Origin of the sequence: Streptomyces sp. NPDC058464 (assembly GCF_042721035.1) — a bacterium.
Lineage (GTDB): Bacteria > Actinomycetota > Actinomycetes > Streptomycetales > Streptomycetaceae > Streptomyces.
The window spans coordinates 112,874-169,557 of the sequence record NZ_JBHXMA010000019.1 but is presented as its reverse complement, the minus strand read 5'-3'; the positions used below and the strand labels follow the sequence as shown (position 1 = coordinate 169,557).

46 protein-coding genes (2 of these 46 running past the window's edge) are annotated in these 56,684 nt (G+C 73.8%); 22 read left to right on the top strand and 24 right to left on the bottom strand.

What is annotated here, in order from left to right:
* Positions 1-85 carry the 5' portion of a DMT family transporter gene (locus ACFWPQ_RS24985; protein WP_384038769.1) on the bottom strand. 884 nt of this gene lie to the left of the window's left edge, so 85 of the gene's 969 nt are visible here — the first part of the coding sequence; it begins with the start codon at positions 83-85; its stop codon lies beyond the left edge, outside the window.
* Positions 86-132: 47 nt separating this feature from the next.
* Between ACFWPQ_RS24985 and ACFWPQ_RS24980 the strand changes: the two genes are divergently transcribed.
* The 5 genes from ACFWPQ_RS24980 to ACFWPQ_RS24960 all read left to right on the top strand — a co-directional run bounded on the left by ACFWPQ_RS24980 (position 133) and on the right by ACFWPQ_RS24960 (position 9,143).
* Positions 133-1,563 (top strand): PLP-dependent aminotransferase family protein, encoded by a 1,431-nt coding sequence (locus ACFWPQ_RS24980; protein WP_384038766.1) that lies wholly within the window; start codon positions 133-135, stop codon positions 1,561-1,563.
* 150 nt (positions 1,564-1,713) lie between these two features.
* Entirely contained in the window at positions 1,714-3,294 is a 1,581-nt protein-coding gene (locus ACFWPQ_RS24975; RefSeq protein WP_384038763.1) for an alkaline phosphatase D family protein, read from the top strand.
* 162 nt (positions 3,295-3,456) lie between these two features.
* Positions 3,457-4,887 (top strand): SWIM zinc finger family protein, encoded by a 1,431-nt coding sequence (locus ACFWPQ_RS24970; RefSeq protein ID WP_384038760.1) that lies wholly within the window; start codon positions 3,457-3,459, stop codon positions 4,885-4,887.
* A complete protein-coding gene (locus ACFWPQ_RS24965) occupies positions 4,887-7,559 on the top strand; it encodes a DUF6493 family protein (RefSeq protein WP_384038757.1) in 2,673 nt (890 codons plus the stop codon). Before ACFWPQ_RS24970 ends, ACFWPQ_RS24965 begins: the two co-directional genes overlap by 1 nt.
* Before the next feature lie 132 nt (positions 7,560-7,691).
* Entirely contained in the window at positions 7,692-9,143 is a 1,452-nt protein-coding gene (locus tag ACFWPQ_RS24960) for a GNAT family N-acetyltransferase (RefSeq protein ID WP_384038754.1), read from the top strand.
* Positions 9,144-9,240: 97 nt separating this feature from the next.
* On the opposite strand, the gene ACFWPQ_RS24955 is transcribed toward ACFWPQ_RS24960, so the two are convergent.
* Positions 9,241-10,419 (bottom strand): trans-sulfuration enzyme family protein, encoded by a 1,179-nt coding sequence (locus ACFWPQ_RS24955; protein ID WP_384038751.1) that lies wholly within the window; start codon positions 10,417-10,419, stop codon positions 9,241-9,243.
* A 59-nt stretch (positions 10,420-10,478) separates the two neighbouring features.
* On the opposite strand from ACFWPQ_RS24955, the gene ACFWPQ_RS24950 reads away from it, so the two are divergent.
* From ACFWPQ_RS24950 to ACFWPQ_RS24925, 6 genes are all read left to right on the top strand, one after another.
* Positions 10,479-10,970, top strand: a complete 492-nt coding sequence (locus ACFWPQ_RS24950; protein WP_189266826.1) for an Lrp/AsnC family transcriptional regulator — start codon at positions 10,479-10,481, stop codon at positions 10,968-10,970.
* A gap of 33 nt (positions 10,971-11,003) precedes the next feature.
* On the top strand, positions 11,004-12,692 hold the full coding sequence (locus tag ACFWPQ_RS24945; RefSeq protein WP_384038747.1) for a DUF885 domain-containing protein: 1,689 nt from the start codon (positions 11,004-11,006) through the stop codon (positions 12,690-12,692).
* A gap of 144 nt (positions 12,693-12,836) precedes the next feature.
* Positions 12,837-13,535 (top strand): hypothetical protein, encoded by a 699-nt coding sequence (locus ACFWPQ_RS24940; protein WP_384038744.1) that lies wholly within the window; start codon positions 12,837-12,839, stop codon positions 13,533-13,535.
* 143 nt (positions 13,536-13,678) lie between these two features.
* Positions 13,679-13,906 (top strand): ferredoxin, encoded by a 228-nt coding sequence (locus tag ACFWPQ_RS24935; RefSeq protein WP_351720264.1) that lies wholly within the window; start codon positions 13,679-13,681, stop codon positions 13,904-13,906.
* Complete coding sequence (locus ACFWPQ_RS24930) at positions 13,893-15,287, top strand: NAD(P)/FAD-dependent oxidoreductase (RefSeq protein WP_384038741.1); 1,395 nt, start codon at positions 13,893-13,895, stop codon at positions 15,285-15,287. The genes ACFWPQ_RS24935 and ACFWPQ_RS24930 overlap by 14 nt, the downstream gene beginning before the upstream one ends.
* 34 nt (positions 15,288-15,321) lie before the next feature.
* Positions 15,322-16,551 carry a cytochrome P450 gene (locus ACFWPQ_RS24925; protein WP_384038738.1) on the top strand — a complete coding sequence of 410 codons (1,230 nt, stop codon included), beginning with the start codon at positions 15,322-15,324 and terminating at the stop codon, positions 16,549-16,551.
* 7 nt (positions 16,552-16,558) lie between these two features.
* Here ACFWPQ_RS24925 and ACFWPQ_RS24920 read toward each other — a convergent pair whose 3' ends face one another.
* Together ACFWPQ_RS24920 and ACFWPQ_RS24915 are read right to left on the bottom strand one after the other, a co-directional pair.
* Complete coding sequence (locus tag ACFWPQ_RS24920; protein WP_361299351.1) at positions 16,559-17,074, bottom strand: immunity 21 family protein; 516 nt, start codon at positions 17,072-17,074, stop codon at positions 16,559-16,561.
* A 47-nt stretch (positions 17,075-17,121) separates the two neighbouring features.
* A complete protein-coding gene (locus ACFWPQ_RS24915; protein WP_384038735.1) occupies positions 17,122-17,595 on the bottom strand; it encodes a rhodanese-like domain-containing protein in 474 nt (157 codons plus the stop codon).
* A 136-nt stretch (positions 17,596-17,731) separates the two neighbouring features.
* Between ACFWPQ_RS24915 and ACFWPQ_RS24910 the strand changes: the two genes are divergently transcribed.
* Positions 17,732-18,178 (top strand): Lrp/AsnC family transcriptional regulator, encoded by a 447-nt coding sequence (locus tag ACFWPQ_RS24910; RefSeq protein ID WP_384038732.1) that lies wholly within the window; start codon positions 17,732-17,734, stop codon positions 18,176-18,178.
* Between the two features lie 116 nt (positions 18,179-18,294).
* Here the strand turns inward: ACFWPQ_RS24910 and ACFWPQ_RS24905 are convergent, their stop codons facing one another.
* The 7 genes from ACFWPQ_RS24905 to ACFWPQ_RS24875 all read right to left on the bottom strand — a co-directional run bounded on the left by ACFWPQ_RS24905 (position 18,295) and on the right by ACFWPQ_RS24875 (position 29,708).
* Positions 18,295-21,285, bottom strand: coding sequence for an AAA family ATPase (locus ACFWPQ_RS24905; protein WP_384038729.1), 2,991 nt, complete (start codon positions 21,283-21,285; stop codon positions 18,295-18,297).
* A 34-nt stretch (positions 21,286-21,319) separates the two neighbouring features.
* A complete protein-coding gene (locus tag ACFWPQ_RS24900) occupies positions 21,320-22,483 on the bottom strand; it encodes an exonuclease SbcCD subunit D (RefSeq protein ID WP_384038727.1) in 1,164 nt (387 codons plus the stop codon).
* 176 nt (positions 22,484-22,659) lie between these two features.
* Positions 22,660-24,786: an ABC transporter substrate-binding protein gene (locus tag ACFWPQ_RS24895; protein ID WP_384038724.1), complete on the bottom strand. Its 2,127-nt coding sequence runs from the start codon at positions 24,784-24,786 to the stop codon at positions 22,660-22,662.
* 175 nt (positions 24,787-24,961) lie between these two features.
* A complete protein-coding gene (locus tag ACFWPQ_RS24890; protein WP_384038721.1) occupies positions 24,962-27,184 on the bottom strand; it encodes a bifunctional serine/threonine-protein kinase/ABC transporter substrate-binding protein in 2,223 nt (740 codons plus the stop codon).
* Positions 27,181-28,038: a hypothetical protein gene (locus ACFWPQ_RS24885; RefSeq protein WP_384038718.1), complete on the bottom strand. Its 858-nt coding sequence runs from the start codon at positions 28,036-28,038 to the stop codon at positions 27,181-27,183. The genes ACFWPQ_RS24890 and ACFWPQ_RS24885 overlap by 4 nt, the downstream gene beginning before the upstream one ends.
* 291 nt (positions 28,039-28,329) lie before the next feature.
* Positions 28,330-28,956, bottom strand: coding sequence for a YigZ family protein (locus ACFWPQ_RS24880; RefSeq protein WP_384038715.1), 627 nt, complete (start codon positions 28,954-28,956; stop codon positions 28,330-28,332).
* A gap of 125 nt (positions 28,957-29,081) precedes the next feature.
* Complete coding sequence (locus tag ACFWPQ_RS24875) at positions 29,082-29,708, bottom strand: CGNR zinc finger domain-containing protein (RefSeq protein WP_384038712.1); 627 nt, start codon at positions 29,706-29,708, stop codon at positions 29,082-29,084.
* Positions 29,709-29,896: 188 nt separating this feature from the next.
* On the opposite strand from ACFWPQ_RS24875, the gene ACFWPQ_RS24870 reads away from it, so the two are divergent.
* From ACFWPQ_RS24870 to ACFWPQ_RS24860, 3 genes are all read left to right on the top strand, one after another.
* Positions 29,897-30,613: an alpha/beta fold hydrolase gene (locus ACFWPQ_RS24870; RefSeq protein ID WP_384038709.1), complete on the top strand. Its 717-nt coding sequence runs from the start codon at positions 29,897-29,899 to the stop codon at positions 30,611-30,613.
* Between the two features lie 80 nt (positions 30,614-30,693).
* Positions 30,694-31,548, top strand: a complete 855-nt coding sequence (locus ACFWPQ_RS24865; protein ID WP_384038707.1) for an alpha/beta fold hydrolase — start codon at positions 30,694-30,696, stop codon at positions 31,546-31,548.
* A 124-nt stretch (positions 31,549-31,672) separates the two neighbouring features.
* Complete coding sequence (locus ACFWPQ_RS24860; RefSeq protein WP_384038704.1) at positions 31,673-32,443, top strand: SDR family oxidoreductase; 771 nt, start codon at positions 31,673-31,675, stop codon at positions 32,441-32,443.
* Positions 32,444-32,527: 84 nt separating this feature from the next.
* Here ACFWPQ_RS24860 and ACFWPQ_RS24855 read toward each other — a convergent pair whose 3' ends face one another.
* Positions 32,528-33,073 carry a SixA phosphatase family protein gene (locus ACFWPQ_RS24855; RefSeq protein WP_384038701.1) on the bottom strand — a complete coding sequence of 182 codons (546 nt, stop codon included), beginning with the start codon at positions 33,071-33,073 and terminating at the stop codon, positions 32,528-32,530.
* A complete protein-coding gene (locus ACFWPQ_RS24850) occupies positions 33,070-33,840 on the bottom strand; it encodes a hypothetical protein (protein WP_384038699.1) in 771 nt (256 codons plus the stop codon). Before ACFWPQ_RS24850 ends, ACFWPQ_RS24855 begins: the two co-directional genes overlap by 4 nt.
* Positions 33,841-34,005: 165 nt before the next feature.
* Here ACFWPQ_RS24850 and ACFWPQ_RS24845 point away from each other — a divergent pair, with 165 nt between their 5' ends.
* From ACFWPQ_RS24845 to ACFWPQ_RS24835, 3 genes are all read left to right on the top strand, one after another.
* Entirely contained in the window at positions 34,006-34,419 is a 414-nt protein-coding gene (locus ACFWPQ_RS24845; RefSeq protein ID WP_384038696.1) for a CoA-binding protein, read from the top strand.
* Positions 34,420-34,648: 229 nt separating this feature from the next.
* Entirely contained in the window at positions 34,649-36,286 is a 1,638-nt protein-coding gene (locus ACFWPQ_RS24840; protein ID WP_384038693.1) for an APC family permease, read from the top strand.
* A 75-nt stretch (positions 36,287-36,361) separates the two neighbouring features.
* Entirely contained in the window at positions 36,362-37,585 is a 1,224-nt protein-coding gene (locus ACFWPQ_RS24835) for a 4-hydroxybenzoate 3-monooxygenase (protein ID WP_384038690.1), read from the top strand.
* 28 nt (positions 37,586-37,613) lie between these two features.
* Here the strand turns inward: ACFWPQ_RS24835 and ACFWPQ_RS24830 are convergent, their stop codons facing one another.
* Entirely contained in the window at positions 37,614-37,979 is a 366-nt protein-coding gene (locus ACFWPQ_RS24830) for an ArsR/SmtB family transcription factor (protein WP_384038687.1), read from the bottom strand.
* Between the two features lie 63 nt (positions 37,980-38,042).
* Between ACFWPQ_RS24830 and ACFWPQ_RS24825 the strand changes: the two genes are divergently transcribed.
* Positions 38,043-39,176 (top strand): cation diffusion facilitator family transporter, encoded by a 1,134-nt coding sequence (locus tag ACFWPQ_RS24825; RefSeq protein WP_384038685.1) that lies wholly within the window; start codon positions 38,043-38,045, stop codon positions 39,174-39,176.
* On the opposite strand, the gene ACFWPQ_RS24820 is transcribed toward ACFWPQ_RS24825, so the two are convergent.
* Together ACFWPQ_RS24820 and ACFWPQ_RS24815 are read right to left on the bottom strand one after the other, a co-directional pair.
* Positions 39,173-39,727: a YbaK/EbsC family protein gene (locus ACFWPQ_RS24820; protein WP_361299396.1), complete on the bottom strand. Its 555-nt coding sequence runs from the start codon at positions 39,725-39,727 to the stop codon at positions 39,173-39,175. The two genes, ACFWPQ_RS24825 and ACFWPQ_RS24820, sit on opposite strands and share 4 nt — an antisense overlap.
* A gap of 31 nt (positions 39,728-39,758) precedes the next feature.
* The gene (locus ACFWPQ_RS24815; RefSeq protein WP_384038682.1) at positions 39,759-40,331 is read right to left on the bottom strand and encodes an XRE family transcriptional regulator; all 573 of its coding nucleotides are present in this window, start codon (positions 40,329-40,331) and stop codon (positions 39,759-39,761) included.
* A gap of 115 nt (positions 40,332-40,446) precedes the next feature.
* Here ACFWPQ_RS24815 and ACFWPQ_RS24810 point away from each other — a divergent pair, with 115 nt between their 5' ends.
* Positions 40,447-41,304, top strand: a complete 858-nt coding sequence (locus ACFWPQ_RS24810) for an EamA family transporter (RefSeq protein ID WP_384038679.1) — start codon at positions 40,447-40,449, stop codon at positions 41,302-41,304.
* Positions 41,305-41,356: 52 nt separating this feature from the next.
* Here the strand turns inward: ACFWPQ_RS24810 and ACFWPQ_RS24805 are convergent, their stop codons facing one another.
* Positions 41,357-42,121, bottom strand: coding sequence for an acyltransferase (locus ACFWPQ_RS24805; RefSeq protein ID WP_384038676.1), 765 nt, complete (start codon positions 42,119-42,121; stop codon positions 41,357-41,359).
* A 110-nt stretch (positions 42,122-42,231) separates the two neighbouring features.
* Between ACFWPQ_RS24805 and ACFWPQ_RS24800 the strand changes: the two genes are divergently transcribed.
* Positions 42,232-42,759: a gamma carbonic anhydrase family protein gene (locus ACFWPQ_RS24800; RefSeq protein ID WP_384038673.1), complete on the top strand. Its 528-nt coding sequence runs from the start codon at positions 42,232-42,234 to the stop codon at positions 42,757-42,759.
* Positions 42,760-42,827: 68 nt separating this feature from the next.
* Here ACFWPQ_RS24800 and ACFWPQ_RS24795 read toward each other — a convergent pair whose 3' ends face one another.
* Positions 42,828-43,472: a DedA family protein gene (locus ACFWPQ_RS24795; RefSeq protein WP_384038670.1), complete on the bottom strand. Its 645-nt coding sequence runs from the start codon at positions 43,470-43,472 to the stop codon at positions 42,828-42,830.
* A 201-nt stretch (positions 43,473-43,673) separates the two neighbouring features.
* Between ACFWPQ_RS24795 and ACFWPQ_RS24790 the strand changes: the two genes are divergently transcribed.
* Positions 43,674-44,666 carry a YbhN family protein gene (locus ACFWPQ_RS24790; RefSeq protein ID WP_384038667.1) on the top strand — a complete coding sequence of 331 codons (993 nt, stop codon included), beginning with the start codon at positions 43,674-43,676 and terminating at the stop codon, positions 44,664-44,666.
* 9 nt (positions 44,667-44,675) lie between these two features.
* On the opposite strand, the gene ACFWPQ_RS24785 is transcribed toward ACFWPQ_RS24790, so the two are convergent.
* The 6 genes in view from ACFWPQ_RS24785 to ACFWPQ_RS24760 are tightly spaced (at most 3 nt apart) and all read right to left on the bottom strand, a layout consistent with a single transcriptional unit that may run on beyond the window.
* Positions 44,676-45,731, bottom strand: a complete 1,056-nt coding sequence (locus ACFWPQ_RS24785) for a class I SAM-dependent methyltransferase (RefSeq protein ID WP_384038664.1) — start codon at positions 45,729-45,731, stop codon at positions 44,676-44,678.
* Positions 45,715-46,908 (bottom strand): glycosyltransferase, encoded by a 1,194-nt coding sequence (locus ACFWPQ_RS24780; protein ID WP_384038661.1) that lies wholly within the window; start codon positions 46,906-46,908, stop codon positions 45,715-45,717. Before ACFWPQ_RS24780 ends, ACFWPQ_RS24785 begins: the two co-directional genes overlap by 17 nt.
* Positions 46,905-47,720 carry an alpha/beta fold hydrolase gene (locus ACFWPQ_RS24775; protein WP_384038659.1) on the bottom strand — a complete coding sequence of 272 codons (816 nt, stop codon included), beginning with the start codon at positions 47,718-47,720 and terminating at the stop codon, positions 46,905-46,907. Before ACFWPQ_RS24775 ends, ACFWPQ_RS24780 begins: the two co-directional genes overlap by 4 nt.
* A gap of 3 nt (positions 47,721-47,723) precedes the next feature.
* Positions 47,724-48,041 carry an acyl carrier protein gene (locus ACFWPQ_RS24770; protein WP_361299422.1) on the bottom strand — a complete coding sequence of 106 codons (318 nt, stop codon included), beginning with the start codon at positions 48,039-48,041 and terminating at the stop codon, positions 47,724-47,726.
* Positions 48,038-52,786, bottom strand: a complete 4,749-nt coding sequence (locus ACFWPQ_RS24765; protein WP_384038655.1) for a beta-ketoacyl synthase N-terminal-like domain-containing protein — start codon at positions 52,784-52,786, stop codon at positions 48,038-48,040. The genes ACFWPQ_RS24770 and ACFWPQ_RS24765 overlap by 4 nt, the downstream gene beginning before the upstream one ends.
* Before the next feature lies 1 nt (position 52,787).
* A protein-coding gene (locus tag ACFWPQ_RS24760) for an SDR family NAD(P)-dependent oxidoreductase (RefSeq protein ID WP_384038652.1) crosses the window boundary here: on the bottom strand, positions 52,788-56,684 show its 3' portion. 3,093 nt of this gene lie beyond the right edge of the window; 3,897 of the gene's 6,990 nt are visible here — the last part of the coding sequence; the start codon falls outside the window, past its right edge; it ends in the stop codon at positions 52,788-52,790.

Below are 56,684 nucleotides of genomic sequence, written 5' to 3'. Positions count from 1 at the left end.
GCACGCTGTTGGCGGTGAAGGAACAGCCGACGAGGACGTAGGCGAGCGCGGTCAGCAGGGCGCCGCGTGTGGTGGTCGCGTTCATGAGGACGACGCTAGGAACCTCGGCGGCCCGGATTAAGGTCCACTTCCATGACGTCATCGGGGACCAGTCCGGGCGCCCTGCCGGGCTCCGCCGCATGGGAGCTGCTGCTGCCGGCCGCGTCCGCGCCGGCACGCGCGCGTGGCCGTTTTCTCCAGGCGGGGCTGCGGGAGGCGATCCGCGCGGGGCGGCTCGCGCCCGGCACCCGGCTGCCGTCCAGCCGGGAGCTGGCCAGGGATCTCGGGGTGTCGCGGGGGCTGGTCACGGAGGCGTACGAGCAGCTGACGGCGGAGGGCTACCTGCGCAGCGACCACGGGGCGGGCACCTGGGTGGGCGGCGCCGTGCGGGCGGCGGCGCCCCGCGCGCGTGATCTCGCACCGCGCCCGCAGGGCGTCCGGGTGGACTTCCTGCCGGGGTCACCGGATCTCTCGCTGTTCCCGCGCGCCGCCTGGGCCGCCGCACAGCGCGAGGTGCTGGCGGAGCTGCCGCACCGCGACCTCGGCTATCCGGACCCGCGCGGACTGCCCCGGCTGCGCTCGGCCCTCGCCGAACTGCTCGCCCGGCGCCGGGGCGTGGTCGCCGACCCGGAGCGGATCGTGGTCGTCTCCGGGGTGGCACAGGCGGCGGCGCTGCTCGGCTCCGTGCTGCACGCGCGCGGGATGTGCGAGATCGGCGTGGAGGACCCCGGCAGCCCGCAGCACGACGGCCTGTACGCGGCGGCCGGGCTGCGCGCCGTACCACTGCCCCTGGACGGTGAGGGCCTGGCACCGGGCCCGCTGCACGCGTCGGGCGTCCGCGCGGTGGTGACGACGCCCGCCCACCAGTACCCGACCGGGATCGCCTGCTCCGCCGGACGCCGCACCCGGCTGCTGGAGTGGGCCCGGTCGGTGGACGGGCTGCTGCTGGAGGACGACTACGACGGTGACTTCCGCTACGACCGGGCCCCGGTCGGCGCGCTCCAGGGCCTCGACCCGGAGCGGGTGGCCTACATGGGGTCGGTCAGCAAGTCCCTCGCCCCCGGACTGCGCCTCGGCTGGCTGCTGGTGCCGGAGTTCCTGGCGGACGACGTCGTCGACCGGAAACGGACCATGGACCTGGGGCATCCCTCCGTCGACCAGGCGGTGTTCGCCCGGTTCCTGGAGCGCGGCGACTACGACCGGCAGCTGCGCCGCTGCCAGCGCGCCTACCGGGAGCGGCGGGACGTCCTGGTCGCCGCCCTGGCCGAGCACTTCCCGCACGCGCGCGTGTCGGGGATCGCGGCGGGGCTGCACGCCATCGCCGAACTACCCGAACGATACGGGCCGGAGAGCCGCTTCGTGCGGCGGGTGGCGGCGGCCGGGGTCGCGGTGCGTCCGCTGAGCGCGTGCACGCACGCGCGGGTCGACGAGTCCGCCGTACGGCTGATGCTGGGATACGCGCAGCTGCCGGCGGCACGGATCCGGGAGGGGGTGCGGATGATGGCGGAGGCGCTCGACGGGTGACGGCGTCACGACCGGCGGCAGGGAGACAGCGCTTGCCGTGCCGGTCAGTTGTTCACCCGCGGTTTCCGTGTGCGCTGCGGCGCCCCAGTAGTTGTGGCTGTGCACAACTGGCCGGATCCCGTACCCGGATCCCGTTCTGGAGGCCCTTCCATGTCCCTTTCGCTCCCCGGCCGCCGCAGCGTGCTGCGCGGCTCGCTCGCCGCGTCGGCGGCCCTGACCCTGCCCACGGCGCTCGGTTCCGCGCCGGCGTTCGCACTGTCCGGGCGCCCCCGCGCGGACTGGGGTGTACAGGCGGGCGACGTGACCGCCGACTCCGGCCTCGTGTGGGTCCGTTCGGACCGGCCGGCCCGGATGATCGTGGAGACCTCGGCCACCGAGTCGTTCCGCAACCCCCGCCGGTGGCGCGGCCCGCTGCTCGGCGCCGACAGCGACTTCACCGGCACCACGCGGCTGCACGGACTGCCGTCCGGCGAGCAGATCCACTACCGGGTGCGGCTCGCCGACCCCGACGACCCGCGCCGCACCGGGGAGCCGGTCACCGGCACCTTCCGTACGGCGTCCGCGCGCCGCCGCCAGGGCGTGAAGTTCGTGTGGTCCGGCGACCTGGCCGGGCAGGGCTGGGGCATCAACGAGTCCATCGGCGGCTACCGCATCTTCGACGCGATGGCGAAGCTCGACCCGGACTTCTTCCTGTGCAGCGGCGACAACATCTACGCCGACGGCGTCATCTCGGCGACCCAGGCGCTGCCCGACGGCAGCCTGTACCGCAACGTCACCTCCGAGGCGAAGTCGCATGTCGCGGTCACGCTGGACGACTTCCGCGGCAACTTCCGCTACAACCTGCTGGACGAGGCGCTGCGCCGGTTCAACGCCCAGGTGCCGAACGTCATCCAGTGGGACGACCACGAGGTCCGCAACAACTGGTACCCGGGCGAGGTCATCGGCACCGGCACCGCCTACCCGGCCGGTACGAAGCTGGACGACATGGCGCTGCGGTCCCGGCAGGCGTTCTCCGAGTACTTCCCGATCTCCACGATCAGCGGCCGCCCCGACGGCCGGATCTACCGCGTCCACCACCACGGCCCGCTCCTCGACGTGTTCGTCCTGGACATGCGGACCTACCGCAACGCCAACTCGCCCGACGACCAGACGACCGACGCGCAGGGCATCCTCGGCGCCGAGCAGCTGGAGTGGCTCAAGCGCGAGCTGTCCCGGTCGCGTGCGGTGTGGAAGGTGATCGCCGCGGACATGCCGCTCGGGCTGGTCGTCCCGGACCCGGTCGAGGGCAAGGCGAACTTCGAGGCCGTGGCCCAGGGTGACCCGGGCGCGCCGCTCGGCCGCGAGCTGCAGATCGCGGAGCTGCTGCGGTACATCAAGCACCGGAAGATCACCGGCACCGTCTGGCTGACGGCCGACGTCCACCACACCTCGGCCCAGCACTACGACCCGTCGCGGGCCGCGTTCAAGGACTTCGCGCCGTTCTGGGAGTTCGTCTCCGGCCCGCTCAACGCCGGCGCCTTCCCGGCGAACGCGCTGGACGGCACGTTCGGCCCCGACCGGGTGTTCGTCAAGGCGCCGACCGCCTCGAACGTGTCACCCGCGGAGGGCTACCAGTTCTTCGGCGAGGTCGACATCGACGGCGACAGCGGTGAACTGACGGTGCGTCTGCGCGAGTACGACGGCACCGTGCTGTTCACGCAGACGCTGCAGCCGGGCCGGGTCGGCCAGTAACTCCCGTACGCTCTTCACAGGGCCGCGCACCGGCGTCATCCCCCGGTGCGCGGCCCTGCCGCAGCTCCCGGCGCGGGTCCCCCCGCCTCCCCGAACTCGCCGCCCCACGGTACGTTTTCGCAGGTCGGGACGATTGTCAGTGGCCGCCTCTACGGTTTTCCCATGACGCGATCCTCACAGGCCGTGGCCTATCGCCAACCCTCCGTGCTGCGCTCCGCCGCCGACGGCCGCCATCTCGGTCTGGAGACCTCCCGGGGTGCGACCCCCACCGGGGTCGAGGACCATCCGCGGTTCTTCGCGGGCTTCCTGACCTCGCCTCAGGTGGCCGCGGCCGGGCTGCTCGCGGTGGCCGACGTGGCGGCCGCGCGGTACTACCAGCCGCAGCTGCGCGCCTCGCTGGACCCGGTGGTGACGGGCAACGGCGACCGGCTGCGCTTCGAGTCCTTCTCCGGCTGCGGCGGGGTGTACGCCAGGCTGGACGTCCTCGGCCCGGGACTGGACGGCGGCGAGGTGGGTCACGGCACGACGAACGTCGACGTCAACAACCCGCTGCGGGAGGCCCTTTCGCGGCTCGGCTCGGACGATCCGCTCCATCTGCGGGTCGGTCCCGAGGAGCTGGCGGTCACCACGTTGGACGGCCCGGTGGTGGAGAAGAAGGTCCCGCTCCCGGACCGCTGGCTGCGCGGCTTCGCCGAGGCACAGGTCACCGCGGCAGGGTTCGATCTGCGGGCCGAACTGCCGGCGGACGAGGCGGTGCGGTTCCTGCGCTCGCTCCCCCGCGGCGGCACCGCGCGCCGGGGCTCGGCGGGTCCGCGCTGGGTGGTGCCGGCGGGCCGGGGACTGCGGCCGACGACCCGCCCGGTGCCGGGCGCGGTGTGCCTGCCGGGGCCGGAGCGGCTGGCCGCGCTGCAGCGGGTGCTGCGCCATGCGACGGCGTTGCGGGTCTACGGCCCGCAGAGCGCCCTGGCCGCCTCCGGTACGGCCGCGGCCTGGGAGGTCGTGCTGCCGGGCATGCGGCTCACACTGACCCTCTCGCCGGACCCGGCACGCGGGTTCTCCGGCGAGGGCGGTGTGCTGGACGCGCTCGCCACCGACGAGGCCGCCGAGGACGCGGAGCTGATCGCGGTGCTGCTGGCCTGGGAGCCCCGCGTCGACGTCGCCGACCTGGCCGCCTCCGCCGGGCTCACCCCGGAGCGGGTCCGGGCGGCCCTGATCCGCCTCGGCACCTCGGGACGCGTCGGCTACGACACGGCGGAGGCCGCCTACTTCCATCGCGAGCTGCCGTACGACGCGGGGCGCGTGGAGCGGCACAACCCCCGGCTGCGGTCGGCCCGGGCGCTGGTGGCCGCGGGCGCGGTGGCCCTGGACGGCGAGCTGGGGACGGTGACGGCCGAGGACGGTCATGTGCACCGGGTGCGGGACACGGCGGGGGTGCTGAGCTGCAGTTGTCTGTGGTGGGCGAAGTACCGGGGCGGACGCGGGCCGTGCAAGCACGCGCTGGCGGTACGGATGGTGCGGCGGGGCGCCGCGGTGGAACACGAGACGGGGCGGGACGTGGCACAGGACATGGCGGAGATCGGCGGGGGTGCGTGATGAGCGCGGTGCTGGAGGCGGTACGGGCGGGGCGCGTCGGGGAGACGGCCCTCCTGGTGAAGAAGTTGACCGATGCCGAACGACGCGCGCTGCTGCCCGGGTTGCAGGCCCTGCGCAAGGAGCTGCGGGCCGCGCCGTGGGAGACCCCGTCCCAGCGCAGCTATCCGGCGCTCCAGGTGGCCGGGGCCATGTGCCACTCGGGGGCCGCGGCGGCCGCGACCTGGATCGCGGGGGCCGACATGCGCTGGCGGCAGGCGCCCGCGGACATGCTGCTGAAGGCGCTGGCGGACCGGGACACCGGCTGGCAGGCCGACGTGGCCCTGCGGCTGGCCGCGCGGCCGGTCTCCGCTGACGTGCAGTTCCTGCTGATGGCGGGACTGGTACGCCGCTCGGGGTGCGAGGTGCCGGTGACGGACGCCTATGTGGTCGGCTGGGTCCGCCACATCGGCCACGGCTGGGGGCGCGTCCCGCTCGTCGACCGGCTGCGCGCCGAGCCGGACCTCGCGCCCCTGGTGAACGGGCTGTTCGAGCTCTCCGACATCGGCGAGGTCCGCTGGCTGTTCGGCGACGGCCCCGGTTCCTGGCAGCACGCCCTCGCGGAGCTGACCGACGCGGGCGTGCTGGAGCGCAAGGCCGTGGTCGACGCCTGCGTGGCCCGGCTGCTGCGCGGCGGCGGCCCGACCGACCACCGGGTCTTCCTGCCGCTGCTGGGCCTGCTCGCCCTCACCCGGGACGAGGTGCGCGAGCGCGTCGCCGACTGGACGGCCCTGGCCCGGGACGCCGTCTCCCCGGTCGCCGCCCACGCCCAGTCGGTCCTCGCCGCCCTCGCCCTCGACGGCGACCTCACCCCGCGGCAGCTCGCCGAGGCCTCCGAAGGGCTGCTGTTCCGCGCCGAGAAGAAGCTGGTGCGCGCCCAGCTGGTGCTGCTCGGCAAGGTGCTCGCCCGCGACGCCTCCGCTGCGGCGGAGCTGCTGCCGGCGGTGGCCCGGGCGTTCGGGCACGAGGACACCCAGATGCAGGAGCGGGCGCTGAAGCTGGTGGAGCGGCACGTGAAGCGGCTCGACGACGAGCCGGCCGTCCGGTCCGACATCGGCCTCTCGGCGGAGCAGTTGAGCCCGGCCCTGCGTATGCGCGCGGCTGCCGTCCTGGGCATCGCGCCCGCGGCGGCGCCCGAGGCGTACGAGGAGGTGCTGCCGCCGCCTCCGGAGCCGTTCCTGCTCACGACCGCGCCGGATTCGGCCGTGGAACTCGCCGAGGAGGTCTCGGCCCTGCTGGCGGCCGACGGGGGCGGGGAGGTGGCCGCGTTCGAGCGGGCGCTGGACGGTCTGGCCCGGCAGGCCCACCGCGACCAGGACGCGCTGCGGGAGGCGCTCGAACCGGTGGCGGCCACCCGCTGGTGGTGGGAGCCCGAGTCGTACCGCCGGCAGCATGCCGAGGAGTACTTCGGCCATACCCGGCGCGGCCTCCTCACCGCCGAGGGCGGCCTCGAACTCGTCCTGGCCACGCTGTACGGGGCCGTGAGCACGGCCACCCTGCTCGCCGGGCTGCGGCACGGTCCGGCGGACCACGAGTGCGCGCGCCACGGGTTCTCCCGGGTCCTCGACGTCCGGCTGCGTGAACTGGCCTACCGGATACGGACGGACCCGCAGCCGCTGCTCCTGGCCACGCCGTCGTGGAGCACCGGGCTCCTGGAGCCGGACGAGCTCGTCGACCGGCTCGACGCCTACCGCCGTCTCGGGGCCCGGGTGGGCGAGGTCGACTTCGCGCAGGCCCTGCTGCGGGTCCGGCGCGAGGACCGTACGGCGGCTCTGGCCGCCGCCCGGCGCGCGAGCGGACTCGGCACACCGGAAGGCGAACGGCTCGCGCGCCGGCTGTCCGCCGGGGAGCCTGCCCTGCACGGCTCCGACCGTCGGACGTCGGGCCCGCGCATCCTGATCGAGTCCGGCGAGGTCCAGGAACTCCTGACGGACTTTCCCGAGGCCTTCCGGAGGCTGGGCCGGCCGTTCACGGCGTCCGACGCGGTCCGGTACTGCCACCACTGGGGCGAGGAGAACCACCGGCACTGGCTGGCCGCGCTCCCGGAGCTGCGCGAACTCGTCGCCGTTCGGCTGGTGCACGACGTCTCCGAGGCCGCCCTGGCCGACGAGCGGGGCGCGGCCGCCGCCCTGCCGCTGCTCGCCGAGTCCGGCGGGATCGCGGGTGAGAGCACGCACCTGTGTGTGGCGTACGGGCTGGGCGCCCGGCATCCGGAGGACCGGCTGGCCGCGGTGGACGCGTTGCTGGTGCTCGCCGCGCGTGGACAGCTGGACGCGGAGCGGCTGGGTGACGACCTCGGACGGCTGGTCCGGCTCGGGGCGGTGAAGCCGCTGCGGCTGGCCGAGTCGGCCCGGACGGCGGCGGCCACGGGGGCCAACGCGACGATATGGGAGATGCTCCGGCACACCCTGCCCGTACTGCTCGCCGACCTCGCGTCCGGGGGGACCCCTGGCGCCGCGGGCGCGACCCGTGGACTCGGGGAGCTGCTCTCGATCGCCGCGGACTGCGCCGAGCGGTCCGGGGCCCGGGGCGAGCTGCCTCATCTCTCGGGGGCGGCGGCCCGGCCCGGCTCGGCTCGGCTGGTGGTCCAGGCCCGTCGGCTGCGGGACGCACTGGGTGTGGTGGCGGCCGCCTGAGAGGGGAAGGAATCGGTCATTTCTCGAACCTCGGCAACCGTTCAAATCATCACGAAAAGAACGTAAGCATGCTTTACCCATCGGTCACAGAGCGTTCGTGATCACGCAACACCCTTGGTTCACAGTGGCTGCATGAATCGAGACATGTCTGATGTGACACGCGCACGGAACGGACGTCCCGTGCACCACTGGCGACGGGACGTCGTCGAACTCGCCGCCCTGTTCACGGCCGTCGCGGTGGCGGACGCGGTGGCCAACCTGGTCGGGCACGGGCCCGACGGTCCGGCGCTGCTGGTGATCTCGGCGCTGGTGCTGGCGGCCACGGCCGGCTTCCACGTCTGGTGGGCGAGGCGCCCAGGTCATGCACCGCCGGTGACGGATACCGATACCGGCGCCCGGCCCGCCGTCTCCGCGACACGGCAGGCCGGGACCGGCGCGGACGCCTCGGGGACCGGGGACCGGGCGAGCACGCTGTGGCGGCTGCGGACGACGGTGCGGGACGAGCCCGGTTCGCTGGCGGCGCTCTGCACCGCGCTCGCCGGGGACCGTGTGGACATCCTGAGCCTGCAGACGCATCCGCTGGCCGACGGGACGGTGGACGAGTTCCTGCTGCGGGCCCCGGGTGACCTGATCGCCGGTGAGATCACGCGGGCGGTCGCGCTGGCCGGGGGCACGGACACCTGGATCGAACGCGCCGACGCCCACGATCTGGTGGACGCCCCGACCCGGGTCCTGGGCCTTGCCACCCGCACCGCACTGGACGCGGCGGAACTTCCGCTGGCCCTCCGGCAGTTGTTGGGGAGGTGCACGATCCGCTCGCTCCCCGCCCACCCGGTCGGCGGGGCCCGGCGCCCCGAGGCGGTTCCCGTCGAGGGGGCGCTGGAGGACACCGTGATGCGGCTGCGTGCGCCGGAGGGGGGAGTGATCACCGTGGAACGGCCGTATCTCCCGTTCACGCCGACGGAGTTCGCGCGGGCACGGGCGCTGGTGGAGCTGGACGCCCGGCTCGGGCCGCGCATCCCGCGCAGCCAGGACGTGATCGCCCTGCCCGCGGGCGACGCGATCACCGTGCGCCGGGCCGACACCGGTGACCTGCCGGCGGCGAAGGCGATGCACGAGCGCTGCTCGCCGCGGACCCTCGGGCTGCGCTACCACGGCCCCGTCGGGGACGCGGACCGGTACCTGAACCACCTGCTCAGCCCGCGCTTCGGCCGCACGCTGGCCGTGCGGACGGCGTCGGGCCGGATCGTCGGTCTCGGGCATCTGCTGTGGGACGGGGACGAGACGGAGGTGGCGCTCCTCGTGGAGGACGCCTGGCAGCGGCGCGGCATCGGCGGCGAACTGCTGACCCGGCTGGTGGGGATGGCCGTCGAGGCGGGCTGCGAGAGCGTGTACGCGGTGACGCAGGCGTCCAACACGGGGATGGTGGCGGCGATGCGGGGGCTGGGGTTGCCGCTCGACTATCAGATCGAGGAGGGGACGCTGGTCATCACGGCGCGGCTGGCGGCGGAGGCGGGGGACGCCGTGACTGCCGCGGGGCGGCTTTCGAGTGCGGGCGAGTCGGGGAGGGCCGAAGCGCCGTAGGTCTCACGGCCATCGGGCGAGTGCGGGTGCGTGGGGGCTGGTCGCGCCCACGCGGCGGAGCCGCACATCCACACAGCCCCGCGCCCCTTACGGGGCGCTAGAGCAGCCCCAGTGCCCGGTCCAGGTCTGCCCACAGGTCGTCGGCATCCTCCAGGCCCACCGACAGCCGCAGCAGCCGGTCGGTCACGCCGGCGCCGCGGCGGTCCCCCTCGTCGACGACGCGGTGGCTGATGGACGCCGGGTGCTGGATGAGGGTGTCGACGCTGCCGAGGCTGACGGCGGGGGTGATCAGACGTACCCGGGAGACGACCTCGTGCGGGTCGTCGTAGACCTCGAAGGCGATCATCGCGCCGCCCAGCCGCGGGTAGTGGACGCGGGCCACGCGCGGGTCGGCGGTGAGGCGGTGGGCCAGTTCGGCGGCGGTGGCGGAGGCGGCGCGGACCCGGATCGGGAGTGTCGAGAGGCCGCGCAGCAGCAGGTAGCCGGCGAGCGGGTGCAGGACGCCGCCGGTCGCGAAACGTATCTTCCGGAGCTGACCGGCGAACTCCTCGTCGCAGGCGACCACTCCGCCGAGCACGTCGCCGTGGCCGCCGAGGTACTTGGTGGCGCTGTGCAGCACGAGCCGTGCGCCGAGTTCGGCGGGGCGCTGCAGCACGGGGGTGGCGAAGGTGTTGTCGGCGAGCAGCGGCACCCTGCCGCAGGCGTGGGCGACCGCCCGCAGGTCGAGTTCGGCGAGGGTCGGGTTGGCCGGGGACTCGACCAGCACCAGACCGGTGTCGGGGCGCAGCGCGTCGGTGATGCCGGCCGGGTCGGTCCAGGTGACCTCGGTGCCGAGGAGACCGGCGGTGAGGAGGTGGTCGCTGCAGCCGTAGAGGGGCCGTACGGCGACGACATGGCGCAGACCGGTGGCCGCGCGGGCGAGGAGGACGGCGGACAGGGCGGCCATGCCGCTGGCGAAGGCGACCGCGGCCTCGGTGCCCTCCAGACGGGCCAGGGCGGTCTCGAAACGGGCGACGGTCGGGTTGCCCAGGCGTCCGTAGACGGGCGGGCCGGAAGGATCGGCGCCGTCGGTGGCGAAGGCGTCGATGCGGGCGGCCTCGGCGCGGCTGTCGTACGACGGGTAGGTGGTGGACAGGTCGATCGGCGGGGCGTGCAGGCCCTGTCGGGCGAGGTCGTCGCGACCGGCGTGCACGGCCTCGGTGGCCAGGGCGCGCGGTGCGTGGGTGGCGTGGCCGCGGACGGGCGCCGGGTCGTCGTAGGTTCTCGCTGTGTCCATGACCGCAGGGTGAACACCTGACGGGAGATGTGGGGTGAGACCCGTGTTACGTTCGGGCCATGGCTGATTCCGTCGTACTGGATCCGGTCGATCTGCATCTGCTGCGGTTGCTTCAGAACGACGCCCGGACCACCTACCGCGATCTCGCCGCCCAGGTGGGCGTGGCGCCGTCGACGTGTCTGGACCGGGTGACCCGGCTGCGCCGTTCCGGGGTGATCCTCGGGCACCGCCTCGAACTGGATCCGGCCAAGCTCGGGCGGGGTCTGGAGGCGTTGCTGTCGGTGCAGGTCAGGCCGCACCGGCGGGAGTTGGTGGGACCGTTCGTGGAGCGGATCCGGGCGCTGCCGGAGTCGCGGACGGTGTTCCATCTGACCGGACCCGACGACTACCTGGTGCATGTGGCCGTGGCGGACATGGCGGACCTGCAGCGGCTGGTCCTGGACGAGTTCACGGCGCACCGGGAGGTCGCCCGGGTGGAGACCCGGCTGATCTTCCAGCAGTGGGAGTGCGGGCCGCTGCTTCCGCCGGTGTCGTCGGCCCAATCCCCGTGACGTACGGCGGTCCGCCGTACGAGGATGGACCGCATGTCACAGACCAGTAACCCGCTGCCCCGTCAGGTCGCCGACACCTTCGTCGACGAGCTCATCGCCCTCGACCCGATCACCGGTACCTTCCTCGGCGACAAGGAGAGTTCGAGCCGCCTGCCCGACACCTCGCCGGCCGGGGCGGAGGCGCTCGCCCGGCTCCAGCGCGACACGCTCGCCAAGCTCGACGAGGCCGAGCGGCAGCCCGGTGCGGACAGTGACATCGAGCGTCGCTGCGCGCGCCTGCTTCGCGAGCGGCTCAGCGCCTCCCTCGCCGTGCACGAGGCCGACGAGAGCCTGCGCTCCGTCAGCAACCTGAGTTCGGCCGCGCACGCGGTGCGCCAGGTGTTCACGGTGACGCCCACCGCCACCGAGGAGGACTGGACGGCGGTCGCCGCACGGCTGCGCGCGGTGCCGGCCGCGCTGGAGGGCTACCGGCAGTCCCTCGAACTCGGCCTGGACCGCAAGCTGTACGCCGGCCCGCGCGCCACCGCGACCTTCGTCGGACAGCTCGGCGAATGGGCCGACACGGGCGACGGCAAGGGCTGGTTCGAGCAGTTCGCGGCGTCCGGGCCCGAGGCGCTGCGCGCCGGACTGGACGAGGCGGCCCGCTCCGCCACCGAGGCGGTGCTGGCGCTGCGCGACTGGATGCGGGACGTGTACGCGCCGGCGATCGAGGGCGGGCCGGACGTGGTGGGCCGGGAGCGGTACGCCCGCTGGGTGCGCTACTTCAACGGCACCGACCTCGATCTCGACGAGGCGTACGCGTACGGCTGGTCCGAGTACCACCGGCTGCTCGGCGAGATGAAGGCCGAGGCCGAGAAGATCCTGCCCGGCGCGGCCACCCCGTGGGTGGCGCTGGCGCACCTGGACGAGCAGGGCACCCACATCGAGGGCGTAGACGAGGTCCGCGGCTGGCTGCAGTCCGTGATGGACGAGGCCATCGAGAAGCTGGACGGCACCCACTTCGACCTGGCCGAGCGGGTGCGCCGGGTCGAGTCCCGGATCGCTCCGCCCGGCAGCGCGGCGGCGCCGTACTACACGCCGCCGTCGGACGACTTCACGCGCCCGGGCATCACCTGGCTGCCGACCATGGGCCAGACCAGGTTCCCGGTCTACGACCTCGTGTCGACCTGGTACCACGAGGGCGTGCCCGGCCACCACCTCCAGCTGGCGCAGTGGAAGCACATCGCCGAGAACCTCTCCCGCTACCAGGCCAGCGTCGGCATGGTCAGCGCCAACGCCGAGGGCTGGGCACTGTACGCGGAGCGGCTCATGGACGAACTGGGCTTCCTCACCGACCCGGAGCGCCGCCTCGGTTACCTGGACGCGCAGATGATGCGGGCCGCGCGGGTCATCATCGACATCGGCATGCACCTGGAGCTGACGATCCCGGACGAGTCCCCCTTCCACCCCGGGGAGCGCTGGACGCCCGCGCTGGCGCAGGAGTTCTTCGGCTCGCACAGCAGCCGGCCCGCGGACTTCGTGGAGAGCGAGCTGACCCGCTACCTGTCGATGCCGGGGCAGGCCATCGGCTACAAGCTGGGCGAGCGGGCCTGGCTGCTGGGCCGGGAGCAGGCCCGGGAGCGGCGGGGCGCCGGCTTCGACCTCAAGTCCTGGCACATGGCGGCCCTGTCCCAGGGTTCGCTGGGCCTGGACGACCTGGTGGCGGAGCTGTCGCAGCTCTGACGGCACGGCCCGGTCCCGCCGCCCGTCGGGCGGTGGGACCGGGTTGACGCGGCTGTGCCGTTCGGGGGTGCTCCGGTGGCGGCGGCCGGGGGCAGGGGGCTTGCTGGTGCCCGAGGGCCACCGGACACAGGAAGCGAGCCGCGTATGCAGACCTCCACGCCCCCACGGCAGCCGTTGCAGACCCCACGCGCCGCCGGCGTGGCCGGGATCGTCTTCGCGCTGCTGCTCGCCGCCGCCATGGTGCTGATCCGGCTGGGCGTCCCGCAGGGCGCCGACGCGGTCAGCACCCAGCGGCCGGATCCCTCCCAGCTCAGCGCCGTCCGCGCGGCCCTCATGCTGGTGCCGTTCGCCGGCATCTTCTTCCTGTGGTTCGTCGGCGCCGTCCGCTCGCACGTCGGCGACGCCGAGGACCGCTTCATGGCCACCGTCTTCCTCGGCAGCGGCCTGGTCTTCACCGCCACCATGTTCGCCGCCGCCGCGACGGCCGCGGCCGTGCTCGACACCGCCCACCCGGCGGGCACCTCACCGTCCCGGCCCACCTGGGACTTCGGCCAGCACCTCGCGTACACGCTGATGACCGGGTACGCGATGCGGATGGCGGCCGTCTTCGCCTGTTCCGCGTCGGTGATCGGGCACCGCCTGGGCATCCTGCCGCGCTGGCTGACGCTGCTGGGCTTCCTGACCGCCGTCGTCCTGCTGTTCGTGTCGACCGCGGTGCCGTGGGCCGAACTGGTGTTCCCGGCCTGGTCGCTGCTGCTCAGCGCGTACATCGTCATGGAGGGCTTCCGCCGCTCCGCCGCGGACCCGGCGGCACCGGCCGCCCCGGCCGCCCCGGCCGCCTGACGGCTCACCCGATCGGCGGGCCCCGGCGCGCGACGGCGAGGCCGGGCTCCCATGCTGGCGTGCGGGGAGTTCTCCGCCGTCCGGGACTGACATGACGGACCGCGGTACGCACCGGACCTGGCCACCGGAAGGGCGGAGCCATGATGCGCCTTGTCGTCGACCTCAACAGATGTCAGGGATACGCGCAGTGCGCGTTCCTCGCTCCGGACGTCTTCGCCATGCACGGCGAGGAGTCGCTCGTCTACAACCCGCAGGCCGAGCAGGAGCAGCGGGAGCGGGTGGCGCGCGCCGTCGCCGCCTGTCCGGTGCAGGCGATCACCGCCGACGGCCTGGACGGATTCGCGGGAGGGGCCTCCGATGCCGCCCACTGACTATCTCGACTGGCTGCGGCGCGAGGGCCGGATCGTGATCGTGGGCGCCTCGCTGGCCGGGCTGCGGGGTGCCGAGACGCTGCGCGCCGAGGGGTTCACCGGCGAACTCACCATGATCGGCGACGAGCCGTACGAGCCCTACGACCGGCCGCCGCTGTCCAAGGCGGTCCTGCTCGGCAGGGCGGCCCCGCACCACACCGCGCTGCCGCACCGCATGGAGATCGACGCGAAGTGGCGGCTGGGCGTCGCGGCGGCGGGTCTCGACGTCGAGGCCAAGCGGGTCCGGCTGGCCGACGGCGACGAGGTCGAGTACGACCGGCTGCTGATCGCGACCGGGGTGCGGGCCCGGCCCTGGCCCAAGGAGGACGAGGCCCGCCTGGAGGGCGTGTTCACGCTGCGCACCCGGGACGACGCGGCCGCGCTGCTGCGGCGGCTGAAGGCCGGGCCGCGCCGGGTGTTCGTGATCGGCGCCGGGTTCACCGGGTCGGAGATCGCCTCGGCCTGCCGGGAGCAGGGCATCGCGGTCACCGTCGCGGAACGCGCGGGCGCGCCGCTGGTGGGCGCCCTCGGCGGGGTGATCGGCGCGGTCGCGGCCGAGATACACCGCGAGAACGGGGTGGACCTGCGCACCGGGGTCATGGTCACCGCGCTGGAGGGTGACCCGGCCGGTCGGGTGCGGGCGGTCCATCTGTCCGACGAGTCCGTGGTCGAGGCGGACGTGGTGATCGTCTCGCTGGGCGCGACCCGCAACACCGACTGGCTGGCCGGTTCCGGTCTCGGCGCGGGCCCACGGGGCATCGCCTGCGACGCGGGCTGCCGTGCCTTCGACTTCCGGGGCATCGTCACCGACGACATCTTCGTCGCCGGCGATGTCGCCCGGTCCCCGCACGCGCTGTTCGGCTACCAGTTCCTGTCCCTGGAGCACTGGGGCAACGCGATCGCCCAGGCCGAGACCGCCGCGCACAACATGATCAACCCGAGCGCCGAGCGGCGGCCGCACCTGTGGGTGCCGGCGTTCTGGTCGTCGCAGTTCGGCGTCAACATCAAGTCGGTCGGGGTGCCGCCGATGGGCGAGCAGATCATGATCACGCAGGGTTCGCTGGCCGAACGCCGGTTCGTCGGGGTGTACGGCCACAACGGCCGGACGATCGCCGCGGTGAGCTTCGACAGCACGCGGTGGCTGGAGTTCTACCAGCGGGAGATCGAGCGGGGCGCGCCGTTCCCGGTGGAGTTCCCGACGGTGGACCGCCGTCCGGAGGGCCGGGTGCCGGTCGACTCCGACTTCCCGGACCCCGCCCTGCCGACGCACGGCCCCATGGTGACCCTCAGCGGCTACTCGCCGACCGACCAGCAACTGGTCTTCCACCCCGCCCGCCACTGACCGCGCCCCGGCCCCGACGCTCCAAGGAACTGTCATGACGCAGACCTCGATGTTGCGCCAGATCACCGACTTCGCGAACCGCGCCAACCCGTACCCGCTGTACGAGGAACTCCGCAAGACGCCGGTGCTGCACGAGGAGGAGGACGGCCCCTACCTCATCAGCACCTACCACGACATCGAGGCCCTGCTCCACGATCCCCGGATCAGCTCCGACGAGTCCAACGTGACCGTCGGCGGGAACGACGAGCTGTCCGGTCCGGAGGCGACGGGACTCCCGCCGAGCTTCATCCGGCTGGACCCGCCGGAGCACGACCGGCTCCGCCGGATCGCCAACAGCTCCTTCGGGCCGCCGCACCGGCCGCACCGGCTCGACGACATGCGGGGCCAGCTGGAGGAGATCATCACCGGGCTGATCGACGGCCTGGGGGACGCCCGGGAGTTCGACCTGGTCGACCAGGTCGCCTACCCCTTCCCGGTCACCGTGATCTGCCGGCTGCTCGGCGTGCCGCGGGAGGACGAGCCCCGGTTCCGGGCCTGGGTCGACCCGATCGTCGCCGGGCTGGACCCCGACTCCCGTACGGCCGCCGAATCCCAGCGGACCGCGCAGGAGGCCCGGCTGCAGCTCGGCATGTACCTGAACGGGCTGGTGGAGAAGCGCACCAAGGAGGCGCACGAGGACATGCTGTCCGACCTGGTGCACAGCAGCGGTCCGGACGGCGCCATGACGACCATGGAAGTGCTCAGCACGGCGGTGCTGCTGCTCATCGCCGGGCACGAGACCACCGTCAACCTCATCACCAACGGCATGCTGACGCTGCTGCGGTACCCGCAGTACCTGGAGCGGCTGCGCGACGACCCGGGGCTGTCGGTGCGGATCGTGGAGGAGCTGCTGCGCTACGAGCCGCCGGTGCAGTTGCTCCCGCAGCGCACCTGCATCACCGACCTCGAGGTGCACGGGGTGACCATCCCCAAGGGGTCGCGCATCTGGCTGGTGCTGGGCGCGGGCAACCGGGACCCGCACCGGTTCACGGATCCCGACCGTTTCGACCCGGACCGCCAGGACATCCAGCACCTCGGCTTCGGCAGCGGCATCCACAGCTGCTTCGGCGCCCCGCTGGCCCGCCTGGAGGCCCAGATCGCGCTGGCCCAGCTGGCCCGCCGGCTCGACAACCCGCGGCTCGTCGAGGACCCGCCGCCGTACCGTCCGAACGCCGTGCTGCGCGGTCCACGGCACCTCAACATCGCGATCGACGGCGTCAAGTGACGGTCGGTCAGGACGGGAGTCGGCGCAACTGCACCAGACCCAGCCAGGTTTCCGGGCCGGGTCTGGTGTAGGCGGCCCGCACCGCGTAGGTGCCGGGTTCCAGCGGGACCCGGAGATGGTCGCCGCCCTCGGCCTCGCCGCCCGGCCAGGCGGAGTCGAACAGGACGACGGGGCCGGGGACCTGCCAGCGGATCTCGTTCTCCCACACGGCGCCGTCGAGGGCGGCGGGCACCTGCGCCAGGAGTTCCTCCTCCGAGTTGGCGGCGGACCAGCGGACGAAGGTGCCGTGGTCGGGCAGGAAGGACGTCGAGGCGGGTTCGTCGCCGAGGACCAGGGCGGTGCTGTCCCCGACCGGGAGCAGTCCGACGTAGCCGTCGACCTCGCAGGCCCGGTCGTAGTCGGTGGCCAGGTCCTCGCTGTCGGCGCCGGCCCAGAACGGCAGGACCGTCTCGGGGACCGCCACCAGCGGGCCGCCGCCCGACTCCACCCACTCCACCGCGCCTGGATCCGCATATCGAGTCATGGGGTGAACCTACACGGACAGCGAGGGCACAGGTTCGCCTCCGGGAATCAGCAACCGCAGTCGCCCGCGACGGGGGCCGTGAGCGGGTCCGGGGCGCGCCGCTCACGCCCCTGCCAGGTCTCGAACTCGAAGCCCTCACGCACCCAGTACTCGAATCCGCCGAGCATCTCCTTGACCTGGTAGCCGAGTTCGGCGAGCGCGAGGGCGGCGCGGGTCGCGCCGTTGCAGCCGGGACCCCAGCAGTACGTCACCACGGGCACGGCCCTGTCGAGGAGTTCGGCCGCCTGCTCGGGGACGAGCGCGGTGGGCAGGTGGACGGCGCCGGGGATGTGGCCCTGGTCCCAGGACTCGGTCGAGCGGGAGTCCAGGACGACGAAGCCGGGGTCGCCGCCGGCGGCCAGGGCGGCGGCCACGTCGGAGACGTCGGCGTGGAAGGCGAGGCTCGCCCGGAAGTGGGCGGCGGCCTCGGCGGGGGCGGCGGGGGCGACGCGCAGGACGGGGCTGACGGTGGTGTCGGTCATGTGAGGCCTTTCGCCGGCCGCCGTCGGTGCGGCGGATCTCCTTGGCCGCAAATCTACGAGGGCGACAGGGCGCCCTGAAGGCGCGATCCACGGCCCTGACCTTGTCCGGCCGGGGATTCCCTGTTATCCATCCCCCATGACCGACTTTTCCCCGGACGCCACCGACCGGCGCATCCTCGAGGTCCTCCAGCGCGAGGGCCGGGCCAGCTTCGCCGAGCTGGCGCGGGCCGTCGCGATGTCCCCGAGCGCGGTCACCGAGCGGGTGCGCCGCCTGGAGGAGGCGGGCGTGATCCAGGGGTACGCGGCCGTGGTCGACCCGGAGCGCCTCGGCCTGCCGATCCTCGCCTTCGTCCGCCTTCGGTACCCCAACGGCAACTACAAGCCCTTCCACGACCTGGTCGCCGTCACCCCCGAGATCCTGGAGGCGCACCACGTCACGGGCGACGACTGCTTCGTCATCAAGGTCACCGCCCGCTCGATGCGCCACCTGGAGGAGATCTCCGGCCGGATCGGCACGCTGGGCTCGGTGACGACGAGCGTCGTCTACTCGTCGCCGCTCCCGCGCCGGGCCGTCGGCACCTAGCGCTCCGCTGGATTTGCCGAGTCATGTCGTCGCTCGTCTGCGGCGCCGTCGTGGCTGGTCGCGCAGTTCCTCCCCCAGCCTTCGGCCGGGGGTACCCCCAGCGCCCCTTTGGGGCGCTAGACCCCCCGCTGCCGCAGAGCCGAGCCCGATCTGCCCTTCGTGACCTCCAGTTGGGCGTGGATGCGGCGGCGCAGGTCGGCGACGTGGCTGACGATGCCGACGCTGCGGTCGCGTTCGCGCAGGGAGTCGAGGACGTCGAGGACCTCGTCCAGGGTCTGGTCGTCGAGGCTGCCGAAGCCCTCGTCGATGAAGAGGGTGTCGAGGCTGACGCCGCCCGCCTCGTCGGTGACGACGTCCGCGAGGCCGAGGGCGAGCGCGAGGGAGGCGAAGAAGGTCTCGCCGCCGGACAGCGTGGCGGTGTCCCGCTCACGTCCGGTCCAGGCGTCGACGACGTGCAGTCCGAGGCCGCTGCGGCCGCGTCCGGTGCGGTCGTCGGAGTGGACCAGGGTGTAGCGGCCGGACGACATGCGCTGCAGACGTACGGTCGCGGCGGCGGCGACCTGTTCCAGGCGGGCGGCGAGGACGTACGACTCCAGGCGCATCCGGCGCTCGTTGTCGGCGGAGGTGCCGGCGGTGAGGGCGGCGAGGCGGGCGACCCGGTCGTACTCCTCGCGCAGCGGGGCCAGTTGACGCACACCCTCGGTGGCGCGGGCGGACAGCCGGTCGAGCTCGGCGCAGCTGCGGGCGGCCCGGTCGCGGGCGGAGGCGGCGTCGCGCAGGCGCCGGGCGGCCAGGTCGGCGGTGCGCTCCGCCGCGTCGAGGTCGGCGGGCGGCTGCTGGGCGGCCGCCGCGGTGTCGGCCTCCGCCAGGGCGGCACGCACCGCGGCCTCCTCGGACTGCCAGTCGTCCAGCCGCCGTTGGAGTTCGCGGTGGGCGGCGTCGTCGAGGAGGGCGGCGGCCGCGGCCTGCGGGGTGTCGAAACCGGCCCGGTAGGCGGCGTCGGCGAGCCGGGCGTCGGCGTCCTTGAGATGCCGGGCGGTCTCCTCGGCGGCGCGTGCGGTGTCGGCGGCGTCGGTGAGCAGCGCGGCCTGCCGCTCCAGCTGCGCGGCCCGCGCGGCCACGCTGGTGGCGCTCCCCCGGGCCCTGGCCAACTCCTCCTCCAGGGCGGCCTGTTCGGCGTCGAGGCCCTCGCGGCGGGTGAGCCGGGCGGCGGCCCGGACCTCGGCCTGCTGCCGTTCGTCCAGTCGGCGTTCGCGTTCCTGCTCGGCCAGCCGCAGCTCCTCGTGCGCCGCGTGCAGGGCGGAGCCGGCCCGCCGGGCCTGGGCGTACTCCTGCTCCAACTGGTCTGCTTGAGATGCCAGTTGCTCGGTCGGGGTGTCTCCGGCCTCGGCGGTGGCGGCGGCCAGTGCCTCGCGCGCGGTGCCGAGTCGCCGCTCGTCCCGGGCGCGCTGCTCGTCGGCGCGCTGGTGGGCGGCGAGCGCGCGTTCCTCGGCCTCGCGGTCGACGTGGCCCGCGAACTTCTCGGCCGGCGCCGGGTGTTCGGTGGCTCCGCAGACGGCACACGGTTCGCCGTCGGCGAGTTGCGCGGCCAGCTCGGCGGCGATGCCGTTCAGCCGCTGTTCCTTGAGGTCGAGCCAGTGCGTGCGCGCTTCCACGGCCCGCTGTGCGGAGGCGAGGGCCGCGCGCTGGGCCTCGTCGGTGTCCCGGCCCAGCTCGTCGCGGAGCCGCGCCGCCGCCAGCCGTCGACGGGCGGGGTCGCGCTGTACGGCGAGCTGCTCGGCGCGGGTCGCGGCCTCCTGGGCGGCGTCGATACCGGACTGGAGTCGCGTGCGCCTGGCGTCCCAGCCGGCGAGCCAGCCCGCGGCCTCGCGCAGGACGTCCTCGTCGTCCCGCTCCTGCCGGTCCAGGCGGCCGCGCTCGTCGACGGCCTCGGCGAGCCGTCGCTCGGCCCGGCGCGCGGCCTCCAGCCCGCCCAGCTCCTCGGCGGCCCGACGGGCGGCGCCGGCGAGCCCTGTCGCACCGGCTTCCGCGAAGCTCTCCGGCAACAGAGCACGCGCACGCAGCTCGGCGGCGGCCGCCCCGCGATGCCCGGCCTCGGCGGCCTCCCGGAGCTCCAGCGCCGGCGCCACCGCCTCCGCCCTGCGCCCCCGTTCCATCCGCGCCCGCGCCTCGCGATGGGCCCCGGCCCGCTCCTCCAGCCGTACCGCCCGCTGCCGCGCCTCCGCGAACCGGCCCTGGAGCCGCGCCAGTTCGCGGACGTCGGCCAGCGCGCGGTCGGCGGCGGAGTGGGCGGACTCGGCGGCGCTGAGACGACAGTGGGCGACGGTGAGGCGCTCGCGCGCGGTGCTGCGGGCCACGGCCGCGGCGGCGAGGACGGCCGAGGCCAGGCCGGGCTCCCCCGGGGCCAGCTCCGGCAGCTCCATCGCGTCGCCGGCTTCCTGCTGCATGCGGTGCGCGTCGGCCAGCAGCGCGGAGTCGCCCTCCCGCACCCGGGCCTCGGTCGCCTTCCGGCGCTCGGCGAGGCGCTTCTCCACGTCGGCGAAGCGCTGGGTGTCGAAGAGCCGGCCGAGCAGTTGGCCGCGGGCGCCGGCGTCGGCGCGCAGGAAGCGGGCGAAGTCGCCCTGCGGCAGCAGGACGACCTGGCAGAACTGCTCGCGGCTCATGCCGAGCAGCTGGGTGATCTCCTCGCCGATCTCCTGGTGCGAGCGGCTGAGGTCCTTCCAGGCGCGGGCGATCGCGTCGTACTCGCGCAGCCAGGTCTGGGCCTTGTCCAGGGTCGTGCCCGAACCCCGTTTCTTGGGGCGCTCCCAGGGCGGCTGCCGGGTGATCTCCAGCCGGCGTCCGGCGACGGTGAGTTCGAGGCGGACCTCGGTGCGGGTGGCCGGGTCGGCGTGGTCGCTGCGCAGGGTGAGGCCCTGGCCGCTCTGGCGGGCGCCGGGGACGGTGCCGTACAGCGCGTAGCAGACGGCGTCCAGGACGGAGGTCTTTCCGGCGCCGGTCGGGCCGTGCAGGAGGAAGAGCCCGGCGGCGGAGAGCGCGTCGAAGTCGACGGCCTGGGTGGTGCCGAAGGGACCGAAGGCGGTGACGTCGAGCCGGTGGAGCCTCACTGGGCGGCCTCCGAGTTCCGTCGCGGGTGCGTCGTCACCGCGCCACCTCCCGTACCGCGCCGTCCGTGCGCACGGCGTCGAAGGCGTCGCCCAGCACGGCCAGTTCGCGCTCGTCGGGGCCCGCGCCGCGGACATGGGCCACGAAGTCCTCGGCGATCTGCCGGTCGGTGCGGCCGGCGAGGCGGCGGGCGTAGGAGACGTCGGGGTCGTCGGGGGCACGGTCGGGGGCGAAGACCAGGCTGAGGGTGTGCGGGAAGCGGTCGGTGAGGCGGGCCATGGGGTCGGCGGGGCGGACCGGGTCGGTGAGGGTGGCCTCGATCCAGGCATCCTCGTGGGGGGTGAGGGCGGGGTTCGCGAGGAGGTCGTCCAGGGTGCCGCGGATGCGGGCCAGCGGACGTGGGACCGGGCAGTCGAGCCGCTCGGCGGCGACCGTGCCGTCGGCGGCGAGGTCGACGAGCCACATGCTCTTGCGGTGGTCGGCCTCGGAGAAGGAGTACGCGAGCGGGGAGCCGGAGTAGCGGACGCGCTCGGTGATGGTCTGGCAGCCGTGCAGGTGGCCCAGCGCCACGTAGTCGACGCCGTCGAAGACGCCGGCGGGGACGGCGGCCACCCCGCCGACGGTGATGTCCCGCTCGCTGTCGCTGGCCTCGCCGCCGGTGACGAAGGCGTGCGCGAGGACGACGGACCGGGTGCCGGGCGCGCGGGCGGCGAGGTCGGCGCGGACCCGGTCCATGGCGGCGGCCAGCACCGCCTCGTGCCCGGCCTTCTCGACTCCGAACTCGTCCTTCACCAGGGCCGGTTCGAGGTACGGCAGCCCGTAGAAGGCCACGTCGCCGAAGGCGTCGGTGAGCACGACGGGGGTGCCGGAGGCGGACGGTTCGGTGCGCAGATGGATGCCGGCACGGTCGATGAGACCGGCGCCGACGCCGAGGCGGCGGGCCGAGTCGTGGTTGCCGGAGATCATCACCGTGGGCACGCCGAGGTCGGCGAGCCGGTGCAGGGCGTCGTCGAACAGCTCGACCGCGGCCAGCGGCGGGACCGCGCGGTCGTACACGTCTCCCGACACGACCACGGCGTCCACGGCCTGCTCGCGTACGGTCGTCACGAGGTGACCGATGAACCCGGCCTGGGCGCCGAGCATGTTCACCCGGTGGAACGCCCGGCCAAGATGCCAGTCGGAAGTGTGCAGCAACCTCATGAAACCGCTCCGACCCGCACGTTCACCCCTACTGCGCCTCTGAAACCAGCACGAACCAGCACAGGGCTCGCCCTTCACACCCGGCCACGCTAACGCATGCGGCCCCCTGGTCCACCACATACCTCACATCACCCCGGAGCCCGGAGTTCGCACGTGCCCGGGTCGCGCGACCTGGTTCACGTCTCCGCGTCGATCTCGTCGGAACGCGTCACGAACCGGGCGGTTCCCCCGGTCACGCGGTACAGGAACTCGCCGGTGTCCTCCTCGACCTGGAAGTACTGCTCCACTGCGTCGAAGGCGATACGGCGGGTGATGCCCTGCCAGGGGCTGCGCAGGAGTTCCCCGCGCAGGGCGGACCGGTCGTCGTCGCCGAGGGAGGCGAGCCCCTGTGCGGCGAAGCGGACGGCGTCGTACGCCTCGGCGGCCCAGGGGCCGGGGGCCTGTCCGTGGCGGGTACGGAACGCGGCCGCGAACGCCTTGGTGCGGGGGTCGGCGCTCGCGTCGGTGTAGCCCGCACCGATCCGCCAGTCCTCTCCGACGGCGAGAAAGGACGCGCCGAGGACGTGCTCGCCCCCGACCCGGGCGCCCCGGTGGCCCGCGTCCCGCAGCGCGCGGGCGCAGGCGGCGGCGCGCTCGGGCCGCACCCCGCCGAAGAGGACGGCGTCCTGGGGCCGGGCGGCGATACGGCGGGCGGCGGCGGTGAAGTCCGCGTCCGCGGCGACGTCCTCCACCGCGGTCTCGCCGTCGAGCTTGCCGTGGACGGTGGCGATACGGACCGTGGTCAGGCTCTCCTTCTCGGTGGCCAGGTCGTGCACGATCACCGTGCGGTCCGGTTTGACGGCCCGGTTCAGATAGAGCAGTGCCCCGGGCGGGCCGGTGGTCTGGGTGGTGCGCAGGACGAGCCCGGTGGTCATCTTGACGCCCTGCAGGTCCTCGGCGTCGGCCCGGACGATCAGCAGGGTCAGCCGGGCCTCCGTGCACGGGGGCAGGGCCGCGGGCGCGGTCGCGTTCCCGCCCGTGGCGATCACCAGGGACACCGCCGGGTCGGCGGCCAGCCGGGCGGCCGCCGCGGCGCATCCCGCCGCGGTGCCCCGGTCGTCGGCGGTGCGCAGCACGAGGTCGACGGTGCGCCCGGCGTCCTTGTTGTGCTGCTCGACGGCGAGGCGGGCACCGCGTATCTGGTTCTGGTGGAAGGCGTCGTCCGGACTGCCGAGCAGCGCGAGCACATGCCGGGTCCGGCGGGCGGAACCGGTGTTCGCGGCCGCGTTGCCGCGGCCCCACCGCCACCACGCTCCCGCCCCGCCCACCGCGGTGACCCCGAGCGCGGCGCCCGCGACGAGCAGCCGCCGCCGGGTGGGCGAGGGCGGGTCCTCGGGGACCTCGGCCAAGTCGGCGGGGGCGGGCCCGGAGAGCACGGTCGGATCGGGCACCGGCAGGTCGAGGACGCGGGCGGCCCGCGCGGCGACCAGGGCGGGCAGCCCCTCGGGCAGCCACCCGTCCGCGGCGAACCCGCCGAAGACGCCGAGGAGTTCACGCGTATCGGGGCGCAGCTCCGGCTCCTTGGCCAGACACCGCCGGACGATCCGGCCGAGACCCTCCGGTACGCCGTCCAGGTCGGGGTCCTTGTGCACGGTCCGGTACAGCACGGCCGCGGCGCCGCCGGTGCCGAACGGGGGCCGGCCGGTGGCCGTGTGGGCGAGGACACAGCCGAGCGAGAAGACGTCGCTGGGCGGGCCCACGGTGCGCGCCCGGGCCTGCTCGGGCGAGAGGAAGCCGGGAGAGCCGACGACGGAGCCGTCCGCGGTGAGCGCGGTCGCGCCGACGGCCCGCGCGATCCCGAAGTCGATCAGGCGCGGCCCGTCCGCGGCGAGCAGTACGTTCGCGGGCTTGACGTCGCGATGGACAAGACCGGCCGAGTGCACCCCGTCCAGCGCCTCGGCCAGGGCGGAGCCCAGGCTGCGCAGCTGCGCCTCGGGCCAGGGCCCGTGCAGCGCGACGGCCTCGGCCAGCGACGGGCCGGGCACGTAGGCCGTGGCCAGCCACGGCTCACGCGCCTCGGCGTCCGCCCCGACGACCGGCACCGTCCACCGCACCGCGAGGCCCGCGGCGAGTTCGGCCTCCCGTCGGAAACGGGCCCGGAAGCCGGGGTCGTCGGCGTACTCGGCGCGGATCACCTTCAGCGCGCACCAGGCACCGTGCGGCGAGCGCGCCAGATAGACGACGCCCATGCCGCCCGCCCCGAGCCGCCCCGCGAGCCGGTGCCCGCCGATCACCGAGGGGTCGGACGGCAGAAGCCGCTCCACTTCAGCCGCCTCCGTTCCCCTGCCGTCCCCGCTCCTGGGCTCCGGCCGGCATCGTCACTCCGAGTATCCCCTCCCGCCGCCTCCCGACAGCGGCCCGTCCCGGCCTTCGACCGCCGTCGGCCTTCAACGGCATCGGCCTTCAGCGCCGGCGGCCTGCATCCGCCGGCGGCGCCCGTCAGCTCTTCTGCGCGCTCGCCGCGCGGATCAGGTCGGCGAGCGAGCCCAGCTGGTGGAAGGTCCCGTCGCGGACCTGGTGGACGAAGGTCCCGGCCGCCCAGCCGTCCTCGGTGCTGTCGTACTGGTGATACGTGCCGAAGGCGTACGTCCGGGCGATGCCCTTGTAGGTGTACTTCGCCTTCGCCAGCCGTTCGGCCAGCTCGGCACGGACCGGTCGGCGACGGGCCCCGGCCGGGACCGTGCGGGCGAACTCGGCGAGCAGCATCCGCACACTGTCGTACGCCTCGGTGGCGTACGGTTCCGGAGTGCCGCCGTAGCGCTTGCGCCAGGCCGCGGTGAAGTCCTTGGCCCGCTGCGTCGTCAGTGCGGAGGGGTCCACGGCCGAGGTGACCACGTACCAGCCCTCGCCCGCGGTACCCGCGAGGCGCGGGAAGTCCGAGCCGTACAGCTCGTGCTGCATCCAGCGCGGCCCGGTGAAGCCGGCCGCCAGCAGTTCCTTGGCCGCGCGGACGGTGGCGTCCAGGGGACCCAGGTACACGAAGTCCTCGACACGGTCGGCGACCAGGTCACGGACCACCTGCGGGCTGTCGTTCGTCCCCTCCGCGACGACGCGGGGGACGACCTGCACGCCGAGGTTGTCGCGCCAGGCATTGACCAGCGAGGTGCCCTGGTCCTGCACGATCGAGCCCCCGGCCCGGTCGATCACGATGCCGGCCGGCGCCAACTGGCCGCTCGCCTTGGCGTGCAACGCGATCCAGCTGCCGAGCGCGAGATGCGAGGCGCTGCTCTGGAACGAGGTCTTCGGCGACGTCGCGAAGTAGTCCTGGTGGCCGGTGGTGCTGGACACATGGGTCAGCCCCGCCTCGCCGTAGACGGCTGCGGCCGCCCCCATCGGGATCTCGGCGACCGGGCCCAGTACGGCGACGACATTCCGGTCGGCGGTGAACGCGAGGGCCACCTGCCGGGCCGACTCCGCGTCGCCCTGGTCGGCGCGGACCTGCACCTTCAGGTCGTAGGCGCGCTTCGGTGCGGCGTTGTGCTGGGCGACGGCCAGACGCGCGGCGCGTTCACAGGCCCGGCTGACGGCGGTGTGGGCCGAGTCGGCCGCTGTGTGCACGCCGAGGACGTACCCGGGGCGGGTGCTGCCGGACGGCTTCTTGTCGTCGTCCTCCGACGCCCACACCGCCGCTCCGGTCCCCGCGCCCGCGAGCAGCAGCGCACCGCCGACGAGCAGCAGGCGCCGCCTGCCGGGGCGGCGGACGGGGGTGTCCGCCGGGTCGGGCGCGTCCGCCGGGTCGGGCGCGTCCGTCCCGTCCACGGCCGTGGGCTCGATGTCGGGCAGGGCCAGGCTCTCGGCTGCCCGCGTGGCAACCATTCGGGCGACGGAGTCGGGCAGCCAATTGCCGGAGCCGTCCGGAACGTCCTCGGCAAGCAGGCGTCGTATCTCGTCGGCCGTGGGCCGGGCGTCGGGGTCCTTGGCCAGGCAGCGCTCCACGAGGGTGCGCAACTCACCCTCCACACCGCCGAGTTCGGGCTCGTCGTGGACGGTCCGGTACAGCAGGGCGTCCGGCGTACCGGTGCCGAACGGCGGGGTTCCGCTCGCGGCGTACGCCAGGACACAGCCCAGCGCGAAGACATCGCTCGCCGGTGTCGCGGGCCGCCCCTCGGCCTGCTCCGGGGCGAGGAATCCGGGCGTGCCGACCACGAGCCCGGACGCGGTGAGCGCCGTGTCCTCCGCCGCGCGCGCAATGCCGAAGTCGATCAGGCGAGGGCCGTCCAGCGCGAGCAGGACGTTGCCCGGCTTGACGTCCCGATGCACAAGACCGGCCGCGTGCACCGCCTCCAGCGCCCCGGCCAGCAGGCCGCCGAGGACGCCGACGACACGCGCCGGCAGCGGGCCGTGCGTGGCGACCGCCTCGGAAAGGGCCGGCCCGGGGACGAACGCGGTGGCCAGCCAGGGCTCGCGCGCCTCGGCGTCGGCGTCCAGGACGGGCACCACCCAGGGGTTGTCCACCCGCCGCGCCAGTTCCGCCTCCCGCGCGAACCGCGCCCGGAAGGCGTCGTCACCGGCGCTCTCCCCCCGGATCACCTTGACCGCGGCGAGGGCGCCCGCGTCGCTGCGCCCGAGGTAGACGACGCCCATCCCACCCGCGCCGAGCCGCCGGAACAGCCGGAACCCCGCGATGCGGGACGGATCGGAGGACCGCAACGACTCGCTCACTGTTCCGCCCCCTTCGTCGCGACCGGCTCTTCCGTGCCGTCCGCGTCACCGCCCGCGGCGCCCCACTGGTCGATCTCGGTGGCCACCAGGCTCACTCCCTGGTAGACCCCGCCGGTGACGGTGTCGTCCTCCTCCTGACTCCGGCCCGCGCCGTGCCGTGCCGTCGCGGCCACGGTGACCGGGCCGAGCCGGAACTTGTGCCAGTCGAAGGGGTGCGCCCTGCTCTCGCCGTCGGCGATCCACTCCCCGAGCTCCGTCAGGTCGTCCTCGGAGATCGGGGTCCGCCCGTCGCCGGCGGCGTCGACCTGGGAGTACAGGCCGCGCACCACGTCCGTGGTGTTCAGCCGCTGCTCCGGGCAGCGCAGCGCCGACTCCATCGACCTCGCCATGTCGCGCCGCGCCGCCACGGTGCTCTCGTGCACGGTCACGGTCAACGACACGTACACCGCCCCCTTGCCGTCCTGCTCCGGCAGCTCGTACGCCCGCGTGAGGCTGGCCAGCGCGGTGTCCGGTAACGCCTCGCGCCGCCACAGACAGTCCTCGCCGAGCACGGCCCACTCGGCCGGATCACTCTCGAAGGGCTCGCGTCTGCGGTACCCGGCACCGAAGTAGTCGGGCCGCACATCGAGTCCACGGACGAACGCGACCGCCTCGGCCCGCGTCTTCGGCGCCCGTTCCTCCGCGAGCGTGTACGGCTCGCTCGCATCGGTCGCCGACGGCGACACCGAGGGCGAGGCGCTGGGACTTCCCTTCGTCTTCCCGCCCGCCGCTGCCGCGTTGTCCGGCTCGCTCGTGCACCCCGCCAGCAGCAGCGCCCCGGCCGCCGCGGCCAGGACTGGTCGCCACCCGTCCATGCATCACTCCCCTTTTCGCCTGTGCCGCACCCGTGGAGAGGCAGTGTGGCGTAAGTAAAGCGCACACCAACTACCCTTATAGAAACGCCCAGTTAAGGGTTCCGACGGCAACGCAGGGCACTCCGGTTGCACCCGGCGCGAGCGCATCTGTTGGGTGTCAGCGGGTGCGACCGCGGCGCGGTGGGGGACGAAACCCCTCACCGTGGGACGAGAGACGCGCCGCTCGTCGGCGACGTGCGGGTACGGCAACGAAAGACCGGCCCCGGGCAGCGCGCGGATCGGTTCGGATCGTCACGCGTCCCCGTAGGCCTCCCCGCCCAGTTCGAGGCGTGCCGAGCCCGCCGTCGCGTCGGCCAGCCAGTCGCGGAAGGCGGCCACGTCGGCGTCCGGCAGGCCGATCTCGATGGTGACGGCCTCGCCGTAGCGGACGTCGCGGACCTCGCGGCCGGTGGCGCGCAGGTCGTTCTGGACCTTGCCGGCACGCTGGTGGTCGACGGTGACGGTGGCCAGCCGGAAGCGGCGCCGGGTGCGGGTGCCGACGGTGTCGAGGGCCTCGCCGACCGCGCCGCCGTAGGCGCGGATGAGTCCGCCGGCGCCGAGCTTGACGCCGCCGTAGTAGCGGGTGACGACGGCGACGACGTACCGCATGTCGCGGCGCAGCAGCATCTGGAGCATGGGGACGCCGGCGGTGCCGCCGGGTTCGCCGTCGTCGCTGGCCCGCTGGGTGGCGGCGTCGGCGCCGATGACGTAGGCCCAGCAGTTGTGGGTGGCGTCGGCGTGCTCCTTGCGGACCGCCGCGACGAAGTCCTGGGCCTCCCGCTCGGTGGCCGCCGGGGCGAGGGCGCACAGGAAGCGGGAGCGGTTGACCTCGGTCTCGTGCGTGCCCGCGCGGGCGACTGTGCGGTACTCGTCCTGCATCCGCCCAGCCTATGCGGACGCCGGGGGCCGCTCGCCAGGGTGCCTGCCCCTGACCGAGCGCCGGTGACCGGCGCCCCCGCGGCGACACGGGCGGACCGGTCGACCGCGCGCCGCCGACGCCCGGATCACCCGGTACCCGAGGGCAGGTCCTCTCGCGGGTGCTGCCCGCGCGTGCGCTCGTAGTGGCGGGCGACCCTCACCCGGTTGCCGCACACGTTGGCCGCGCACCACGTCCGCCGCTTGGTGGCGGCGAGAAACAGCATCGAGCAGGACGGATTCGCGCACCGGCGCACGGCGGCCAGCCGCTCGGGCGAGGCCAGCAGCTCGACGGCCCCGCGGGCCACGGCGGCGAGGGCCGCGTTGCCGCCCTGCTCGGTGTGCCAGCGGGTCTGTGCGGTGATACCGGACTCCCCCCTGACGATGCGCGGACTCGTGGGCACGGCCGCGGCGGCCGCGTTGATGTCCTCGACGGAGACGTCCTGAGGCGGCCGGCCGGCCAGGTGGGCATCGAACACGTCGCGGATCGCGGCCCGCAGCGCCCGGGTGGCTTCCGGGCCGGGGACGGGCCCCTCGGGCAGCCGTGGCGCCTGCAACCTCCACCAGGTCGCGACGGCCTCCGGCGTGCCGATCAGGTCGACCTGCGGATGGACAGCGAGCATCAGGGTGTCCGCGAGGTCCAGGGCGACCGAGGGTTCGCCTCCCATCGGAAACCCGGCGCGCTGCATGTCCTCAAGCCTGGGCGGTGTCGTCATGACATCCATCTTATCCATTAGCCCCCATCGTCCCACCTGGGTACAGATCAGGCAGAATGCGTCCGAGACCTAACGCATAAGATCTAGGAGTTGCCATTAGCCTCCTAACGCGTATACCTTCTCCGTAGAAGTTAGATAGTCCGGGGGTGGCAGGGCACACCGGGACAGCGAGAGCAAAGGAACGGGACATGTCCACGAACCACATCGACGTCGTGCTGGTGCACGGCGCCTGGGCGGACGGATCGAGTTGGAGGAAGGTGATCGGCCCGCTGAAGGCCGACGGCATCCGGGTCGTCGCAGCGCCCCTGCCCCTGACCTCCCTGACCGACGACGTCACGGCGCTCGACCGCGTACTGGAGCGGCTCGACGGCCCGGTCGTCCTGGTCGGTCACGCCTATGCGGGCACGGTGATCACGGCGACACACCACCCGAAGGTCGCGGCCCTGGTCTACGTGGCGGCACTCGCGCCCGACGAGGGCGAGTCCGCCGGCGATGTGTTCCACCGCGGGCGGCCGCACCCGCTGACGCCGAAGCTCGCGCCCGACCCGCACGGGATGGTCTGGCTGTCCGACAGGGACTTCACCGACGCCTTCGCGCAGCACGCCTCGGCCGAGGACCAGGCGGTCCTGGCCGCCGCGCAGCGCCCCATCGGCGCCCCCAGTATCGGGGCCCCGATCGAGCGGCCGCTGTGGAAGGACCGCCCGAGCTGGTTCCTGATCGCCGAGGACGACCGCATGATCGCCCCGGAGACGCAGCACTTCACGGCCGAACGGATGGGCGCCCACGTCCGCACCCGCCCCGTCGACCACACGCCGCAGGTCACCGCGCCCCAGGATGTCGTGGACATCGTCCTCGACGCCGTGCGTGACGTGGCGACTACCGCGCACCCGGCGCGCACGAGCTGACCGGCAATCCGGGGGCGGGCACGAGATGACGACCACCAGGCGTCTGCCCGCCCCGAAACGACCCGCAGGAGAGACACACCATGGCCACCACGAAGTACCGCACCGCCGATGTGAACGGTCTGAAGGTCTTCTACCGGGAATCAGGACCGTCGGACGCCCCGAAGCTGCTCCTGCTGCACGGCTTCCCCAGCGCCGGTCACATGTTCCGGGACCTGATCCCGCACCTGGCCGATCGATTCCACGTGGTCGCACCCGACCTGCCCGGCTTCGGACAGTCCGACATGCCGGACCGTGACAGCTTCGGCTACACCTTCGAAGCCCTCACCGACGTCGTCGAGGGCTTCACCGACGCGGTGGGCTTCGATCGGTACGCGCTCTACGTGTTCGACTACGGCGCCCCGACCGGGTTCCGGCTGGCCCTACGGCGGCCGGAACGGATCACCGCCATCGTCACGCAGAACGGAAACGCCTACGAGGAGGGACTCAGCGACGGCTGGAACCCCATCCGTGCGTACTGGAAGGAACCCACGCAGGCCCATCGCGACGCTCTGCGGACCATGGTCCAGCCCGAGACCACGGTGTGGCAGTACACCCACGGCGTCGCCGACCCGTCCTCGGTCTCACCCGACGGCTACACGCTCGACAACCACTACCTGGCCCGTCCGGGTGCGCACGAGATCCAACTGGACCTCTTCCTCGACTACGCGAGCAACGTCGACCTCTACCCCGCGTTCCAGGAGTACTTCCGAAGCCACCGGCCGCCCCTGCTGGCCGTCTGGGGCCGCAACGACCCGTTCTTCCTGCCGGCCGGAGCCGAGGCGTTCCGACGCGACATCCCCGGCGCCGACGTCCGGCTGCTGGACACGGGGCACTTCGCGCTGGAGACACACGCCGGTGAGATCGCCGACGCCATGCGCGGATTCCTCTCGAACTGACCGGGTGGCCCGGGCGAGTGGCTCCCCGGACACGGACTCGGCCACCCGCCCGGGCACCGGCGGCTCGCACCACGCGACCTCGGCTCCCGCCATGAGGTCACCCACGCGAGAGCAGGATTCGGAAATGTCTCAGTCAGTAGCCATCGTCACCGGTGCCAGCCAGGGCATCGGCCGCTCCACCGCGATCCGGCTGGCGCGCGACTTCGACTCGGTCGCGCTCGTGGCCCGCAACCGTGCCAACCTCGCCGAGACGGCGACCGCCGTCACCGAAGCGGGCGCCGAACCCCTGGTCGTCGACGCGGACCTGGCCGATCCCGCCGCGGCACGCGGTGTCGTCGACAGGACCCTCACCACGTTCGGCCGCATCGACGCCCTGCTGAACATCGCGGGTGCCGTCCCGCAGGTCGATCTGTTCGACATGAGCGACGAGCAGTGGGACCAGGGGCTCGCGCTCAAGCTGCACGGTGCCCGCCGCCTCACGGTCGCGGCGTGGCCGGCCCTGAAGAAGAGCAAGGGGTCCGTCGTCCTCATCTCGGGCAACTCCGCGCTCTTTCCCAAAGCCCCCTACGCCGCGGTGGGCACGGTCAACGCGGCGATCGTCGCACTGGCCAAGGCGTTCTCCGATCGCGGCATCGCCGACGGCATCCAGGTCAACAGCGTCCTGCCCGGACCGGTGATGACCGGCCGCCGCCGCTCCTACCTGGAGCACTGGGCACCGCTCCACCACATGACCGTCGAGGAGGCCACCGACCGGTTCCCCCGGGAGGCAGGTATCGAACGCTACGGCGAACCGGACGAGATCGCCGAACTCATGGCCTTCCTCGTCTCACCGGCGGCACGCTGGATGACCGGCTCGGCCCTCCGGATGGACGGCGGCGAGGTCAAATCGGTCTGAGCCCGCCGCCCGCGGCCGGAACTCCGCCGCCCGCACCGGAACTCCGCCGCCCGCACCGGAACCCCGCGCAGCGACAGGCGGCTGTCACTCCTCCTTCCGTCCCCGGGCCACCGTCACCTCCGTCAGCAGCGCCGTCCCCGGGGCCAGGGCCGCCCATGCCGTGCCGTGCCAGGCCAGGACGGCGATCGCGGACGTCGGGAACTTCTCGCGCACCTGCTCCAGGGTGTCGTCGAGGCCGTCGCCCGCGAGGTCGAGGACGAGTTCCTCAAGGCCGGGGTTGTGCCCGACCAGCAGCAGCGTCTCCACCTCGGCCGGCACCTCGCGCAGGACCGCCAGCAGGTCGGGCACGTCGGCCGCGTAGACCCGCCGGTCGTAGCGGACCGGCGGCGGTGTGCCCCACTGGCCGGCGGCCAGCTCCCAGGTCTGCCGGGCGCGTACCGCGGTGGAGCACACCGCGAGGTCGGGCAGGCAGTCGGACTCGGCGAGGGCGCGGCCGGCGGCGGGGGCGTCGCGGCGGCCGCGGTCGGCGAGCGGGCGCAGCCGGTCCGGGACGCCCTCGGGCCAGGCGGACTTCGCATGCCGCAGGACGACCAGACGGCGCAGCGGGCCCGCGCCCGCGCGGGTGATCACGCCGCCCGCCCGAGGTCGCGGGTGAGGTCGAGGGCGAGCAGCCGGTCGGCGTAGGCGCAGGTCTCGAAGCGGGCACCGGCCGGGATCTCGGGCTGGTCCTCCATCCAGCGCAGCACGGCGAGCACCCCCGGTACGTCGAGGTCGTCCTCCCAGGCGTCCCGCAGCCGTCCCCGGACCTTCTCGGGCACCGGCCGCGAGGGGCTGCGCGCCCAGGCCGCCACCGACTGCCGCAGCCTGCCGAGCCGCCGGCCGGCCGCGTCGAGGGCCCCGGCGCCGAGGTGGACGGCCGTGCCGCGCGGGGCGTCGAGGAGGGCGAGCCGGAGTGCGGCGGGGTCGTCGAGCGTGCCCAGGACGCCGGCGTCGGGGCCGTCGGCGGGGGCGACGGCGACGGTCACGCCGGCACGGTCCACGGTCCCGCCCGCGGCCGTGACGTGGACGACCTGCGCCTCGCCCAGTCCCGCGGCGAGGTCGCGGCCGTCCTCGAAGGGGCGGATGCCGAGGGAGGTGGCCGCCGCGTGCAGTTCGGCCTGGTGGCGGTCGGCGGTGAGCAGGGGCAGGACCGGGGTGCCGCCGAGTTCCAGCGCGCGCAGCAGGAGGTCGGTGGTGAGCAGGACCCGCAGGGCCGTCAGGTCGTACCCGGAGGCATGGACCTCGACCCGGGTCAGGGCACGGCGGGCGGAGACGGCCGGGACGGTCTCACCGGTCTTGGCGTCGAGGATGCGCAGCACGGGCTGAGCGTAGGCGGGCGGCGGGACCTGCGCAGGCACCTTGCGACGATTCAGGTCACCGTGGCGGGACATGCGGGACATGCGACACCCCCTGTCACGCGGACTGTCCCGACGGTACTGCGCAAGCCCGGCCGGGGCGGGGAATCAGGGTCCGGCGGCCGCTGTTGGGCACGGCGAACGTTCCCCGAGCCGAGGAGGCCGACCGTGTACGGCGACGAAGCGACGATCCGCAGGATTCTGACCGGGACGGGTGACACCTGGGCGGTGGTAGGCCTGTCGTCCAACCGGGGACGGGCGGCGTACGGGGTGGCGCAGGTGCTGCAGCGGTTCGGCAAGCGGATCGTGCCGGTCCACCCGAAGGCGGAGACGGTGCACGGCGAGCAGGGCTACGCGTCCCTCGCCGAGATCCCCTTCCCCGTCGACGTCGTCGACGTCTTCGTCAACGGCGAGCTGGCCGGTCCGGTCGCGGACGAGGCGGTGGCGAGGGGCGCGAAGGCGGTGTGGTTCCAGCTCGGGGTGGTCGACGAGGCGGCGTACGAGCGGGTGCGGGCCGCGGGTCTGGACATGGTGATGGACCGCTGCCCGGCCATCGAAATACCGCGCCTGGGTCGGATCTGAGCCGGATTTGAGGAAGATCTGAGCTTTCCTGTCTTACCTTCTTCTCACATATCGCCACTGAATACGGACATTCCGTGACCCTCGCTGACCTGTGTAAAAGCTTTTACCAAGACAGTAAAGATCGAGGGTCAAATCTTCGGCAACACTCTTCTCCGGTTGCGACACGCGCCCTTAAGTTGTGCCCTCTTGCTCGTTAAAGCTGCGTTCAGAAACTGAGAGGCCACTTGACATGGTGAGTGTCGAGAATGCCGCGACGGAGGACATCACACCTTCGGGCGGTCTGAGGCGGGACGTCGGGCTCATCGGCCTGATGTGGGCCTCTGTGGGCTCGATCATCGGCTCCGGATGGCTGTACGGCGCCGAGAAGGCGGTCGGCATGGCCGGCCCGGCGGCGATCATCTCGTGGGTGATCGGCGCTGTCGCGATCGTGCTCCTGGCACTGGTGCACGCCGAGCTCGGCGGCATGTTCCCGGTGGCGGGCGGTACCGCCCGTTACCCGCACTACGCGTTCGGCGGCCTGGCCGGCATGTCCTTCGGCTGGTTCTCCTGGCTGCAGGCGGCGACCGTGGCGCCGATCGAGGTCGAGGCCATGATCGGTTACGCCGGTCACTGGAAGTGGGCCCAGCACCTGGAGCACGCCGACGGCACCCTGACCGCGAGCGGTCTGCTGGTGGCCGTCGTGCTCATGGCCCTGTTCGTCGGTGTCAACTTCTTCGGCGTCCGGGTGCTCGCGCACACCAACAGCGCCGCGACCTGGTGGAAGATCGCCGTTCCGCTGGCCGCGATCTTCATCATCGCCATCGGCAACTTCCACACCTCGAACTTCCACTCGGAGGGCTTCGCCCCCTTCGGCGCCAAGGGTGTCCTGACCGCGATCAGCACCAGCGGCATCATCTTCGCGCTGCTCGGCTTCGAGCAGGCCATCCAGCTGGCCGGCGAGAGCCGCAACCCGAAGCGGGACCTGCCGCGCGCCACCCTCGGCTCGGTCGCGATCGGCGCCGTGATCTACGTCCTGCTCCAGATCGTGTTCATCGCCGCGCTGCCGCACAGCACCTTCGCGCACGGCTGGGACGCCCTGAAGTACGCCGGGATCAGCGGACCGTGGGCCGGCCTCGCGACCCTGGTGGGCCTCGGCTGGCTGGCCTGGGTCCTCTACGTGGACGCGATCATCTCCCCCGGCGGCACCGGCCTGATCTACACCACCGCCACCTCCCGCGTCTCCTACGGTCTGGCGAAGAACGGCTACGCGCCGAAGATCTTCACCCGGACCGACTCCCGCGGTGTGCCGTGGTTCGGTCTCGTGATGTCCTTCGTGACCGGCGTGATCTGCTTCCTGCCGTTCCCGAGCTGGCAGCAGCTGGTCGGCTTCATCACCTCGGCGAGCGTGCTGATGTACGCCGGCGCCCCGCTGGCGTACGGCGTCTTCGCCGACAAGCTGCCGCAGCACGAGCGCCCGTACCGGCTGCCCTTCGGCAAGTTCGTCTCCCCGCTTTCGTTCGTGGTCGCCAACCTGATCATCTACTGGTCCGGCTGGGACATCCTGTGGCGGCTCGGCCTCGCGATCGTCATCGGCTACCTGCTGCTCGGCGGTTACGCCTTCTACGCCCACAGCAAGAACCTGCCGGACGCGCCCCGGCTGGACTTCAAGGCCGCGCAGTGGCTGCCGGTCTATCTGATCGGCATGGGCCTGATCTCCTGGCAGGGCAGCTTCGGCGGCCAGAACAACATCGCGCTGTGGTGGGACATCCTGGTCATCGCCGCCTTCTCGATCGGCATCTACTACTGGGCCAAGGCCACCGCCTCCACGGCCCAGGACATCGAGCGCAGCATCGACGAGGTCGTGGTCACGGACGCCCCGGCGCACTGACCCCTCCTCCTCACCTGCGTCCCGTCAGCCGCGGCGGCACTGCCGTGGCTGACGGGACACCGTCATAATGCGGGGGTGACGCACCCCTCCCCCCACCCCAACTCCCCTTCCGAGGAACGCCGTACGGTCGTCGTCGTGGGCGCCGGGCCCGCCGGGCTGACCGTCGGGAACATCCTGCGGGCCGCCGACGTCGACTGCGTGGTCCTGGAGACCGAGAGCAGGCATTTCATCGAGACCCGGCCACGGGCCGGGGTCATCGAGGAATGGGCCGTGCGCGGGCTTGAACAGCGCGGCCTGGCCGGCAGTCTGATGGCCCGGGCGCAGGTGCACAGCGAGTGCGAGTTCCGCTTCGCCGGCGACCGGTTCCGCTTCGACTACGGCGAACTGACCGATCATCACCACTACGTCTATCCGCAGCCGCTGCTGGTGACGGACCTGGTACGGGAGTACGCCGACGTACGCGGCGGGGACATCAGGTTCGGGGTGCGGGACGTGACCCTGCACGGCCTGGAGACGGACCGGCCCATCGTGTCGTACCTCGACCCCGCGACCGGTGAACGGCACCTCCTGCACTGCGAGTTCGTGGCGGGCTGCGACGGGGCGCGCGGGGTGACCCGGGACGCGATACCGGACGGGCGGGTACGGATCGCCCGGCAGGACTACGGCATAGCGTGGCTGGCCCTGCTCGCCGAGGCGCCGCCGTCCTCGGACTGTGTGCTGTTCGGCGTCCATCCGAACGGATTCGCCGGGCACATGGCACGCAGCCCCGAGGTCACCCGCTACTACCTGCAGTGCCCGCCGGGCGACGATCCGGAGAACTGGTCGCACGACCGGATCTGGGACGAGCTGCGTGAACGCCTCGGCGCGGCCGGGGCGCCGCCGCTCACCGAGGGACGGCTGATCGAGAAGCGCGTGCTGGACATGCACGACTACGTGGTGGAACCCCTGGTGTACGGCCGCCTCTTCCTGGCCGGTGACGCCGGCCACCTGACCGCGCCGATCGCCGCCAAGGGCATGAACCTCGCCCTGCACGACGCCTTCCTGCTGGGCGACGCACTCGCCGCGCACGCCACGAAGGGCGACGACACCGGCCTGGAGGGCTACTCCCACGCCTGCCTGCGCCGCGTCTGGGACTACCAGGAGTTCTCGCAGTTCCTGTCCGGCATCTACCACGGCACCTCCTCCGGCGATCCGTTCCTCGCGGGCACCAGCCTGGCCCGGCTGCGCAGACTGTTCACCTCACACGCGGCGGCGACGGCCTTCGCCGAGCAGTACCTCGGAGCGGCCACGGCCTACTGAGGGCCGGCCGGGGACCTCCGGCCGGCGCTCAGCCGTCCGCTTCGGCAGCGGTCTCGGTCAGCCGGTGGTCCGCCACCTTCAGCGCCTCGTCGACCAGCCGCCGCAGATGACCGTGGCGCAGCGAGTACACCACCCGGCGCCCCTCCTTCCGCGTGCCGACCAGACCGGCGAGCCGCAGCCGGGCCAGGTGCTGGCTGACGGCGGGCCGGGCGGCGCCGCACACCTCGGTGAGGGTGGTGACGTCGGCCTCCCCGGTCGTCAGGGCGTGCAGCAGGGTGAGCCTGGTGCGGTCGCCGAGCAGGGCGAGGACCTCGGCGGCGAGCGCGAACTGCTCCTCGCCGGGGGTACGCGGATGCGCATGATGCGCAGGTGATAGGTGCATGCGTGCGCTCATACGCACATAATGGTGTCATGGGCGTCGGATGTCCACGCCCCGCGCACCGGAGAGGGGAGCCGCATGAGCGACCGGCACCACCACGAACACGCACACGCGGACGACCGTCACCCCCACGAACACGCCCACGGCCACACCCATGAGCAGGGCGACGGCCATGGACACGACCACGCCAAGAACCACGGTCACGCCCATCCCGCGGCCGCCGGCCTCCGCCACCGCCTCGGCCACCTCCTCAAGCCCCACTCCCACGAGACGGCCGACAAGCTCGACCCGGCGCTGGAGTCCTCGGCGCGGGGCATGCGGGCGCTCTGGGTCTCGCTGGCCGTGCTCGGCGCCACGGCGTTCGCGCAGGCGGTCGTGGTGGCCCTGTCCGGCTCCGTCGCGCTGCTCGGGGACACGGTGCACAACGCGGCGGACGCGCTGACCGCCGTACCGCTGGGCATCGCCTTCGTGCTCGGGCGCCGCGCGGCGAACCGCCGCTTCACCTACGGCTACGGGCGGGCCGAGGATCTCGCGGGGATCGCGATCGTGCTGACGATCACCGCGTCCGCCGCCTTCGCCGCGTGGACGGCCGTCGAACGGCTGCTGGATCCGCGTCCGGTCACGCATCTCCCGGCGGTCGCGGTGGCCGCACTCGTCGGGTTCGCCGGGAACGAGTGGGTGGCCCGGTACCGGATCCGGGTCGGCCGGGATATCGGCTCGGCCGCGCTGGTCGCCGACGGGCTGCACGCCCGTACCGACGGCTTCACCTCACTGGCCGTGCTGCTGGGAGCCGGCGGCTCGGCCCTCGGCTGGCAGCTCGCCGATCCGGTGGTGGGGCTGGCGATCACCGCGGCGATCGCGCTGGTGCTGCGGGACGCGGCGCGCGAGGTGTTCCGGCGCGTGATGGACGCGGTGGACCCGGAGTTGACGGACCGGGCCGAGCGGGCGCTGCGCGAGGTGCCGGGGGTGCGTGCGGTGGGTGAGCTGCGGCTGCGGTGGATCGGGCACCGGCTGCGCGCCGAGGTGGCGGTCGTGGTCGACGGCGAGGCGACCGTACGGCAGGCCCACGCGATCGCCGTCGCGGCCGAGCACGCACTGCTGCACGCCGTACCGAGGCTGACGGCGGCCCTGGTGCACGCCGATCCGGCGCCGGCGCCGGGCCAGGCGGATCCGCACCTGGCGCTGGCGCACCACGCACACGCGCACTCCTAGACGCCGAGCCCCGCCAGCACCACCGCGCCCGGCAGCTCGGCGAACGCCTTGCCGGGGACCAGGAGTTTGCCGCGCCGGCGGCCACTGCCGACCAGGACGTAGGGCAGGTCGACCACGGCCGAGTCCACCAACAGCGGCCAGTCGTGCGGGAGTCCGATCGGGGTGATGCCGCCGTACTCCATGCCGGTCGCGCCGGTCGCGGTGTCCATGGAGGCGAACGAGGCCTTGCGGGCGCCGAGTTGGCGGCGCACCAGGCCGTTGACGTCCACCTTGGTGGTGGACAGCGCCAGGCAGGCCGCCAGGGTGGTCTCGCCGCCGCGCCTGCCCGCCACCACCACGCAGTTGGCCGACCGCTCCAGCAGGTCGCGTCCGTAGTGCTCGACGAAGACCGCGGTGTCCGCCCACCGCGGGTCGGTCTCGACGTAGACGATCCGGTCGGCGGGCACGGCGCCGGTCCAGTGGCGCAGGGCGTCGGCGACCGGCGCGGTCAGCTCGTCGAGGCAGTCCGGGGCAGGGACGGCGGTGTCGAAGTCTCCGATGGGTGCGCGCATGCCCGCACGCTAACAGCCCGGTCCGGGAGGCTCAGGACACGGACGGCACGGAGACCGTCATCACCATCGCCATCGGCACGTCCCCGGTGTTGCCGTACACATGGGCCGTGTTGGCCTCGAAGGAGGCGCTGGCGCCCGTCGGCACGCGGTACTCGGTCCCGTCGACGGTGAGGGTCAGTTCACCGGCGGTGACATGGACGATCTCCACCGTGCCGGCCGGGTGCGGATCCGACGGACTGCTCTCGCCCGGCATCAGGTGCCAGTCCCACATCTCCAGCGGGCCGGGCGCCTCGGTGCCGGCGAGGAGCCGGTTGTAGCTGCCGGCGTCGGTGTGCCACAGCCGTACGGCCTTGTCCGCGGGGATGATCTGGACCTTCGGGCCCTGCTCGTAGTCGAGCAGGGTCGTGATGCTGATGCCGAGCGCGTCACCGATCTTGACGACCGTGCCGATGCTCGGGTTGGTGCGGGCCTGCTCGATCTGGATCAGCATGCCGCGGCTGACCCCGGCCCGGGCCGCGAGCACGTCCAGGGTGAAGCCGCGCACCGCCCGCCAGTGCTTGACGTTGCGGGCCAGGGACTGGGTCAGCAGGTCGAGGTCCGACACGTTCCGTCCATCGTGGAGAGCATTGTGGTCCAATATTTTAGATGAATTAGTTCACCTTGCTGAACTACGGTGGGGTGTACCTGATCGTTCACCGAACTGTACTGCGAGGCGGGCCGTGACAGCATTCTTCGCCCTGACCACCAGTCTCCTGTGGGGACTGGCCGACTTCGGCGGCGGGCTGCTCACGCGACGCGCCCCGGCGCTCACGGTGGTCGTCGTGTCGCAGGGCCTGGCGGCGGCGGTCCTGGGCGTGATCGTGGTCGCCACCGGCGGCTGGAGCGAGGCCGGGCCGCGGCTGTGGTTCGCGGTCGCGGCGGGCCTGGTCGGGCCGGTCGCGCTGTTCTCCTTCTACAAGGCCCTGGCCCTCGGCCCGATGGGAGTGGTCTCCCCGCTGGCCACGCTGAGCGTCGCCGTCCCGGTCGGGGTCGGGCTGTTCCTCGGCGAGCGTCCCGGACTGCTCCAGGTCGCGGGCATCGCGGTCGCCGTCACCGGGGTCGTCCTGGCCGGCGGCCCGCAGCTGCGCGGCGCGCCCGTCCAGCGCCGGACGATCCTGCTCACCCTGGTCTCGGCGGCCGGCTTCGGCACCGTGTTCGCGCTGATCACGGAGGCGTCCACCACGGTCACCGGCCTCTTCCTGGCCCTCTTCGTGCAGCGGCTGACCAGCGTCGCGACCGGCGGCGCCGCCCTGTGGCTGTCCGTGCGGCAGGGCACGCCCGCGCTGCCGGAGGGCGGCTTCGCCCGCTCCGCGCTCCCGGCCCTTGGCTTCGTCGGTCTCGCCGACGTCGCGGCCAACGGCACGTACTCGGTCGCCGCCCAGCACGGCCCGATCACCGTCGCCGCGGTGCTCGCCTCGCTCTACCCGGTGGTCACCGCCCTCGCGGCCCGCGGCTTCCTCAGCGAACGGCTGCGCGCGATCCAGGCGGCGGGCGCCGGGCTGGCGCTGGTGGGGACGCTGCTGCTGGCCACCGGCTGAACCGGCGGCCGACGGCAGACGGCAGACGACAGACGGCCAGGCCGGGCGCCGCTCAGCTCTCGGGCTCCAGTTCGGCTAGCCGCGCCACGTCCTCCTCGTCCAGCTCCGCCAGCGCGCGCAGCTGCTCCGGTGTCGTACCCGCCGGGATCGGCACCGGCGGGGGCGTGCGCAGCGGCGGCTGCCAGCCGGTCTCGGGCGTCCAGCGCCGTACGACCCGGGCGGGCGCGCCGGCCACCACGGCGTGGTCGGGCACCGTGCCGCGGACCACCGCGCCGGCGGCCACCACCACGTTCCGGCCGATCCGCGCACCCGGCAGGATCACCGCGCCGGTGCCGATCCAGCAGCCGGGGCCGATCTCCACCGGCTCCATGCGGGGCCACTGCCTGCCGATGGGCTCGTGCGGGTCGTCGTAGGAGTGGTTGGTGGAGGTGACGTAGACGTACGGGCCGAAGTAGCAGTCGCTGCCGATGGTCACCGTCGTGTCCGCGATGACGTGGCTGCCGCGGCCGAGGACCACACCGTCGCCGATGCGCAGGATCGGGTCGGGGCCGAGGTCGAGGTCGGGCATCAGGCCCGCGGTGAGGGTGACCTGTTCGCCGACGATGCAGTGCGAGCCGAGGTGGATCCACGGCTCGCCGAAGACCGTGCCGAGGGGGAAGGCGAGGCGGGTGGCCTCGCCGAGGGCGCCGAAGCGGAGCCCTGCCGGGTGCTCGGCCGTGATCGAGCCGGTGCGCTGGACCCAGGCCCAGGCCGTGTGCACCGCGCGCTGGGCGAGGCGGTGTCGCCAGAATGAGAACGTGTTCTTGGGCTTCGGCACGCAGTCACGCTACTCAGCGGACGCCGACTTACAGAGGGTGGGCTGCTGTGATCTTCGCCCCAGGTCGTGGGCTAGGTTGCCGTGGACGTCGATGACGATGGGAGACGGTGATGACGCAGCAGGCGCTGATCGTGGGGATCGGGGGGCGCGAGCCGAAGGTCGAGGCCGACGTGTTCGTCGCGCCGACGGCCTCGGTGATCGGGGACGTGACGCTGAAGGCCGGGGCGAGTGTCTGGTACGGCGCGGTGGTGCGGGGGGATGTGGAGAAGATCGTCGTGGGGGCGCAGGCGAACGTCCAGGACAATGTGACATTGCACGCGGATCCGGGGTTCCCCGTGAGTGTCGGGGAGCGGGTGTCCATCGGGCACAACGCGGTGGTGCACGGGGCGACCGTGGAGGACGACTGCCTGATCGGGATGGGGGCGACCGTGCTGAACGGGGCCGTGATCGGGGCGGGGTCGTTGGTCGCGGCGCAGGCGCTGGTGCCGCAGGGGATGGTGGTGCCGCCGGGGTCGTTGGTGGCGGGGGTGCCGGCCAAAGTGCGGCGCGAGCTCAGCCAGGAAGAGCGGGAGGGGGTGACCCTCAACGGGACCTTCTATGCGGAGTTGGCGAAGGCGCATCGCGGGGTGCATGAGTAGGTCGTGGGGCGGGTGCGACGCAGTGGGGGCTTGTCGCGCAGTTCCCCGCGCCCCCAAAACAAGGAGATCTACTCCCCGGCGCCTACAGGTTCCGCTTCTTTCTGCGTCACCTGGACCTTCTTCGCCTTGCGGCGGACGATCAGCATCGAGGCCAGGCCGAAGAGGACCGCTGCCGCCAGGCCCACGTACGAGAACCGCTTCAGCCAGTCCTCGGCGACGATGCCGACGTAGTAGACGACCGCCGTCGTGCCGCCCGCCCAGCAGATGCCGCCCAGGAGGTTGGCGATCAGGAACTTCCAGTAGGGCATCTGGAGGACGCCGGCCAGCGGGCCCGCGAAGATGCGGAGGAGGGCGATGAAGCGGCCGACGAAGACCGCCCACATGCCCCACTTCTCGAAGGAGCGCTCGGCGGTGGCGACATGGCCCTCGCTGAAGTGGCTCGGGAACTTCCTGCCCAGCCAGGCCAGCAGCGGACGGCCGCCCTTGCGGCCGATCGCGTAGCCGATGGAGTCGCCGACGACCGCGCCCGCGGTCGCGCAGGCGCCGAGGACGAACGGGTTGACGCCCGAGTGCTGGGAGGACAGCAGCGCGGCGGAGACCAGGACGATCTCGCCCGGCAGCGGGATGCCCAGGCTCTCCAGCCCGATGACCAGTGCCACCACGGCGTAGACGGCGACCGCCGGTACCGAGTCGAGCCACTCCTGGACGTGCACGGCCGGATCCTCCCCTGTCGTGTGCTCCTTCCCCAGGAAGGCTACCGGGTCGGCCGGGTACCACCGCGCCCGTGGCACCGGCCCGCCCTCCCGCCTTCGGTTTTCGGACATCCGGGTGTCATACGGGCGGGGAAGGCTCCCGGCGTCTCCGCTCACCGGCGGCTCCCCACCGCCGGCCCGCCGTGGAAGGACAACGTCCCCGTGTCCTCACTGTCGTCACTGTCCCCGCCCTGCCCCGACGCGCCCGTGCGTCCGCTGCCGGCGCCCTCCTCGATGGCGGGCCGGCCGCTCCGGCTGGCCCTGTGCCTGTCCCCGCTGCTCATCGCCGCGGTCTGGGGGCTGACCAACCAGTCGCTGCTGTACGAGGGCGTCACCCGGCTCGCCCGCGCCGAACCGGCGTGGCTGCTGGCCGCGGGCGGTTTCACCTGCCTGACCTGGGTGGTGGCCTCCTGCATGCGGCAGGGCGCCGTACCCGACCGGCTGCCGCCGGGCCTGCTGCTGGCCTCGCAGTTCGCCGCGGGTGCCGCCAACCACGCGCTGCCCGCCGGGCTCGGCGCGCACGCCGTCACCGTGCGATTCCTGCGCACCCGGGGTGTCCCGCTGGAGCGGGCCACCTCCTCGATCGCGCTGTACTCCGTGGCGAAGACGGGCGCGAAGACGGTCGTGCTGATCGGGTTCCTGCTGTCGTCGTCCGCGTGGCGGCGGCTGGGCGAGCTGGTGCCGGACGGCGTGGTGCTGATCCCGGTCGCGGCGCTGCTCACCCTGGCGGGCGTGGCGACGGCCGTCGTACGACCGCTGCGGCGCCCGGTCACCGGGCTGGTGCGCTCCGCGCTCACCGACGCCCGGACGGTCCACGCGCGGCCCTCCCGGGTGCTGGCCCTGTGGGGCGGGGCGACCGCGATGCCGCTGGTGCAGGCCTGTGTGCTGGCCTGCACCGGGGAGGCGCTGGGGCTCGGGCTGTCGTGGGGCACCGTGATCTTCGCGTACCTGGCGGCCGGCACGGCGGGGGGTGCCGTACCGGTACCCGGCGGGGTCGCGGTGGACGCGGCGCTGGTGATCACCCTGGCCGCGTTCGGCTCCCCGGTCGCGGTGGCCACCGCGACCGTGATCGGCTACCGCGTCCTGACCGACTGGATCCCGCTGCTGCCGGGCGCCCTGGTGCTGTCGGCGATGATCCGCGCGAAGGTGCTGTGAGGCGGGGCGTCAGTCGCGGCGGGCGACGATGCGGTAGGCGTTGGAGACGCGCAGGCGGTGCGAGAGCGGCCGCACGGCGAAGCGGTCCAGGAGGGTGCCGGCGATCAGGGCCGGGATGCCCGCGATGAGCAGGGCGGCGCGGAGCGTCTTCTGCAGGCCGCCGGGCGGGGTCGGCAGCCAGGGGGCGTCCTCGCGCGGGGCGGTGTGGTCCAGGGCGAGCCAGACGGCGGCCAGCAGGTCGACGGGGTCGTGGGCCTCGGCGTGCTGCTCGGCGACGACCGTGAAGCCCAGGTCGGTGAGGCGGGCGCGGAGGTTGGCGACCGGGATGAAGTGCAGGTGCTGCGGCTGGAGCCAGGGCAGCCACCAGCGGCCCAGGAGCCGGGCGTAGCGGCTCTCGGGGTCGGGGACCTCGATGAGGAGGTGGCCGCCGGGGCGTACCGCCTCGTGGGCGGCGCGCAGTTCGCGGTCGGGGTCGGTGCTGTGCTCCAGGTAGTGGAACATGCTGACGACGTCGTAGCGGGCGGCGAGGTCGCCGGCCAGGTCGGGGAAGGCACCGCGGTAGGCGTGCTCGACGCGGCCCTCGCGGGCGGCGAGTTCGACGCCGTCGGTGAAGTCGAGGCCGTCGAAGGCGGTGCCGGGCAGCACCTCGCGGGCGGCCTCGCAGAAGTGGCCGTGGCCGGTGCCGACGTCGAGCCAGTTCTTCGGGGTCGGGTCGTGCGGGACCATGGCCTGGGCGCGGCCCTGGTACATCTTGGTACGGCCGCCGAAGGTGCCGCTCATCTTCTGCTCGCCGAGGCCGTCGTAGAAGTCGCGGTAGTAGAACTCCAGGCCCGTCTCGTTGAGGCGGGGGTTCTGGAAGGTGTGGCCGCAGTCCTGGCAGCGGTCGAGGACGAAGGCGCCGGGCTTGTGCTGGAGCAGGTCGGTGGTGCGCAGCCGGGTGATCAGCCGGTCGGAGGTGCACCAGGGGCAGGTGGTGCGGCGGGGTTCGAAGAAGCGGTCGGTGCCCTCGGCGAGGTCCCGCCGGTAGGCGGAGCGCAGTGCCTCGATCTCACTCTGCTTGCTCATCGGCTCTCCTTGCGTGCGGGTCGGCTGCGAGGTGTTCCAGGTGGGTCGCGGCGGCCGGGGCACCGCCGGCCGCGCGGAACGCGGTGCGGATCCGGGCCGCGGCCGTGCGCGGGCCGGGTTCGTACAGGACGGTGTCGAGGGCCTCGCCCAGCCGCGCGGCGGTGACCCGGCCGAACCTGACCCGGATGCCCGCGCCGGCGTCGACGACCTGCCCGGCGATCACCGGCTGGTCGTCGCGGATGGGGGCGACGACGAGCGGGACGCCGTGCCACAGCGCCTCGCACACCGTGTTGTGCCCGGCGTGGCAGACGACCGCGTCCACCCTTTCCAGGAGCGGGAGTTGGGGCAGGGACGGCAGGATCAGGATGTCCTTGTCGTCGAACGCGGGGGGCAGGGTGGAGCCCGGGTCGGCCACCAACGCCTGTACCCGGTGGGCCCGTTCGCGTACGGCGGCCACGCACTCGGCGAGGAACCGCCCGCCCACGTCCGCGTTGGCGGTGCCGAGGGAGACGAGGACCCGTTCCCGGCTCGGGTCCAGCCACTCCCAGGGGAAGCCGTCGTCGGCGACCGGCCGCTCGGAGATCGACGGGCCCACGTAGCGGACCGCCGATCGGTCGGTGGTGCCCGCCAGTTCGGGGGTGGTGAAGGCGAGGGTGAGGTGCGGCGAGAAGCGCGGGTCGGCGGTGCCCGCCGGGTCGCCGATGCGGTCGCGCAGCTCCGTGAGCCGGTCCCGGAGCCACTCGGCGACCTTGGGGATGCCGTCGTAGGCGCCCCCGAACTCGGCCGAGGTGGTCGCGGAGGTCGCCCAGGGCAGGCCCAGCCGTTCGGCCACCAGGGCGCCGGCGAAGGCCTGTTGGTCGGCGACCACCACGTCGGGGCGGAAGTCGTCGACGGCCGCCCGCACGCCGGGCGCCATGGCGTCCGCCAGCGGCACCAGGAACCACTCCCAGAGGAACTTCAGCGCCTCCGCGCCGCGCAGGTCGGCGGGCCGCTCCCCCTCGGCCGTCCCCGCGCACGGGAACACCCGCGCCTGCGGCCCCGCCAGCCGGTGCACCAGCCCGGCGTCCACGCAGACCCAGGCCACCCGGTGCCCGCGCGCGGCGAGTTCGGCCGCGACGCCGACGGCCGGGTTGATGTGCCCGACCAGGGGCGGTACGACGAACAGGAAACCGCTCACCGGACCCCGGCCGCCCGCGCCCCGCCGACCGAGTGGATCAGCTCCAGGATGTGACCGCCTACCGTGCCGGCCGCCTCGACCAGCACCGAGTGCTCGTGTCCGGGCAGCACCACCGACCGGTAGTCCGCCAGCAGGGCCTCCTTCAGCGGGACCACCCCGACCAGGTCGGAGTCACCGCCGTACACCCCGAGGACCGGGCAGCGTACGGCGCTGATCTGGTCCTCGGTCAGGACCCGGCTGGCCGGGATGTCCCGGCCGAGGCTGGTCTCCCGGGCGAGCCGGGCCGCACCCTTGGCGAGGCGTGCGGTGTTGTGGCTGCGGTTGGCGGTGATCCAGGCGATCGCGTCCGACTCGTTGTGGGCGAGTTCGGTGACGACCCGGTGCAGGATGCCGCCGAGTTTCGCGGCCCAGGCGGCGGTCGCCGGTTCGGACTCGATGAGGGTCAGGCTGGCGGTGCGCTCCGGGTGGCGGGCCGCGTAGCCGAAGGCGATGGTGCCGCCGTAGGAGTTGCCGACGAGGTGGACCGGACCGGTGACCGACAGCCGGTCGAGCAGGGCCTCCAGGTCGTCGATGTTGTGGTCGAGGGTGTAGCCGCCGGCCGGGCGGCCGCTGCGGCCGTGGCCGCGCAGGTCGTACATGACCACGTCGAGGCCGGAGGCGGCGAAGGCCGGGGCCACGGTGAAGTAGTAGCTGGCGAGGCTGTCGGTGAGCAGCCCGTGGACGAGGACCACGGTGGCGACCGGGATCCGGCCCTCCCCCGGGCCCATTCTCTGCACGTGCAGCCGGACGTCTCCGGTGTCGATGATCGCCATGGCTCAGCCCGCCTCCGTGGCCTTCAGGCTCCACACCACGTACTCGACGAGCCGGCCGACGGTCAGCTCGATGATCTCGTCGAACTCCATCCCGGCCAGGAACTCGGCGAAGTTGACCCGCTTCCCGTACCGCTCCTCCAGGAGCCCGGCCAGGGTGACCAGGTCGATGCTCTCCAGCTCCAGGTCACGGTTGAAGGTGGTGCTCATGCCGATCACGGCGTCGTCGTCGCCGTACTCCTCCAGGAGGGTGCGGAGCATCCGCGCGAGGTCGGCGAGCACGGCCTCCTCGTCGGCTCGGATCTCGGGCTCGGTGGGATTCATCGCGGGTCCTCCTCGGGGTCTGCGGCTGCCGGTCCGGTGGTCCAGGCCACGACGTAGTCGCGGTCCGGCAGTGCGGGGGGATTGCGGACCGGCGCGCAGTGCACCGGGTAGGCGCGTTCCAGTCGGCCCGAGACCAGCAGCCGACTGCCGTCGGAGGCCGCGTCCAGCACGGTGAAGTCCCGTGGCCGGCCGTCGAATCCGGTGCCCTCCGCCTTGGCGACGGCTTCCTTGGCCGCCCAGAAACGGGTGAACCACAAAGCCGTCGAACCGTCGGCGGAAAGGGCGTGCAGCAGCCGGAGTTCGTCGGCGCCGAGCGCGGCCTGCAGGGCGGCGGGGTCGCGTTCGGTGACCTCTTCGAGGTCGATGCCGGGACCGGGTCCGGGGGTGTGCGGCCTTACGATCGCCACCGCCGCCTCGGCCCGGTGGGCGAGGGAGACGTCCAGTGCGGGGAGGGAGCGGCCGTGCACGCCGACCACGTAGGGGCGGCCCAACGCGTCGTTGTGCACCCGGAGTTCGGCCGGGAAGACCGGCCCCTCGCCGTGCTCCCAGAGCCACTGGCGTACCGCGTCCTTGGCGGCGATCCGGCCCAGCAGCCACTGCCTGCGGCCGCGCGGCGGGCGCGCGGCGTACTCCGAACGCTCGGCTCCGCCGAGGGAGTTGCGCATGATGAGCTCGCGGGAGGCCAGGTCGGGCCAGCGTTCGTGGAGCAGGGTCCAGCCGCCGGGCCGGGCCTCGGAGAGGGTGTTGCGCTCCGGGAAGCGCTCGACGGGGCGGGTGTGCGGGTCGTTGTCGAAGCGGCGGTCCTGCCAGCCGTCGATCCGGGCCCAGACCCGGTCGCCGACGGTCAGTTCCACGTCCGCCTCGAGCACGGTGTCGGTGAGCGAGGTGATCCGCACCAGGCAGCCGACCTCGGTGCCGGGGGCGGGGTGCGGGCCGTGGAAGCGCATCTCCCGCATCTGCACCGGGAAGACGACGGTCCGCTCGGTGCGGGTCGACATGATCCAGTAGCCGAGGATCTGACCGACGTTGTCGAGGAGGGCGCCCGGGGCGGTGGGCGTGGTGATCACGCCGCGGACGTGCCGGTCGCCGATCGCGGTGAGTTCGGTGACGCCCTGGAACGCCGGGCCGTGGAACATCCAGCGCTCGGAGTACAGCTCGGCCGCCGTGTGGTCGGGGGTGCGTTCGGGGGTCGGGGGGTGCGCTGGGGCGGCGGGGGGCGCGGAGTGGTGGGGGGCGAGTTCGATCACCGCGCGGGCGGTGGGGCCGAAGGTGACCGAGACGCGGTCGGACCCCACGGGGATGACGGTGACCGGGACGTCCGCGGGGGGTGTGGCGGTGAGCCAGCGGTCGAAGCGGGCGCCGTGCACGGCGACCGCCCGCAGTCCGGTGGCGGCCTCGGCCGCGTCCATCATGTGCTGGACGATCGTGGTGGCCGGAACCACCGGCCAACGGTCCTCGGTGTCGGGCCAGTCGGGGCGTTGCGGGAAGAAGCAGTGGTCGAGGAGGTGGGGCATCGACTCGGGGGACACCTGGACGGTGGTGGTGCGGGAGTCGGGGGACGGCGGTGTCACGGCGGCGGGGGCGGGCGGCGCGGGACGGGGTGCGGTGGGCTGGGGCGCGGTGGGCTGGGGTCCCGTGCGCTGAGGCCCCGTGGGCTGAAGTCCGGCGGGCTGAGGTCCGGTGGGCGCCGGGATGCGGGGCAGGGTACGGGCGGCGGTGGGGGCCGTGGTGCTGCCGGACGGGGCGCGGATCGCGGTGAGGACGGCCGCTGCCGTGTCGGCCGTCTCCCGGAGCAGCGCGTCGAGTTCGGCGGCGGCCGGGATCCGGGCGGCGAGGTCGTCCAGCGGGGACGGCCCCGCGGGTGCCCGCCGGCTGCCCAGCGCCGTGCGGAGTTCGTGCAGTTCCGGGCCGTCCAGGGACACCAGTGCGCCGCCCAGGTCGAGCCGGACGGGCGGCCGCTGCCCAGCGGGCGTGGCCGCGGAGCCCGTCCTCGGGACCGCCGGTGCGACGGAGGCGCCGGCCGCCCACAACGCGGTCGCGACGCGCCGGAGTTGGGCCATCCCCGAGCGGTGCGGGGAGTTGGCGGCGACGGCCAGGTGGTCGCGGTCGCCGAGGGTGTCGCCGATCAGGGAGGCCAGCTGGCCGGGCCCGGTCTGGACGAAGACCCGGTGCCCCGCGGCGTACAGGCCCTCGACCAGCTGCCGGAACCGGACCGGCTCCAGCAGGTGCCGGACGAACAGCTCCCGCACCTCGGCCTCGGCCGCCGGGAAGGGGGCCGCGGTGGTGCCGGACCAGACCGGGACCGTCGGCCGGTACAGCCGGAACTGCTCGGCGGCCTCCTTGATGGGGGTCAGGTACGGCTCCAGCATCGGGGTGTGGAAACCGGACTGGAACGGCAGCACCTGGCACAGCACGCCGTCGGCCCGGAAGGCGCGGACGAAGTCCGCCACCGCCCCGTCCGGACCGCAGACCATCGACTGGTTGGGCGCGTTGTCGTGCGAGAGGACGATCCCGGCGTCCGTCCAGTCCTCGTGGAGCGCGGCGAGGACCCGGTCGGCGGGGGCGCCGACCGCTGCGAAGGCGAGGCCGGGGACGGTGACCGCGTCGGGGTCGAAGTCGGCCATGAACGCGTCGACCTGGTCACCGGAGTAGAGCCCGGCGGCCGTCATCGCCGTCCACTCGCCGACGCTGTGCCCGGCGACCGCGTCCGGCACCACGCCCATCCGGCGCAGCGCCGAGTCGAGCAGCCGCCCCACGCCGACGACACCGAACCCATGACGGCCTACGTCCCCGACCCGCACGGCGTCCGTGTCCGGGCCGGTGACGGTGGGGAGGCCGAAATGCGCGGCGATGTCGTCGACGCGGGGAGTGAACTCGCCCTCCAGACCGGGGAAGACGAAGGCCAGCCGGCCGGTGGGCAGCAGTGCGGCGGGCCGGAACCACACGTCGTTGCGGCCCTGCCAGGCGCGGCCCCTGCCGACCGCGCGCCTCGCGAGGGCGAGCCGTTTGGCGGTGGGGTCGACGATGCCCAGGCGGACCGGGCCCGCCTGCGGATGGGTCCCCTCGGGGGCGAGACCGGCGGTGAGGACGGCGGAGTCGTCGGCGGCGAGGACGGCGGCGAGCTGTTCGGGGGTGTCGGCGGCGAGCAGCAGGATGCGCTCGGGTTCGGTGACCTTCGCGGCGAGGGGTGCGGTGACCTCCGCGACGAGGGCTGCGGTGACGTCCGTGACGCCGGGCGCAGCGGCTTCCGTGGCGCCTTCCGTGGCCTCTGCGGCGCCGGATGCGGTGCTGCCCCTGCCGCGGCCGACGGCGGGGGCGCGGTTGCCCGGGGCCTCCTCCAGCACCACGTGCGCGTTGATCCCGCCGAACCCGAACGCGTTCACGCCGGCTCTGCGGACCGGTTGTCCGGGAGCGGTCTCCCAGGGCGCGGCCCGGTCCAGGGTGCGGAAGCGGGTGGCGGCGAGCGCCGGGTGCGGGTCGTCGCAGTGCAGGGTGGGCAGCAGGGTGGCGTGGTGGAGCGCGAGGGCGGCCTTGACCAGCCCGGCGACTCCGGCGGCCGGCATGGTGTGGCCGATCATCGACTTCACGGAGCCCAGCACGGCCCGCTCGTCGCTGTGCCCGTCGGGTCCGAACACCTCGGCCAGGGTGGTCAGTTCGGCCGCGTCACCGGCCGGGGTGGCGGTGCCGTGCGCCTCCAGGAGACCGACCGAGTGCGGGGCGGCGGGGTCGAGTCCCGCGGCCCGCCAGGCCTGGCGTACGGCGTGGGTCTGGCCGCCGGGGTCGGGGTTGACGAGTCCGGCGGTACGGCCGTCGCTGGCCACACCGGTGCCGCGGATCACGGCGTAGACGCGGTCGCCGTCGCGTTCGGCGTCGGCGAGGCGCTTGAGGACGACGACACCGGTGCCCTCGCCGATGAGGATGCCGTCGGCGTCGCGGTGGAAGGGGCGGATCCGCTGGCTCGGGGAGAGTGCGCGCAGCTGGGAGAAGACGCTCCACAGGGTGATGTCGTGGCAGTGGTGCACTCCCCCGGCGAGCATCAGGTCGCAGCGCCCGGCGGTGAGTTCGGTGACGGCCTGGTCGACGGCGACCAGGGAGGAGGCGCAGGCCGCGTCCACGGTGTAGGCGGGGCCGCGCAGGTCGAGGCGGTTGGCGATCCGGGAGGCGGCCAGGTTGGGCACCAGGCCGATCGCGTGCTCCGGGCTGGCGGGGCCGAGCCGCTCGGTGAACGCCTCACGCACCCGGGCCAGTTGGCCGGGGGTGAGGTCGGGCACCAACTCGCCCAGGGTGCGCACGAGTTGCCCCGCGGTGCGGACCCGCTGGTCGAGCCGGACCAGGCCGGGGGTGAGGTAGCCGCCGCGGCCCAGGACCACGCCGATCCGGTGCCGGTCGGGCAGCCGGTCCTCGCCGCCGGCGTCCGCGATCGCGGCGGCGGCCACGTCGAGGGCGATCAGCTGGTCGGGTTCGGTGCCGGGGACGGAGTTCGGCATGATCCCGTACCGGGTGACCTCCACCTCGGCCAGTCCGTCCACGAAGCCGCCGCGCCGGCAGTACACCTGGTCGGGGACGGCGGGCCCGGTGGCCGAACCCGGCCGGTAGTAGTCCGCGTCCCAGCGTCCTTCGGGTACTTCGCCGATCGCGTCCACGCCGTCGCGCAGGTTGGTCCAGTAGGCGTCGAGGCCCGCGGCGCCGGGCAGCAGCACCGCCATGCCCACGATCGCGACCGGTGTCTGACGGTCGTCGGTCATGTCACCAGCCCGAGGCGGTGTAGACGACGGCCCGCACGGACTCCTCGCCCCAGGCGAGCTCCCGCAGCAGGGCGGCGGTGCCCTCGTCGGGGTCGATCAGCCGCACCCCGCGCCGGGCGTACTCACGCCCGAGTTCCGGGCTGACCATGCCGGTGTGGCCGCCGACGGGCGCCCACGGTCCCCAGTGCACGGTCAGCGCCCGGTTCCCGGTGCGCTCCGCCCAGCCCGCGCCGAGGCTCTCCAGGGCGTCGTTGGCGGCTGCGTAGTCGGCCTGGCCCCGGTTGCCGAGGACGGCGGAGATGCTGCCGAACAGCACCGCGAATCCCGGCCCGTTGGGCAGCTCCGCCAGGGCCGCGAGCAGGGTGGCCGCGCCGGTCGTCTTCGTCCCGTACACCCGCTGGAAGGACTCCGGGGTCTTCTCTGCGATCAGCCGGTCCTCGATCACCCCGGCGGCGAAGACGACCCCGTCGAGGCGGCCGTGGTCGGCGTGGATCTCCTTGACGGCCTGGAGTGCGGCGTCGCGGTCGCGGAAGTCGACGGCCCGGTAGCGCGCCTCGCTGCCGAGCGCGGCGAGTTCGGCGAGGGTGGCGGTGATCTCCCGCTGGGCCAGGATCAGTTCGGCCTCGCGGTTGATCTCTGCGGGCTTCATACCGCCCCGGGCGGCGAGGGCGGCGCGGAGTCCGGCCGGGGTGTCGGCGGCTGCGGTGTCCGGGGCCTCCGGGCCGGTGGGCGCGGCGGTCCGGCCGAGCAGCTCGATCCGGCAGCGGGAGGCGGCGGCGAGGGTGGCCGCGAACTTGGCGGTGATGCCCCGGGCGCCACCGACCAGCAGCACCACGGAGTCCCGGTCGAGGCCGAGGGCGGCGGCCTCGGCGGCCCCTTCCCCGGCCGGTCCGGCCCCGGTGCCGGCGAGCGCGCCGGGCTTCACCTCGACCAGTTCGAGGCCCTGCCGGCCGGCGGCCGTGCGCAGGACGACCGGAGCCGGTTCGGGGGCGAGCAGCTCGGCGACCAGTGCGTCGGCGACCGCCTCGGGTGCGGTGTCCCCGAGGGTCACGACCCGGGCGACGGTGTCCGGGTACTCCCGGGCGACGGTTCGGAAGAGCCCGTGCAGCCCGGCCGAGCGTGCCGCGTCCGCGCCGTCGGCGGGGCGGGCGGCCAGCAGCCAGCGCGGGTTCCTGGCCAGGGCCGCCCGCAGGACCGGGAAGGCGTCGGGCAGCACGGGTGCGTCGCTGCCGGGCAGCGCGCCCAGGTACAGCACGCCGTCCACGGCGCCGTCCGCCTCCCCGGGCAGGTGGTCCGCGTCGACGGTGACCGCCTCCGCGCCGTGCCCTGCGAGCCGTGCCGCCACCTGCGCGCCGTTCCCGAGGACGAGGAACCGCCTGCCCGCCAGCACGGCGGCCGGGTCGGTCCCGGGCTCCGGCTGCGGCAGGTCCACGGGCCGCATCTCGAACCGCTTCGGCGCCTCGCCCGAGGGGACCTCGTCGGCCGCGGCGGACCGGGGCGCCGGAACGCCCGCGCCGGGCGCCGTCGCCGATCCGGCGGCGGCCGCGGCCGCTCCCCCGGACCCGGCGGCGGTCGCGGCGGCTGGTTCGGGTGCGGTGGCCGTCCGGTCGGTCGAGTCCGGGGCCGGTCCCGTCGGCGCCGTGGCCGTCTCCTGCTCGCCCGGGCCGACCCGCGCCCTCAGCCATCCGGTGACGGCCGCCGCCGTCCGCGCCTTGGCCAGTTCCTCGAGTTCGGCGTCGTCCAGGGTCTCCGCACCGCCCGCGATGCCGAGTCGCTTCGCCAGCTCCCCCGCGATCTCGGCCCGTTTGATCGAGTCGATGCTCAGGTCCGCCTCCAGGTCGAGGTCGGGCTCGATCATGTCCACGGGATAGCCGGTGCGCTCGCTGATGATCTCCAGGACGACCCGCTCGACGTCGGCCGCCGCCTCGGGCCCGGCCGTCGGGGCGGGCGCGGGTGCGAGCGCGAGTGCGGGCTCCGCCGGTTGCGGCTGCGCCACGACCACTTCGGCGGGCAGCAGCTGCTGGAGCACCGGCGCGGCCGGCACCTGCACCTGGGTCGCCCCGAAGTAGGTGAGCAGGACGTCGCGCTGGGCGGCGATCATCTCCCGGCTGGTGCGCAGGAACTCGGAGATCAGCGCGTCCCGGTCGGCGGGGGCGCCGTGCGGCTGGTTCGTCGTCACAGTCGTCGTCTCCACGACTCGTCGGGCCGGTGCGAGGGCACCGGGCAGGAGGTCTCCGGCGGCGGTGCGCACGAGCTGTCCGTCGACCGTCCAGCCCGGCCGCTTCGGCTCCGGGGTACGGACCGCGTCCACGGCGTCCCGGCCGCGCAGCAGCCAGGCGGTGCGTACCGGGGCCCCGGCCGCGGCCAGCCGGGCGAGCGCGTCGAGCCAGCCGCGCAGTCCGCCGCCGGCCCGCGGCTCGCAGGCCACGGTGGTGTGCGGGCGGTCGCCGAGGATCTGTCCGACGAGCCGGGTGAGGACGGTCCCGGGGCCGGCCTCCACGAAGACCCGGGCCCCGGCCTCGTACATCGCCTCGATCTGGGCGGCGAAGGCGACGGGCGAGCCGATCTGGGCGGCGAGTTCGGCGCGTACGGCGTCGGCGTCGGGCCGGTAGGGGGCCGCGGTGCGGTTGGACCACACCGGGAACTCGGGCGGTCGTACGGCCGTGTCCGCGAGGACCTCCGCGAACCGGTCGCCCGCGCCGGCCACGACCGGGCTGTGGAAGGCGCAGGCCACCGGGATCCGCTTGGCGCCGAGGCCGGCTTCACGCAACAGCCTCACGGCTTCGGTCACTTCGGCGGTCGGGCCGGAGACGACCGTCTGGCGGGGCGAGTTGTGGTTGGCCACGACCACGGAGGACGGGGCTCCGGCCGTCCGCAGCGCACGCTCGACGTCGTCCGCTCCGGCGGACACCGCGGCCATGGTGCCGGGTTCGTCGCCGGCGGCGGCCAGGATCGCGGCCGCGCGCTCGGCGCTCAGGTTCAGGAGTGTCTCGGGGGTGAGGGCGCCGGCCGCGCTGAGGGCGACGAGCTCGCCGTAGCTGTGTCCGGCGGCCATGTCGGGGCGGACGCCGGCCGCGGTCAGGAAGGCGTGGGCGGCGAGGCCGGTGATGCCGAGGGCGGGCTGGGCGGCCCGGGTGTCGGTGAGGGCCGCCCGGCGGCGCTCGCGGGTGTCGTCGTCGAACGCGGTGGGCGGGTAGAGGGTGTCGGCGTGGGCGCGGCCGAGCTGGAGGTAGTGCTGGAGCTCGGGGAAGGCGATGAGGAGGTCGGCGAGCATGCCAGGACGCTGGCTGCCCTGGCCGGGGAAGAGGAAGGCGACCTTGGCGTCGGTGCCGGCGTCGGTGCCGGCGTCGGCGTTCTGCCGCGGGTCGGGCAGGTGGATGCCGGCGGCCGGGTCGTGCTCCCCCGCGAGGACGCGGCGCAGTTGTCCGGTCAGCTCGGTCACGTCGCCCGCGACCACCGCGGCCCGTACCGGTTCGTGCGAGGCGTCCGCGCGGCGGGCGGCGGCGAGCGCCAGGTCGCGCAGCCGCCAGGACCCGGTCCCGGCGGCCCGCAGGATCTCCTCGACGCCCCGGTGGGCGGCCCGCTCGTCGCGCCCCCGGAACACGAAGAGCTCGGCGGGCCAGGCGTCCAGCCCCTGCTCCGGTGGTACCGCGCTGTCGTAGGCGGCCAGCACCACGTGGAAGTTGGTGCCGCCGAAGCCGAACGCGCTGACCCCGGCGACCCGTTCGCCGGGCGGGGTGGCCCAGGGGCGGGCCTCGGTGTGGAAGGCGAACGGGCTGCCGTCCGCCTGCCAGGCCGGGTTGGGGTGGTCGACGTGCAGGGTGGGCGGCTTGACTCCGGTGTGCAGGGCGAGGGTGGTCTTGATCAGCCCGGCGAGACCGGCGGCGCACTTCGTGTG

Excerpts from the sequence above, each read along its gene's own strand:
- ACFWPQ_RS24980 (WP_384038766.1), top strand. The coding sequence starts at position 133 with ATGACGTCATCGGGGACCAGTCCGGGCGCCCTGCCGGGCTCCGCCGCA.
- ACFWPQ_RS24975 (WP_384038763.1), top strand. The coding sequence starts at position 1,714 with ATGTCCCTTTCGCTCCCCGGCCGCCGCAGCGTGCTGCGCGGCTCGCTC.
- ACFWPQ_RS24970 (WP_384038760.1), top strand. The coding sequence starts at position 3,457 with ATGACGCGATCCTCACAGGCCGTGGCCTATCGCCAACCCTCCGTGCTG.
- ACFWPQ_RS24965 (WP_384038757.1), top strand. The coding sequence starts at position 4,887 with ATGAGCGCGGTGCTGGAGGCGGTACGGGCGGGGCGCGTCGGGGAGACG.
- ACFWPQ_RS24960 (WP_384038754.1), top strand. The coding sequence starts at position 7,692 with ATGAATCGAGACATGTCTGATGTGACACGCGCACGGAACGGACGTCCC.
- ACFWPQ_RS24955 (WP_384038751.1), bottom strand. The coding sequence starts at position 10,419 with ATGGACACAGCGAGAACCTACGACGACCCGGCGCCCGTCCGCGGCCAC.
- ACFWPQ_RS24950 (WP_189266826.1), top strand. The coding sequence starts at position 10,479 with ATGGCTGATTCCGTCGTACTGGATCCGGTCGATCTGCATCTGCTGCGG.
- ACFWPQ_RS24945 (WP_384038747.1), top strand. The coding sequence starts at position 11,004 with ATGTCACAGACCAGTAACCCGCTGCCCCGTCAGGTCGCCGACACCTTC.
- ACFWPQ_RS24940 (WP_384038744.1), top strand. The coding sequence starts at position 12,837 with ATGCAGACCTCCACGCCCCCACGGCAGCCGTTGCAGACCCCACGCGCC.
- ACFWPQ_RS24935 (WP_351720264.1), top strand. The coding sequence starts at position 13,679 with ATGCGCCTTGTCGTCGACCTCAACAGATGTCAGGGATACGCGCAGTGC.
- ACFWPQ_RS24930 (WP_384038741.1), top strand. The coding sequence starts at position 13,893 with ATGCCGCCCACTGACTATCTCGACTGGCTGCGGCGCGAGGGCCGGATC.
- ACFWPQ_RS24925 (WP_384038738.1), top strand. The coding sequence starts at position 15,322 with ATGACGCAGACCTCGATGTTGCGCCAGATCACCGACTTCGCGAACCGC.
- ACFWPQ_RS24920 (WP_361299351.1), bottom strand. The coding sequence starts at position 17,074 with ATGACTCGATATGCGGATCCAGGCGCGGTGGAGTGGGTGGAGTCGGGC.
- ACFWPQ_RS24915 (WP_384038735.1), bottom strand. The coding sequence starts at position 17,595 with ATGACCGACACCACCGTCAGCCCCGTCCTGCGCGTCGCCCCCGCCGCC.
- ACFWPQ_RS24910 (WP_384038732.1), top strand. The coding sequence starts at position 17,732 with ATGACCGACTTTTCCCCGGACGCCACCGACCGGCGCATCCTCGAGGTC.
- ACFWPQ_RS24900 (WP_384038727.1), bottom strand. The coding sequence starts at position 22,483 with ATGAGGTTGCTGCACACTTCCGACTGGCATCTTGGCCGGGCGTTCCAC.
- ACFWPQ_RS24885 (WP_384038718.1), bottom strand. The coding sequence starts at position 28,038 with ATGGACGGGTGGCGACCAGTCCTGGCCGCGGCGGCCGGGGCGCTGCTG.
- ACFWPQ_RS24880 (WP_384038715.1), bottom strand. The coding sequence starts at position 28,956 with ATGCAGGACGAGTACCGCACAGTCGCCCGCGCGGGCACGCACGAGACC.
- ACFWPQ_RS24875 (WP_384038712.1), bottom strand. The coding sequence starts at position 29,708 with ATGACGACACCGCCCAGGCTTGAGGACATGCAGCGCGCCGGGTTTCCG.
- ACFWPQ_RS24870 (WP_384038709.1), top strand. The coding sequence starts at position 29,897 with ATGTCCACGAACCACATCGACGTCGTGCTGGTGCACGGCGCCTGGGCG.
- ACFWPQ_RS24865 (WP_384038707.1), top strand. The coding sequence starts at position 30,694 with ATGGCCACCACGAAGTACCGCACCGCCGATGTGAACGGTCTGAAGGTC.
- ACFWPQ_RS24860 (WP_384038704.1), top strand. The coding sequence starts at position 31,673 with ATGTCTCAGTCAGTAGCCATCGTCACCGGTGCCAGCCAGGGCATCGGC.
- ACFWPQ_RS24840 (WP_384038693.1), top strand. The coding sequence starts at position 34,649 with ATGGTGAGTGTCGAGAATGCCGCGACGGAGGACATCACACCTTCGGGC.
- ACFWPQ_RS24830 (WP_384038687.1), bottom strand. The coding sequence starts at position 37,979 with ATGAGCGCACGCATGCACCTATCACCTGCGCATCATGCGCATCCGCGT.
- ACFWPQ_RS24825 (WP_384038685.1), top strand. The coding sequence starts at position 38,043 with ATGAGCGACCGGCACCACCACGAACACGCACACGCGGACGACCGTCAC.
- ACFWPQ_RS24820 (WP_361299396.1), bottom strand. The coding sequence starts at position 39,727 with ATGCGCGCACCCATCGGAGACTTCGACACCGCCGTCCCTGCCCCGGAC.
- ACFWPQ_RS24800 (WP_384038673.1), top strand. The coding sequence starts at position 42,232 with ATGACGCAGCAGGCGCTGATCGTGGGGATCGGGGGGCGCGAGCCGAAG.
- ACFWPQ_RS24785 (WP_384038664.1), bottom strand. The coding sequence starts at position 45,731 with ATGAGCAAGCAGAGTGAGATCGAGGCACTGCGCTCCGCCTACCGGCGG.
- ACFWPQ_RS24775 (WP_384038659.1), bottom strand. The coding sequence starts at position 47,720 with ATGGCGATCATCGACACCGGAGACGTCCGGCTGCACGTGCAGAGAATG.
- ACFWPQ_RS24770 (WP_361299422.1), bottom strand. The coding sequence starts at position 48,041 with ATGAATCCCACCGAGCCCGAGATCCGAGCCGACGAGGAGGCCGTGCTC.
- ACFWPQ_RS24765 (WP_384038655.1), bottom strand. The coding sequence starts at position 52,786 with ATGACCGACGACCGTCAGACACCGGTCGCGATCGTGGGCATGGCGGTG.